We start from the raw sequence: 56,964 nt of genomic DNA, 5'->3' as shown, positions 1-56,964 counted from the left end.
GCTGGCCCAATTGGAATCATGGTCGCGCTCGCGGCTTTGGCTGGAGGATGTTCCAAGGTCTATATCTCTGATCTGGTTGACGAAAAACTGGCGGTGGCTGCGCAGTATGGCAATATTCATCCAATCAATGTGACCAAAGTGGATGTGGCGGAGGTTGTGCGTGCCGGGACGGCAGGATGGGGCGCAGATGTGGTCTTCGAGTGTGCTGGCGCAGCAAAGTCGGTGCAAACCGCCCTCGAGGCTGTGGCCCCCGCGGGCTGTGTGGTGTGGGTCGGCATGCCCGTGGATCCGGTTCCGGTCGACATCGTGCTGGCGCAATCCAAAGAGATCCGTATGGAAACGGTGTTTCGCTATGCAAACATGTATGACCGTGCGATCGAAATCCTCGCGTCGGGCAAGGTCGATCTTAAACCATTGATCTCACAAACCTTTGCATTTGCCGATAGCATCAAAGCGTTTGATCGCGCAGTTGAGGCGCGCCCGGCCGATGTCAAGATCCAGATCAAAATGCAGGGCGTCTGAGGTATGGAAATGTCCAGAGACAAATTGGCAGAATTGGTGTTGGACGAGTTGCGTCCAGGTCTGAGTGGTCCTGTTCTGGACCAGATAGACGGGCTTTCGTCCACGTTGGCAGAGGCGAAGCGGATTGTCTGCCACGGTGTGGGCCGCGAAGGGTTGATGATGAAGGCGCTGGCGATGCGGCTTTTCCATCTGGGGCTTGATGCCCATGTGGCGGGTGACATGACAACCCCTCCGGTGGGTGCCGGCGATCTGCTGTTCGTTAGCGCAGGGCCAGGAGAGTTCTCTACCATTGCGGCTCTGGCACAAGTTGCGCGGGCGGCTGGCGCACGCGTGGTGTGCATCACCGCGACCCCGGAAGGACCGGTGCCGAGCGGCGCTGATCTGGTGATCCATCTGCCTGCCCAAACAATGGCATCAGATCAGGGTGCTGCTGCACGATCCATACTGCCAATGGGCTCGCTTTTTGAAGCGTTGATGTTCCTGTTCTTTGAATTGCTTGTTCTTGATCTGCGAGACCGGCTTGGCCTGGCGCCCGAGGCTATGCGCGCCAATCACACCAATCTGGAGTAAAGCATGTCGTGTTGGGAAAGCCGTTTTTCTCTTACAGGCCGCACCGCCCTTGTGACTGGAGCCTCGTCGGGGATCGGTTATGCCATCGCCGAGGTCTTTGCAGATGCCGGCGCCGATGTCATTGGACACGGGCGAGACCGGGACAGGTTGGCGGCATTGGCAGATGTGGTGCGCGCAAAAGGCCGCAGGTTTACGGCAACAACCGGGGATCTGGCCCTTGCCGCGGACACTGCAGAAGTCGCGCGAAAGGCATTGGCGGCAGCCGATGAGCGTATTGACATCCTGGTCAATTCGGCCGGAATCGCTGTCACCGGCCCTGTGGTGGACTATCCCATTGACGCCTGGATGCGCACGATTGCCGTTAACCTGACCGCGCCCTTTATCCTGTCGCAAGCCTTGTTGCCGGGGATGATGGCCCGCAAGATGGGAAAGATCATCAATATCTCATCCCAGACCGGAGTCATCGCCCTTCAGGATCACGCGGCCTATGCCACTTCCAAGGGAGGGCTGAATGCGTTGACCAAATCACTGATGGTCGAGGCGGCGCCACACAACGTGCAGGTCAACGCAATCTGCCCGACCGTGGTGTTGACTGAAATGGGCAAGGAACTCTGGTCGGCGCCTGAGAAAAAGGATCCGTTCATCGCACGGACCCCCCTGGGGCGGTTTGGTAAGCCGGTCGAGATTGCGGATATGGCGCTTTATCTGGCCTCACCGGCATCAGACCTCGTCAATGGCGCGGTCATGATGATCGAAGGCGGTCATTCAAGCATATAGGGAGGGGTTGAGATGGGTGATCTGAAGGGCAAGGTCGTTGCAATCACGGGTGCGGCATCGGGCATAGGGCTGGCTTGTGCGACTGAATGCCTGGCAGCCGGTGCGCGGGTTGCCTTGGTCGATCGTGATGCCGCAGCTCTGAACAAGGTTTGCGACGATCTGGGCCAGGGAGCCTACCCCATCGTCACCGACCTGTTGAAGCCTGAGAGTGTGGCGCAGATGCTGCCGCAGATCTTGGACGCGGCAGGCCGGCTTGATGTGTTCCACGCCAATGCGGGAGCCTATGTCGGGGGTGATGTCCTTGAAGCTGATCCGGACCAGTGGGACCTGGTGCTCAACCTCAACATCAATGCGGCCTTCCGCTCGATCCATGCGGTTCTGCCGCATTTTGCCGCACAAAAAGCTGGAGATGTTGTTCTCACCAGCTCGATTGCCGGGATTGTGCCGGTGGTCTGGGAGCCGATCTATACGGCCTCCAAACATGCAGTGCAGGCCTTTACTCATACGGTGCGGCGGCAGATGTCCAAGCATGGGGTCAGGGTGGGAGCGATTTTGCCCGGTCCTGTGGTCACGGCCCTGCTCGATGACTGGCCCAAGGCAAAGATGGAGCAGGCTTTGGCTGAAGGCAGCCTGATGCAGCCTAAGGAAGTCGCCGACTGCGTGGTTTTCATGCTGACAAGGCCTTCAAATGTGACCATTCGCGACTTGGTACTCTTGCCCAACGCTGTGGATCTGTAGATGGCGGGTCCTTTTTTTGTCGGAGTGGATGTCGGAACCGGTAGTGCACGCGCCGGAATTTTCGATGCGGTGGGAACCCTGCTGGCCAGTCGGAAACACGACATCCGGATGTGGCGTGAAACGGGCGAGATTGCCGAGCAATCTTCCGTCAATATCTGGGACGCCGTTTGTCGTTCGGTCCGGGATTGCGTCGCGCAGGCTGGGGTGCAGGCCGATCAAATCAAAGGCCTGGGTTTTGACGCCGCATGCTCTCTGGTGATGTTGGACGGGCAGATGCAGCCGCTTTCTGTCAGTCTGACGAAAGACGCGGAACGCAATGTGATCGTTTGGATGGATCATCGTGCCATGGATCAGGCAGAGCGGATCAATGCTGCGGGTCACCGCGTGCTTGACTATGTCGGCGGGCGGATTTCACCGGAAATGCAAACGCCGAAACTGCTCTGGCTCAAGGAGAACCTGCCGGAGAATTTTGCATTAGCGGGGCAGTTTTTTGACCTGGCCGATTTTCTGACCTGGGCTGCAACAGGATCGCTGACGCGCTCTGCCTGTACGGTGGCGTGCAAATGGACCTATCTGGGCCATGAAGACAGGTGGGATTCCAGTTACTTCCGTCAGATCGGGTTGGAAGAACTGGCAAGTGAGGACTATGCCCGTATTGGCCAGACGATTGTGGCTCCGGGTACACCCTTGGGCAATGGTTTGAGTGATGCGGCCGCGAAAGCCCTTGGTCTTCGCCCGGGAACGCCAGTCGGGGCAGGGCTGATAGATGCGCATGCCGGCGGCATCGGGACTGTCGGCGCAGACAAGGATTCTGGCCCCGAGGTGATGATGGGCTATGTCTTCGGAACCTCTGCCTGCACCATGGCGTCCTCGGTGCAACCGCATTTTGTATCGGGCGTCTGGGGTCCCTATTACTCGGCAATGGTTCCGGGGCTGTGGCTCAGTGAAGGCGGTCAGTCTGCCGCCGGCGAAGCCATTGCGCATCTGATCAGTTGTCATCCCGCCCGTGCGGAAGCGCAGGCCCGCGCCGATGCTGCCAATCAGACTGTTCAGGCCTATCTGATCAGCGAAGCTCAGCGACGCTGCCCTGATTTGAGCAGTGCTGTGACTATGGCTGGCGCGCGGATCATCGTGCCCGAGTTTTTGGGCAACCGGGCACCCTATGCTGATCCTCATGCTACGGCGGTTGTCTCCGGCCTTACATTGGAGACTGGATTTGATGATCTTCTGGCGTCTTACATTGCCGGAATTTTCGGGGTTGGTTATGGGCTGCGACAGATCATCGAGGCGCAGCGCGCGCATGATTTCGCGCCCCATGCTGTCGTCATTAGCGGCGGGGCTGGTGAAAGCGATATGATGAAGCAACTTCTGGCTGATGCAAGCGGAGTGCCGATCCTTTCGATCACATGTCCCGAGCCGGTGCTTCTTGGAGCGGCCATGCTGGGTGGGGTTGCATCCGGGCATTATGGCTCGTTGCAAGACTGCATGAAGACCATGTCGCATATCGGAAAGCGTTTCGAACCCGCTGGAGAGGGCTTCGCCCGGCATCACGACGCGCGGTTCAAGGCCTATCTGGCGCTTCAGCATGCGGATCGTGACCTGCGGACGGCGTTGAAAGACCTTTGAGGGCACAGGAGGCTGGTATGCAGGGATTTGGTGTTCACACAAGCATGTGGACGATGCACTGGGACCGGGACGGCGCGGCACGGACCATTCCGGAGGCTGCGCGCTACGGTATGGATTTCATCGAGATCGCGCTTCTTGATAGCTCGGTCGTTGATGCGGACCATACGCGGGGCCTTCTTGAAAAGCATGGCTTGCGGGCCGTCTGTTCGCTCGGCTTGCCCAAGGAGAACTGGTGCTCGGTCAACCCGGAGGGGGGCATCGCGCATCTCAAAGACGCAATCGATACTGCCGCCCGTCTGGGGGCGGAAGCGCTTTCGGGGGTAACTTATGGCGGCATAGGAGAGCGCAGTGGCTTTCCCCCAACCCAGGCCGAGTATGACAACGTCGCTTATGCTCTGACAGAGGCAGCACGCCACGCGAAAAGCCGCGGCATAGCCTTTGGGATTGAACCGGTGAATCGTTATGAGACCCACCTTATCAATACTGCCTGGCAGGCGCGCGACATGATCGAAAAGGTGGGGTCCGACAATATCTTTATTCATCTGGACACCTATCATATGAACATAGAGGAAAAGGGTGTTGCCAACGGCATCCTCGATGCCCGCGAGCACCTGCGCTATATTCATCTCTCTGAAAGTGACCGTGGGACTCCCGGTGAGGGATGTTGTGACTGGGACGAGGTTTTTGGCGCGTTAGCTGCAATTGGTTTCAAAGGCGGCTTGGCCATGGAGAGTTTTGTAAATATGCCCCCACAGATTGCACATGGTCTTGCCGTCTGGCGTCCGGTTGCCCGGAGCTTTGAGGAGGTGATGGACCGTGGCCTGCCTTTCTTGCGCAACAAGGCGAAGCAATATCGGCTTGTTTAACGCTGGGACCGACAAATTACAGCCTTTAATAATAACGAACCGCGAAATTCCAAGCGGTTGCAACGCTTTCTCTACAGCGGTTTTCGTGGTGGCGTCGCCTTAATCGAGTCTGGAGTGAAAGCAGCCTTTGACGGAGCTTTCAGGCCTCGATCAACACAGCGATTTCCCACCAGGCCGTAGTGGTATAGGCGCGAAGCTGGCGATCATCGGTTGCGGTACGATGTTTTCGATGAAGATGGAGAAGATTGCCGATCTGACCGTGGTTTAAGACGAAACGCTGGCATTGGCGCGCCGGTTTGAACCGCACCATTCGCTTTTCTCGTCGTCGCACAGTAAGGTGAGAGTTCTCTGCGCGATTGTTCAAACCTTTATGCGAGCAATGTTCGACGCCAGGGATCAGCTCAGCTTTCGCATCAACCGGAGAGTGGCCTTCCGATTTCTGCGGCTTTGAAGGATAGCGTCGAGGACGTAGCCGTTGGCATCGACGGCGCGCCATAGCCAGTATCTGTGTCCCTTGATGGACACGACCATCTCATCAAGATGGCACTTGTCGGCAAAGTTGCCGTGCGACTCTCGCCTGATTTCGTGGGCGAACTTGCAGCTGATGAATTTGCGAAACGCTAACCAAGCCGGTTAGCCCGGGTTTCAGGTTTCCATGATCAAATGTCCCTCAACAAAGAGGGTGTCTGCATGTCGAATGCTGTTTTGCGATTCATGCCCAGTCTGAGCCATGCTGTGTATCTTTGGTGTGGGGTGGTGATCATTGCGTTTGCCCTTTCGAGTTTCCTGATCCTGACGATGGCCGGCGTGATTGCCGATGAGGCGCATCTGGAGGGCGAAAAGGCCGTCCTGCGGCGTGATGTCGAGAGTCACCTGACGCTTCTGGCGCGCGATCAGGCGCAGATATCCTATTGGGACACGGCGGTGCGCGCCCTGTCCGAGCCTGTCGACGAGCGGTTCATAGAGGAGGAAATCGCTGGCTGGCTGTGGGATGATTTCAAGATCAACACCACGGTTGTGGTGTCTCCGGACGGTGCGCCTGTGGCCCTGGTTCACAGGGATGAAGTCCTGGAGCCGTCTGCAGGTGATACAGTACTTGCGGGGACTGCGGATCTGGTGGCCAAGGCGCAGCAAAACTACATGGAGCGGCGTAGAGCCAAGAATGGTGGATATGTGATCCCTGGAAACCCGCTGGACGAATCCAACCCGCTCTATGTTGCCGACATTCGCCCGGTCGAAGGGCGGATAAGCTTTGTCGTCGCCCAGGCCATCATCCCCGATCGTGATGTGGTGCTGCCCGATGGTGCACCGCTTGTTCTGGTGACGCTGAAACCGGTGACGCTTTTGTCGGATTCCAGTTTGCATTCCAGCCCTGACCTCGAAGGGTTTGGCTTCGCCACCGGAGACGCGATCCCCCACGGCCACGCTTCCATACCTGTTGGAATTGAGGGGGATCAACATGACATTCACGCAGTCTGGAAAATCGATCATCCATCCGCGGTCATTCTGAACAGGGCGATCGCCCCTTTGCTCGGGCTGCTGGTTGTGGCTTCGGCAGCGGTGCTGCTGGTTGCCAGACGCTCAAGCGCCGCATTGAGCGCGCTGCAGGAGAGTGAAGCCAAGAACCGGTTTCTGGCCCAGCATGACCCGCTGACAGAGCTGCCAAATCGGGTGCAGTTCGATCTGGCACTTGAGGCCATAATCGAGAAGGGTCAGCAGGACCGGTGTGCTATCCTTTGCGTCGATCTCGACCGCTTCAAGGTGGTCAATGATACCTATGGTCATCATGCGGGTGATACTGTCCTGAAAATCATCGGCTCGCGGATCTCACGGACCATTGGCGATGCTGGCATGACCGCACGGATTGGCGGTGATGAATTTATCGTCCTGCTTTATCATGAGTTGGACCGGGAACATGTGCTGCGACGGTGCGAGCAGCTGATCGAAAGCGTTTCTCTTCCAGTTCTTTTTGAAGGGGGAATGGCGGATGTTGGCGCCAGCGTCGGTGTTGCCTGGTGGCCTGACGATGCGCTTACGGCAAAGTCGGTGATCAAGTGCGCTGATGGTGCGCTTTACCGGGCCAAGGAGATGGGGCGCGGGCAAACCTGCTTCGCCAGGCCGGACCTGGCGAATACGAAGACTCCCGACACCCTTCGCGGCGAAGCAGCCTGAAGGGGCCGCTGATCCCGGTTTCCATGTATGTATCTGGCGCTTCCGGCTATGAACCGGTTGGCCGGTCTGCGTGCCGGGTGATGCCCGAGAAGCCGATGGCGAGGGCGATCAGCACGGTGAGGCTGAGGTAGATCACCGCAAAGCCTGTATGTTCGGCGATGAAGCCGATGATCGACGGCGCGAACAGGATGCCGGAATAGCCCATGAAGGTGACAACCGAAATCGCCAGTCCCCGGGGCAGTCCGGGCAGGTTGCCGGCAGCGGAGAACGCGATCGGGACGGTGTTTGCGAGCCCCAGCCCGGTGATTGCGAAGCCCGCAATGGCCCAGGCTGGTGATGGAGCCATCCCGGCCAGGGACAGGCCAAGGATGGCAAGCAGCGATGAAACGCGAAATGTCCGGACCGCGCCAAAGCGATCACGCACCAGGTCTCCCATAAATCGCATCATGGCCATTGCTGCGGAGAATGCACCGAAGGCCAGGCCTGACATGGCCGGACTCGCACCGAGCTCCTGGCGCATGTAAAGCGCGCCCCAATCAAGAATTGCGCCTTCCGGTGTCATCATGATCAGGCAGATGATGCCGGTGAGCCAAACCGTTGCGCCCAGGCCAGACAGACCGCGTGGGCGGGCCGGGTCCTTGGGGTGGTGTGCCGCATCCGCTGGTGCAGTGGTCGGGTCGGCCAGAACACGGGGCCAGGCAAAAGCCACCATAATTGCAGTTAACAGGCTCACAAGCAGCGAATGGGTGAACACGCCAAAGACCGAGATCAGAAGGCCGCCAAGGGCTGCGCCGAGCACGCCGCCCAGGCTCCAGAAGCCATGGCAGGAGGACATGATGGCCCGGCGCTCCTGTTTTTCCACTTCCACGGCATTGGCATTCATGGCGACATCCATGCCGCCGATCAGCGCACCCAGCGCGAACAGCACGAGAGCTGCGGACCAGATGGATGGTGCAAGTGTGAGAACCAGCAGGCTTGGTGTTGCGATTGCCGCCAGAATGCGAACAACCTGCTGGGAGCCGTTTCGCGCGATCGCCACGCCAACAAGCGCCATGGCGCAGAGTGAGCCGATGCCAAAGCAAAGAATCATCAAGCCCAGTTCACTTTCATCCAGCCCGAGACGGGACGCGAATTCGGGGATTTTCGGTGCCCAGCTGCCGATCAGGAAGCCATTGGCGAGAAAAATCAGTGATACGGCCGAGCGTTCCCGGGTCATCAGGCTTCGGATGGCGATGGAGCTTTCGGACATGCGTATCTCGTTTTCAATCGATTTAAATAATGCTTAGCTCGTCTGCACTATCAGGTAAACCGCCTTGCCGGTAACACTCATCGTGACCAAGTGACACATCGTGAAAGCATCGCAAGACCATGGAAAGGGATGTCTTTGTCAAATTGACGTGGTAAGGCCCTCCCCAAATGTTTCCCGCGGCCGGTGATAAACACCAAAGGCCGCAAAAGAAAATGGTTTGGGAGTTTAACGTATGGCGACAGGATCAGCGCGGGATTGGGTGCGGCGTTTGCAACCTTACAGGCAACCCGACAACCGGCGGAGCGCTTTCGAGACGGTTCTGACGCTGAGTCTCCTGATCGGTTTGTGGGTTTTGATGTGGTATGCGCTGTCCTTCAGCGTTGTTCTGGCGCTGATGTTGTCTATTCCGGCTGCGCTGATGATGGTTCGCCTGTTCATTATCCAGCATGACTGTGGCCATGGCTCGATGTTCACGACAGCCAAATGGAATGACCGCATCGGACGTGCGCTCGGCGTGCTGACGCTGACACCTTACGACTACTGGCGCCGTTCGCACGCGATCCATCATGCCGGATCGGGAAATCTCGACCGCCGCGGGGTGGGAGACATCGATACGCTGACGGTCAAGGAATATCTGGCCTTGTCGCGCTTCGGACGCCTCAAGTACCGGCTCTACCGGCATCCACTGGTGATGTTTGGACTCGGGCCGGCATTCATCTTCATGCTCGAGCACCGCTTGCCGGTGGCAGCACTCAAGGACGGTGTCATGTCCTGGACCAGCGTCATGGTGACAAATCTCGCCATTGCTGCGATGTGGATCGGGCTTGGCTTTCTGGTCGGCTTCAAGGCTTTCCTGATCATCCATCTTCCGATCATGCTGATCGGTGCGTCGATCGGGGTCTGGATGTTCTATGTCCAGCATCAGTTCAATCCGACGGAATGGGATCATGCCCCGGAATGGGAGCGGGAGCATTCCGCGCTGCACGGCAGCTCGTTCTACGATCTGCCCAAGCCGTTGATGTGGGTGACCGGCAACATTGGGATCCACCACGTACACCACCTTTCCAGCCGCATTCCGTTCTACCGGTTGCCACAGGTGCTCAGGGATTTCCCGGAACTGGCAGAAATTGGTCGGCTGACGATATGGCAGAGCTTCCGTTGCGTGCCGCTGGCGCTTTGGGATGAAGATCGCCGTCGGCTGGTGTCGTTCCGCATGTTGCGTGAGCGGGTGGCCGCGCCCGCAGCGGCTGCCGCTTGAGGCAGGCCGTGCGGGCCGAATTGCCGGCCCGCAGCCTGTTGCCGATTGTGGCCGGGAGAGCGATTTCCGCTTTTGCTTGTGTATAGGGTGAAAAGCGTGTACGTTGAGCTTATCGATTTTGACCGGACGACTTGGTCGCGGGCCGCTTGACGCGGCGACACGCTCAACACTTCACTTCAATTCGATGACAAACGCACGCGCCGAGCGCTTTCGATAGCGCTCGCGTGAGCAACTACATTCATGGACACAAAGGACCTTCCATGCAAATCGGTACCGTTAAATTCTACAATGATCAAAAAGGCTTCGGCTTTATCGCTCCTGACGACGGCAGCAAGGACGTTTTCGTCCATGCGACCGCTCTCGAGCGCGCAGGCATGCGCGGTCTGGCCGAAGGCCAGAAGGTCTCGTTCGACACCGCCGAAGACCGCCGCACCGGCAAGACCGCCGTGCAGAACATTCAGGCTGCCTGAATAGCACAAACGGTCATCAGTGAGCCTTTGGCTGACTGACAACGTTATCGCGCCCGGAAGCTTCGGCTACCGGGCGTTTTTTATGGGAGAACTCTTCCAAAGCCTCGTTTTTTCAAGACATTGCAACGTCTGGGTGGACAGCTGGTATGTCCGCATTCCGCAAACGCAAAAAACCGGCCCACAGGGAGCCGGCTTTCCATTCAGAATGATTCTGCCGTGAGGCGCCAGGCCGTCGGCGGCAGGAAAGGCTTATGCGCTTTCCTTCGGCGTCAGCACCTGACGGCCGCGGTACATGCCCGTCTTAAGGTCAATGTGGTGCGGACGGCGCAGTTCGCCGGAATTCTTGTCCTCGACATAGGTCGGGGCCTTGATCGCGTCTGCCGAGCGGCGCATGCCGCGCTTGGACGGGGTGGTTTTTCGCTTCGGAACAGCCATGACGAACTCCAGTTCAACATCAAGACATGATCAACGGCCGACCCAGGGGCCGAAACTGACACATGTCGATTTCGGAAATTTGCCGAGCATATACATGGCATTTCCGGGTTTGACCAGCGTGTGGTCCGATTTTTTTGCCTTCGATGGAGTCAAAGTGCGGTTCGACCGGCTCTGCGGGGTCAGGCCTCATCCTCGGCGACCACCCAGGGCTCGGCCCGGCCCGCCGTTTCCCATTCTTGCCAGGCGGGCAGTGCTTTCATGGTGTCCATATAGGCGCGCACCTCCGGCATCGTTTCGAAGGCGTAGACATCAAGCCGGTTGACCACCGGTGCGAACATCGCATCGGCGATGGAAAAGGTGCCGAACAGGAATGGTCCGCCACTCTTCTCAAGGCTTGAGCTCCACAGCGACTGGATGCGGTTTACATCTTTGGCGATGGCTGGCGTGACCTCTATCGGCTTGCGTTCGCGGCGCATGTTCATCGGGCATGCTGAACGCAGCGCCATGAAGGACGACACCATCTCCGAGCTCATGGCCATGGCCTGGCTGCGAAACGCTGTGTTTTCGGGCCAGAGGTGAGATTGCGGATACAAGCGCGCGGCGTGATCGAGGATCGCCAGCGATTCCCAGATGGTCAGGTCTCCATCGACAAGAACCGGCACCTTGCCGGTGGGGGAGAAGGTCTGGAAGTCCGGATTGCCATTCTCCATGTCAAACGGCACCAGCCTCTCCTCGAAGGCAATGCCCGTGGCTCGCATGCCGATCCATGGTCTGAACGACCAGGATGAATAGTTCTTGTTGCCAATGTAGAGAATGGGATCTGGCATGGTTGTTGGGCTTCCTCAAATTTCGACAGACTGGACCGTGAGACTAGAATGTTTCATGCCGGCTCCGTTCCAAAAAGCAAAATTGTTTGAACTCAATCATAAAGGCATTTGATGTATGCGCCGGATTGGCGCGCGCGCCCCTCGATGATTCCGGCCAGCCGCAGCATGCCGCGCGAGGGGTTGGCGGCATTGCGTTTGATCGGGTTGGGCAAGGTTACGGCGAGAAGGGCAGACTGGCGTGCCGACAATTTGGCTGCGGGGACACCAAAATAAGCCTGCGCGGCGGCTTCGATGCCATAGACGCCCGGCGCCCATTCGGCGATGTTGAGGTAGATTTCCATCAGCCGTCGTTTTGACCAGACCACATCCATCCACATGGCCATGGGGATCTCCAGCGCCTTGCGGACCACCGAGCGTGTGCGCGGCAGGAACAGGTTCTTTGCCGTCTGCATCGCGATCGTGCTGGCGCCACGGGTGGCTTCCCCGTCCAGCGCCTCGTCTATGACCAGATTGAGTGCCTCCCAATCGATGCCGGAATGGGTGCAGAACTGTCCGTCTTCGGACATCATTACCGATTGCACAAGCACCGGGGCAACGCTGTCAAAATCCACCCATTGGCGCTCATAGCTGCGGCCTGAAGCCGTTTCGGCCAGCATCAGGGTCGAGACCGGGCGAACCTGGTTCCACGCGTAGAGAGGAATGAGCAGATAGGGCAGCACCAGCACCGCCATCACAATGAAGGCCAGCCAGCCGACGCCGCGCCGCACCCATGAGCGAGGGTTCCGGGCCGAGCCTTTGCGGCGAGGGGTCTCGGTTGCGGTGCGCTTTGCTTTGGCCACCTTGAAGGTCCTGAACGAAGATGCTGGGACGGGGGTTGTTGATGGGCTCGTTCTTAGCGGTCTTGGGCTGCCAAGGCCAGAGCCCGCCATATTACGCAATGTGCATAGGCATTGGCGTTGCGTCCGGACATGCATAAGCCGTTGCCGCAGAGGCTGCCGCATGGCAAGAAACGTCAATGGAAAAATCGGTATCTGACACATTCGCCATTCGCCTCGATTCTGCAGCCGCACAGGTCGCTGCGGCTCTCGAGGCCTTGTTGGGCGAGGCCCCGCTTGATGGCGAAATTGCGCGTCCCGCACATCTGATCCTGGCTATGCGTCACGGGGTCCTCAATGGCGGCAAGAGGTTGCGTCCGTTTCTGGTGATCGAAACAGCACGCATGCTGGGGGCACCGGAGGACGCCGCGCTTCGGGTCGCCGCCGCGCTTGAGTGCATTCATTGCTATTCGCTGGTTCATGACGATCTGCCTGCCATGGACGATGATGATCTTCGCCGCGGCCAGCCCACCGTTCACATCGCTTTCGATGAGGCGACAGCGATCCTGGCGGGCGATGCGTTGCTGACACTGGCTTTCGATGTGATATCAGCGCCGGAAACCGACCTGCCGGCGGACGCTCGCCTGAGGCTGGTCAATGCGCTTTCGCGAGCTGCAGGCGTGGGTGGAATGGTTGGCGGGCAGGCGCTGGATCTTGCGGCTGAACGGGTTAGCCCCGATGAAGCCGGGATCGTGAAACTGCAGGCGATGAAGACCGGCGCCTTGCTGCGTTTTGCATGCGCTGCCGGTGCGATCGCGGCAGGCTGTGATGATGCGATTGTGGCTCGGGTGACGCGCTTTGGGGAGATTATCGGACTTGCTTTCCAGCTGGCTGATGACCTGCTGGATGTGACATCGGATGCCGCCACGCTGGGGAAGGCGGCTGGAAAGGATGCTGCCCGGGGAAAGGGGACGCTTGTTTCGTTGCATGGAGCGCCGGTGGCAAAGCAAAAGCTGGCTGCTTTGGTCGATGAGGCGGAGGCGGTGCTTGCGCCTTTCGGGGACGCTGCCGACACGCTCAGGCAAGCAGCCGGGTTCATCGCCACCCGGGAGAAGTAGAGCCCTTATCTGAATGACCCGAACTGGTGCTTAGCAGCGCCGAAACCCAAGGTTATCGCCTTTCGCGAGTGGAATTTTATTAACTAACTTGCGGCAGTATTCCGTCAAACGAGTGCTGCCAAATCAATGACTGAAGTCTCCAAAAATCATGACGCGACAGCGGTCGCGCGCCGCTCGATTGTTTTGATGCGGATCGGTTACATTGCCTCCCTGACAGCGATGGCAGTGATCTGTACGTTCTTTTTCCTTGAGCAAAAAGAGAAGAACGAAACGATTCAACAAATCGGCGTGGTTGCATCTCAGTTTGCGGAAGCGGACCACGCCTTGCGCGCAATCGCTGATCGAAGCGGGCGGCTGGCGCAGACCTATGAAGACTACCAGGCGGTTGTGGATACCCGCCTGGACGGGGCAACCCTGGCTGAGAAACGCAAGCTGCGTGAATCCATGCCCGTGGATCCGGATATCCTTTCGGCGGTTTCCAGCCAGCGCTTCGCCTTTGAACGTGCACGGTGGAAGGTCCAGCACCTCAACACTGCCTGGGACAATCTGCCAGCCACGCTGACCCACAGAATCCAGATGCGTTCGCGCTACATGAAGGGTGACGACCCGTTTGCCAATCATAGAGCGATGATCAGCGCAGACCGGATCGATGCCGTGCGAACCAAGAAAGACCTCTATTGGTCCGGGCGCGAAATCTACGCCATGTTTGGAGATGTCATCGAACCCTCAAACCTTTTTGTGCATGAGGAGTTCAGGGCGTATATGGCGGAACTGTCGCTGTCGCAGGGTGCGATGCTACAGAAGTTTCTTGTGGTGACCATGGCCATCCTGCTGGTGCTGGGCGGCGGTGTCTTCGTGCCCATCGATATCATTATCCGGCAAATGATCAGCAGGCTTCAGCAAAAGACCAAAGAAACCGACCTGGCCCTGACCAAGGCCAAGGCTGCGGACCGGGCCAAATCCGAGTTCCTTGCAACCATGAGCCACGAAATCCGAACGCCGATGAATGGTGTGCTGGGTATGGCCGAACTGTTGACCCGGACCGATCTTGATACAAGGCAACGCACATTCACCGATGTGATCCTGAAATCGGGGAATGCGCTGCTTGAGATCATCAATGATATTCTCGACTTTTCAAAGATTGACGCGGGACAGATGGTTCTCGCTCCCAAACCGTTCAGTCTTGTCGATACGGCCGAGGACGTGGCCACGCTCATGTCCTCCCGTGTGGTCGAAAAGGACATCGAATTGGCGGTGAGAATTGCGCCGGGACTGCCGGACCAGCTGATTGGCGATCCGGGCCGAGTTCGGCAGATTCTGACCAATCTTGTTGGCAATGCGGTGAAATTCACCGAGCAGGGCCATGTGATGGTCGAGATCAACTGGAAAGATGTTGAGCCGGAGGATGGAGAGGGCGCATCTTCCAGACGGCTTGCGCTGTCAATTTCGGTCAGCGACACCGGCATCGGGATTCCTCCGGACAAGATCGATGCGGTGTTCGACAAGTTCAGCCAGGTGGATGGTTCATCGACCCGCAAGCACGAGGGCACCGGCCTCGGCCTAGCGATAGCGACCCGGCTGGTTGAGCTTATGGGCGGACAGATCAAGCTGGAAAGTACCGTTGGGGAAGGCTCGACCTTCAGCTTCACGGTGGAAATGGATGTTTATGGCGGCGAAACCGAGACCAAGGGGCTGCCTGCGGAAGGTCTTGAAGGAAGCCGTGTCCTCGTGATCGACGACAATGCCATCAACCGGATGATCCTGACGGAACAGATGCGCGGCTGGGGCTTTGACTGTGTGGCCGTCGAAAGCGGTGAAGTGGGTATCAATCTTCTCCGGCATGCGCGTTCAAATCTTGGCATCGGGATTGATCTGTTGGTGCTCGATTTCCAGATGCCTGGGATGACCGGAGGGGAAGTGGCCCGGGCGATACGGGCGGATCCTCTGATTGCGGATACACAAATTCTTGTGTTGTCCTCAATCGATCAGGCCGATCAACTCGAGATGCTCGACAGTCTTTGTGTTTTTGCTCAGTTGGTCAAACCAGTGCGTACAGCTCAGTTGCGTCAAACCGTGCAGGCGGCTCTGCGGCAAGCGGTTAAATCGCAAGAAAGCCGCGGGAGACCCGCGCCAGCGCAAGCAAACGGCGCAGCATTTGATGCGACGGAGGCAACTTCCGTTGCAACGACACAGGCGGCCCGATCAGAGGGACCGATGCAGCCTGTGTCAAATCCGGTGCTTGCTGATGCACCGCCGCTATCGATGCAGCGGGAGGAGCCTCTGGTGCTTGTGGCTGAAGACAACCAGATCAACCAGATCGTCTTCCAGCAATCGCTGCAGGGTATGGGCGTCAATCATGAGCTTGCGATCAACGGTCGTGAAGCGGTCACCAAATGGTCAGAGCTGCGCCCCGACATTGTGTTGATGGATGTTTCGATGCCCGAGTTGAACGGGCTGGAAGCGACGGCCGAAATCCGCGCGATCGAAGCGCGTGACGGGCTTGCACCAACACCGATCATCGCGGTGACAGCGCATACGCTGAAGGGAGACGAAGATCGCTGCCTGGCCGCGGGAATGGATGACTACATGTCAAAACCCATTTCGCCGGAGAAACTGGCGGCGATGATCGAGCGATGGCTGCCCGGCTCGGCGATTGAAGTGGATGTCGCCTGACAGAGCCACTTCCAGTCTTAGTTACCCGTTCTGGCCGAACCGTTTTTCAATATAGTCAGCGACCATTACCTGAAAATCCTCGGCGATTTTCGGGCCGCGTAGCGTTCCTGCCTTCTTTCCGTCAATGAAGACCGGGGCTGCGGGGCTTTCGCCGGTGCCGGGCAATGAAATGCCGATGTCGGCGTGCTTGGATTCGCCGGGCCCGTTGACGATGCAGCCCATGACGGCGACCTGCAAGCCCTCGACACCGGGGTATTTTTCGCGCCAGACCGGCATGTTCTCGCGCAGGTCATCCTCGATGGTGCGGGCGAGCTCCTGAAATACGGTCGAGGTGGTGCGTCCGCAGCCGGGGCAAGCGGCAACCACCGGCAGGAACTGCCGGAACCCCATGACCTGCAGCAGTTCCTGGGCAACCATGACCTCACGGGTGCGGTCTCCGCCCGGTTCAGGCGTGAGTGACACGCGGATGGTGTCTCCGACGCCACCCTGGAGCACAATGCCCATGGCGGCTGCCGAGGCGACGATGCCCTTCGAGCCCATGCCGGCCTCGGTCAGGCCCAGGTGCAATGCGTGGTCCGAGCGACGGGCCAGTTCTCCATAGACTGCGATCAGGTCCTGAACCTGGCTGACCTTGGCCGACAAAATGATACGATTGCGCGGCAGGCCGGTTTCTTCCGCAAGGGCGGCCGAATGCAGGGCTGACTGGATGATTGCTTCCCGCGTGACATCACGGGCGCTGAGAGGCGAGCCGTTCTCAGCATTCTCATCCATCAGCCTGGTCAGAAGCACCTGATCAAGCGATCCCCAGTTGACCCCGATGCGCACGGGTTTGTCGTATTTGATCGCCATCTCGATAATCTCGACGAACTGGCGGTCTTTCTTGTCCTTGAAGCCGACATTGCCGGGATTGATGCGATACTTGGAAAGCGCCTCGGCGCAAGAGGGATGATCAGCCAGAAGCTTGTGGCCGATATAGTGGAAGTCGCCAACCAGCGGAACGTCAATGCCAAGCCGTTCGAGCCGCTCCCGGATCTTCGGAACAGCGGCGGCGCTCTCATCCCGGTCGACAGTGATCCGCACGATCTCGGAGCCGGCATTGTGCAGGGCTGCAACCTGGGCGACAGTTGCGTCCACATCGGCAGTGTCAGTGTTGGTCATCGATTGCACGACAACCGGCGCGCCGCCACCGACAATGACACCGCCGACATCGACAGCAATGCTGGACCGGCGGGCCTGCGGAACAACAAAGGGAGATTCAGTCATGGAGCCCTCGGAATGGTCGCCGCTTCCGGCCATCTGCCATGAAGCTGCTCCCTACCTAATCCGTGTCCATCCCAATTGGAAGATGCTTGATGGCGCAGCGGCCCGGATCAGCCGCTGACAGCCTCCGGATTGAGACGCCACACGGCGCGATTAAGTGTTGCCGCAGTGACGACCCAAACGGCGTAAGGGGCGAACAGAAGCGCTGCGAGAGGTGAAACGGTGCTGGCAATGGCAATGTAGGCGAGAATGGAAAGGAGCAGGGCGCAAACATCGACGAAGGCCAGATCCATCCGTTTCATTCCAAAGAAGAGCCAGGACCAGGCGGCGTTGAGGATCAGTTGCAGCAGCCACAATCCCATGGCCAGACCCACACCCTGGGCCTGCCAGACGATCCAGCCCGAAACGCCGATAAGGATGTAGAGAATGCTCCAGACCACCGGAAACGCCCAGTTGGGCGGGGTCCAGCTTGGCCGCTGAAGACTTTCGTACCAGGGGCCGGGCTTGAAGATGGCACCGCTTGAGGCGGTCACGATCACAAGAACGGCTATCACAAAGGCGGACATTCTGGATCTCCTGAACCGGGTGGTTTCTGGCGCCGTTGCCAAGGCGACAGCCATAAACACACCGTCACCTAGAGATGGACAACCGCCGTTTTCTTTTGGAAGTCGATAACCATAGGTAGGGTGTTGGCAAGAATTTTGCCAGTTTACCAGGCGAGAACGGGCTGAAAAACAACTTCAGGCTCTCTTCAGGATACCAACGCTGAGATCGTTTGCCATTTTCGCGCAAGGGGTCAACGGCGTTTCACCTTGATAAAGAGAGGTGACATCACTCATGAGCACGCGCGCTCCAATAAGGGCGTTATGGCGATCGCGGACCGGTGACATGCGGCAATTCATGATCCGGATTTGTCCATTGATTTCCAAAGTGTGGCTGTAGTCCTGCAGGCTGCCGTTGAAGCAGGCGTCCAAACGTGCACGGGCCCTCTTTTCAAACCGCATCGCGCCGATCGTCTCGCCCACGTGCCTGCCCGTAAGGTCTTGCTGGGTTCTCTTATAGAAATCGACATTGCCCATGCTGGTGCGAAGATAGCGGTAATCTGTGCCGATGATGGAGACACGGTCCGTTGCCTGCGAAACCAGGTCCGACACCGACAGGCTTTCCAGCGGATCAAGGTAGGTTGGTTGCGATGCCACCTCACCGCGGCCTGCCGCGCGCTCCCAGGGCGTTCCTATCTGTCTCTCGAGCCGGTTGGTAAGCATGTCGCAGAGCTCGCGGTACTCCACACTTTCATGGCTCGCCCCGGTCTGGTTGATCAGGCGATCCAGCAAGAAGCGCAGTTGTGCGCTCAACTCTGCCGGGGTCTGACTTGGATAATGGCACACCGCAAAGTGCACCTGCGAGAGACGAAGCTCTGCGCGGTGGATCTGCTCTGTTTCCCCCGCATCAATTGCGCAGGCCAAATCTGCTTCTGCCTGCTTGAACGCCGCAAGAACGTCGTGCAGTGTTTCTCTGCTGTCAGTCATCCAGACCCCATCATTTAGAACGATGCGGCAATCATTGCCCCTACATTTCCGGATACTGGCTCAAAAGTTGATGATTGCAAGCGTATTCAAGCATTGCGAGCCAGGAAAAACGATATAATGATAGATTTATTGTTATTTTTGAATGAATGGTGTCGATCTTGTGCCGAAAAGTATCGGCTCGGGCCGGTAGCAGGGAGGATTCAACGATGAACAACAGCACTGGAATGGCCGGAGAGGAACCGGTTGGCGCCCCACCGATTCGGGCAATTTCGTTTGATGACGTTAAAGCCAGCCTTGGCGCGGGATGGTCGGATTTCCGGGCGCGTCCCGGATTCGGGCTGTTTTTTGGTGGCATCTACATGCTGGGCGGACTTGTCATTCTGGCGTTTCTAACGCGTATCGGATCGCCCTGGATGATCATTCCGCTGGCAATCGGCTTCCCATTGCTCGGCCCCTTCGTGGCGGTCGGGTTGTATGAAGTCAGCCGCCGGCTTGCTGCTGGTGAGCCGGTGACGCGCAAGGGCGTGTTGGCCGAGGTGTTCCATCAGCGGGAGCGGCAGCTTGGCTGGATGGCCTTTGTTGTGATGTTCATCTTCTGGATCTGGGTCTATCAGGTCCGGCTGCTTCTGGCGCTGTTTCTGGGCTTCAAGTCGTTCTCGAGCTGGGACGCGTTCGTGCAGGTGGTTCTTTCAACGCCAGAAGGTTGGGGCTTTCTGGCTGTTGGAACAGTCGTTGGGGCGTTCCTGGCATCGGTGCTGTTTTCCACCACGGTGATCGCGCTGCCGATGCTTGCCGAACGCGAAGTCGATTTTATCACCGCGATGATCACCAGTGTTTCTACTGTGGTGAAGAATCCGGTGCCGATGCTTGGCTTTGGCTTTATCGTCGGTTTGATCACATTGCTGGCGTTGCTGCCGCTGTTCGCCGGGCTGCTGATTGCGCTGCCGGTGCTGGGGCATGCGACCTGGCATCTTTACAAACGGGCGACGGCGCCCGCCTGAGTTCGTCTCAGTTGCAGGAGAGCTGGCGGATCAGCGGGCGGCACAGGTCCGGTTGACCGCCGCAGCAATCTTCGAGCAGGAATCCGAGAAGACCGCTGATGCCATCGTGATTGGCGAGATAGCGTACACTGCGGCCATCGCGCACGCGGTTGACCAACCCGGCCTTGAGCAGGATTCCGAGATTGGTCGACATGGTGTTCTGGCGCACGCCCAGCTGTTCGCCAATCTCGCCTGACGCCAGGCCATCCGGTCCGGCGGTGACAAGAAGCCGAAACACGGCGAGCCGCGTTTCCTGGCTGAGTGCTGAGAAGGCCTCCAAGGCTTGCTGCTGGTTCATGGTATCATGGGTATTGGATGCGCTTGCTTTGCGCAAGATGATGGCGGCATGTGCGGGCTGCCGGTGGATGCCTCACAGCCCTGGCGTTCTGTTCCAGTGGATGTCTTCGAGGGTTTGCATGCGGGTGCCGGCGGTGGCTGCCTGAGCGCGCGACACCCGATCGATCATGGCTTCGGCGAGGGCAAGCAGAGTGACGCTCGAATCCCAGGTGCGGTCAGCGTCGACGACACAGGGCAGTACCACGCGGGCAGACCGGGCAATCGGCGACAGCCAGGGGTCTGTGATGAGAATGATGCGTGCCTTGCGCTCGGCCAGCAATTCGCCGAGGCGAACGAGATCTGACTGGTAGCGACGGATGTCAAACAGGACTGCGACATCGCCGGGCCGGATGTCGAGCAATTGATCGCGCCAGGTCGAGGTCTGACCGCCGAAATGCCTCACGCCCGGGCGGATGATCCTGAGATGGGCGGCCATGTAACCGGCAACGGCATCGGTGAAGCGCCCTCCGACAAAGCAACAGGCTGATCTGGAATCGGAAAGCAACTCACAAGCTGTTTCGAATTCGCTTTCAGGCACCGCCTTCAAGGTGGCCTCGAGATTGCCGGCAATGTTGGCGAAGCTGGCTTTGAGTGCCGGGTTGTCGGTGGTTGGGCCGGAACTGCGAGCCCGCTCAAGCGGCGACATCAATTGCGCCTGAACATCTGCACGCAGTCGCCGCTGGAAATCGGGATAGGACTCAAAGCCGAGCCGCGCCACAAAGCGCAACACCGTCGGGGCGCTGGCGCCGGCAAGGGCTGCGAGCTCGGCGATGGTGGACAGCCCTATGCTCGGGTAGTTGGCGAGAAAGGCGTGAGCGATCTTCTTTTCCGCTCCCGGCAGGTTGCCCAGCTCGGCCTGGACCTGTTCGCGAATGGCCATTCGTTGTCTCCCGTTCGAATGTCTGCCCCGCACGTTTGGAAAGGGATCCCGGACAGGACGCAGCACGATGTGTAATAAAAATTACAGGATTGACATCGATTGCACAATCCTAATCAATGTTACAAACGCTGACGGACCATGGGCGGGGTAAATTCATGCGCAGTCATATCAACCCAGGCATTCGCGCTTAGACAAGGGAGCTACAACTACCGTGCAGGACGAGAAGCTGATCGACGCATCGGAGGGGCCGGTTTTTACCGTGAGCCGTGCTGATGGCGTCAGCGATATCGTTCTGGTTTGCGAGCATGCTGCGAACACAATGCCTCAGGCGCTTGGAACGCTTGGGCTTGATGCCCAGGCGCTTGAGAGCCACATCGCCTGGGACATCGGGGCCGCAGGCGTTGCGGAGCGGCTGTCGGAAGCGCTTGATGCGGCGCTGGTAATGCAGCGGTTCTCGCGTTTGGCCTATGATTGCAATCGCCCTCCCGAGGCTGCCGACGCATATCCCGAAAAAAGCGAAGTCTTTGCTGTGCCGGGAAACTGCGGCCTCAGTGCCGAGGCCAAAACCCGACGTGCCCAAGCGCTGTATCATCCGTTTCATGACGCCGTTGCTGACCTGATGGACAGTCGGCACGAAGCCGGACGCGCAATCACTCTGGTGACGGTGCATTCGTTCACGCCGGTCTACTTGGGTGCCCTCCGCGATGGTGCGCTAGGGATTCTGCATGATGATGATCCGCGGCTGGCTGATGCGATGCTCGAGGCAGCTTCCGCCGCCGGGCTTGAAGGCGTGCGCCGGAATTACCCCTATGGTCCGCAGGACGGGGTGACACACACGCTCAAGAAGCACGGATTGACCCGGCAAATTGCCAACGTCATGCTGGAAATCCGCAATGATCTGATATCCGATGCCGCCGGACAGGCCGAATGGGCCAAGCAAATTGCCGGGCTGTTGCAGACCGCATTGGCTGACCTCAATACACACAGGGGGCAACTGCATGTGTGATCAGGCAATCCCGGGGTGCAAGCCTTTGCCGTGTCCGGGGCGGACGCTGCTGTCAGGGGAGCGGGCTCGATGAAGTTTGTTGAAGCCTATATCCGCGCAATTGACGCCTTCAACCGCAAGGTTGGACGATTTGCGATGTATCTGATCTTCGGACTGATGGGTGTTCTGTTATGGTCCACTTTGACCAAGTTTGCAGGCTCTCCCGCATTGTGGACGCTTGAGTTCGCGCAGTTCGTGATGGTCGGCTACTATCTGCTTGGCGGTCCCTATTCGATGCAGATGGGCGATCACGTGCGCATGGACCTCGTTTATTCGATGTGGTCCCCGCGCCGGAAGGCGGCGATCGATGCCGTGACAGTGCTGTTCCTGCTCTTCTATCTCTGTGTGCTGCTCTATGGCGGCATTTCGAGCACGACCTACGCCATCGAATATGGCGAACGGGCGCATTCGGTGTGGCGGCCTTACATGTGGCCGGTCAAGCTGGTCGCGGCAATCGGTGTCTTCCTGATGCTGCTGCAGACCCTCGCCGAATTCTTCCGCGATATCCTTTATCTGCGCGGTGTCAGCGTCAATCATGCCAGCGAGGCAGGCCTTTGAGTTACGAACTGATTGCCCTTTTCATGTTTGCCGCAATGATGGCGCTGCTTTTGACCGGGCAGCGGGTGTTCGGCGTCATTGGCGCTGTCGCGGTGATCGCGGCGTTGCCCCTGTGGGGCACCGGCGGAGTTGAAATCGCCTTTGCACAGTCGATCAAGCTGATGAAATGGTATCCGCTGCTGACGCTGCCGATGTTCATCTTCATGGGCTATATGCTGTCGGAAAGCCGGATTGCCGACGACCTTTACCGGATGTTTCATGTCTGGTTCGGGCCTGTACCCGGAGGGCTGGCGATTGGCACGATCCTGCTGATGGTGGTGATTTCGGCGATGAATGGCCTGTCGGTGGCGGGCATGGCGATCGGGGCGACAATCGCGCTGCCGGAACTGCTCAGGCGCGGCTACGACAAGGTGATGATAACCGGGGTGGTGCAGGGCGGCTCGAGTCTGGGCATCCTGATTCCGCCATCGGTGGTGCTGGTGCTCTACGGCATGATCGCACGCCAGCCGGTCAGCCAGCTGTGGCTTGCCGGCGTGTTCCCGGGCCTGCTGATGGCCACGCTGTTCATTCTCTACATCGCCGTGCGCTGCAAGTTGCAACCGCATCTTGGGCCGCCGCTCTCGAAGGAAGAGCGTGATGCAATAACCTGGAAAGAACGCATTGTTCTGATGAAGGCGGGCTTCCTGCCATTCATGATCTTCTTCCTGATGAACGGGCTGTTCCTGATGGGTGTCACCAGTCTGGTGGAAAGCTCCGCCGTGGGTGCGCTGGCCTCAATGGCCGCAGCCTTCATCAAAGGCCGGCTGTCGCGCGAGGTGATGGAGAACGTGCTGCGCAAGACACTGGGCATTTCCTGCATGTTCATGTGGATCATTCTCGCGGCACTGTGTTTCGGTGCCGTGTTCGATGGCCTTGGCGCGGTGCGGGCGATCGAGAATTTCTTCCTCGGTCAGCTGGGGCTTGAACCCTGGCAGATCCTGATCCTGATGCAGCTGAGTTTCCTGCTGATGGGCACCTTTCTTGATGATACGGCGATGCTGGTGATTGTCGCGCCGCTCTATGTGCCTCTGGTCAAGGTGCTTGGCTTTGATCTGGTCTGGTACGGCATTCTCTACACGATCACCTGCCAGATCGCCTATATGACGCCTCCGTTTGGGTACAATCTGTTCCTGATGCGCGCCATGGCGCCACCCGAAATCAAGCTGCGTCACATCTATGCATCCGTCATTCCCTTCGTCGCGATCATGTTGCTCACACTTGTGATCGTGATGCTCTACCCGGATCTGGCGCTTTGGTTGCCAGAGCAGTTCCGGGGCAAACTTCGAGGCTGAAATGAGCAGATCTGAAGAAGCACATCCAAAAAGGAGAACAGCATGAGCATTATCAAAAGGCGTCAATTTCTCACCAAGGCCGGCGTTGCAGCCGGCGCTGCAGCCGGAACCGCCCTCGCTGCTCCGCCTGCGATTGCCCAGGAGCCGATCCGCTGGCGCATGCAAACCTATGCCGGCGCGACGCTTGGCCAGTTTGTGACACAGCCCTTCGTCGATGCCTTCAACAAGGCCGCCAATGGCGAGATGGTGATCGAACTGTTCTTTGCCGACCAGATCGTTCCAACCGGCGAGTTGTTCCGCGCAATGCAGGCAGGCACCATCGATGCGGTGCATTCGGACGATGATTCGATGGCGTCGCCGGTGGAAGTGGGTCTGTTTGGCGGTTACTTCCCGTTCGCCACCCGCTCGATCCTTGATGTGCCGGTGCTGTTCCAGCAGTACGGGCTGGCTGACATCTGGCGCGAAGCCTATTCCGGGACGGGCGTGGTCTGGCTTTCGGCTGCCGGCCAGGATCCGTGCAACTTCAACACCAAGAAGGAAATCACCAGTGTGGCCGATCTCGACGGCCTGCGGCTCTACACCTTCCCGACCGCTGGCCGCTTCCTGACCCAGTTCGGCGTGGTGCCGGTGTCGATCCCTTACGAGGATGCCGAAGTTGCGGTGCAGACCGGCGAACTCGACGGCATGTCCTGGTCCGGGATCACCGAGGACTACACCGTCGGCTGGGCCGATGTGACCGACTACTTCCTGACCAACAACATCTCCGGCGCCTGGATCGGCTCCTGGTTTGCCAATGAGGAAAAGTGGAACGCGCTGCCGGAGCATCTCAAGCAGCTCTACATCTCCTGCATGGAAGCAACCCACACGTTCCGCAACCAGTGGTACTGGGGCGGCGAAGCCAAGCTGCGCGCCACCGGCGACAAGCTGGAGCTGCGTTCGGTTCCGGCCTCCGACTGGAAGCAGGTCGAGGACGCCGCCAAGGTGTTCTGGGAGGAGATTGCCGCGGAAAGCGAAACCAAGGCAAAGGTCATCTCGATCTTCAAGGAATACAACAGCGTCATCAATGCCGCGGGTTTCCCGTACGGCGAAAGCTGATTGCGCCGACGTTTGAAATCACCGCCTCCCGGCTTGTCCGGGGGGCGGTTTGCCGCTACAGCGCGCTCAAATTGGCGATTGCGTCAGTTGTCCGCTGTCACTTTTGGAACACACCCATGACCGCAGCAACCAAAGCGGTTGAACGGATCATGGGGTCTTCGATTACCGGGATCAGATACCATGGCTGGAAACCTCTCCTTTGACGCGCTGAAATCCGCCGCGGGCTCCGGCGACATCGATACCGTGCTGGTGTGCTGCGTGGATATGCAGGGCCGCATCATGGGCAAGCGTTTCCACGTTCAGAACTTCATCGATTCAAGCCATGAGGAAACTCATTGCTGCAACTACATGCTTGCCACCGACCTCGAAATGGCGACCCCGGACGGCTACGCGACGACCAGCTGGCAGGCGGGTTACGGCGATTATGTGATGAAGCCCGACCTCTCCACCATGCGGCGCGTGCCCTGGCTCGAGGGAACCGCAATGGTGCTGTGCGATCTCCTCGACCACCATACCCATGAGCCGGTTGCGCAGTCGCCACGGCAGATCCTGAAGGTCCAGATCGCGCGGCTCAAGGCGCTTGGATATACGGCGATGATGGCGACCGAACTGGAGTTCTTCCTGTTCGAGCAGAGTTTCCGTGATCTCGCCCTTTCGGGGTATCGCGAATTGACGCCGATCAGCTCCTACAATGAGGACTACCATATCCTGCAGACAACCAAGGAGGAGGGCATCATGCGCCCGGTGCGCAACCATCTCTTCGCGGCCGGGATCCCGGTGGAAAACACCAAGGGTGAGGCCGAGACCGGGCAGGAAGAGCTCAACATCCGTTATGCTGAAGCGCTTGATTGCGCTGACCATCACACAATTGCCAAGCATGCGGTCAAGGAAATCGCCTGGGCCAATGGCCGCGCTGTAACCTTCCTGCCAAAATGGAATCCCAAGAAGGTTGGCTCGTCGTCGCATGTGCACATGTCGCTGTGGAGCGGCTCCACCCCGGCTTTCCGGGATGAGAACGGCGAGTACGGCATGTCGACGCTGATGCGCCATTTCCTGGCGGGACTGATCGAATACGCGTCCGAATATACCTGTTTCCTGGCTCCCTATGTGAACAGCTACAAGCGCTTTATGAAGGGCAGTTTTGCGCCGACGCGGACGGTCTGGTCTGTCGACAACCGCACAGCAGGTTTCCGTCTTTGTGGTGAGGGCACCAAGGCCGTTCGCGTCGAGTGCCGCATTGGTGGTTCCGACATGAACCCATATCTCGCGCAGGCAGCGCTGCTGGCTGCTGGCATCAAGGGCATCGAGGACAAGCTGGAGCTGGCGCCGCCGACCGGTGGCGACATCTATGAACATGCGGATGCCAAGCACATTCCCTCCACGCTCAGGGCTGCGACGGAAACCCTGCGCGGCTCGAAGATGCTGCGGGAAGCCATGGGCGACGCGGTGGTTGATCATTATGTGCGCTGCGCCGAATGGGAGCAGGAAGAATTCGACAAGGCGGTGACCGATTGGGAAATCGCCCGTGGTTTCGAGCGGGCCTGAGCGCGAAACCCCAAAGACAAGAGTAATGGCTGGCACTCCGCAAGCACACAGGGGCTGCCAGAAGGAGACAAGACAATGAGCAGTTTGAAACTGATTTCGCCGGTCGACGGTTCGGTCTATGCCGAACGTCCGGTGATGGCGCTTGAAGCGGCCGAAGCGGCAGTTGCGCGCTCGCGCAAGGCGCAGAAGGACTGGGCCCGGCGTCCGCTTGAAGAGCGCATAGCCTTGGTCCGTGCCGGTGTCGCCCGGCTCAATGAAATGCAGGACGAGGTGGTGCCGGAACTGGCCTGGATGATGGGCCGTCCGGTGCGCTATGGCGGCGAGTTTGGTGGCGTCAATGAGCGCACTCACTACATGGCCGAAATTGCCGCGCGGGCGCTGGCCCCGGTCGAGATCGAGACTTCGGCGCAGTTCGAACGCCGGATCGTGCGCGAGGCGCATGGCGTGGTGTTCGTGATTGCGCCGTGGAACTACCCCTACATGACCGCGATCAACACCGTTGCTCCGGCGCTGATTGCCGGAAACACCGTGGTGCTCAAGCATGCGACGCAGACACTGCTGGTGGGTGAGCGGATGGTTCGCGCCTTCCATGAGGCGGGCGTGCCGGAAGATGTGTTCATCAATCTGTTTCTGGACCATCAGGGCACCGAAAAGCTGATTTCGGCGGGAAGCTTCAATTTCGTCAATTTCACGGGCTCTGTCGGTGGCGGCAAGGCCATCGAGCGTGCGGCCGCCGGCACCTTCACCGGATTGGGTCTTGAACTTGGGGGCAAGGATCCGGGTTATGTGATGGAAGACGCCGATCTCGATTGGGCCGTGGATGTCCTGATGGACGGCGCGATGTTCAATGCCGGGCAATGCTGCTGCGGCATTGAGCGGCTCTATGTCGCCCGCCCGCTCTATGATGCCTTTGTCGAAAAGGCCGCGGCCTGGGTCGCCTCCGGCCTTAAGCTTGGCAACCCGCTCGATCCCGACACCACCATCGGCCCGATGGCCAATGTGCGCTTCGCGGCTGAAGTTCGGGCGCAGACATCGGAAGCGTTGGCGCAGGGCGCCCGCGGCCTGATCGATCCGGCGCTGTTCCCGGCCGATGATGGCGGCGCCTATCTGATGCCGCAGGTGCTTGTCGATGTAACCCATGACATGCGGGTGATGCGCGACGAAAGCTTCGGCCCTGTGGTCGGTATCATGCCGGTCGACAGTGACGAGGAAGCGCTGCGCCTGATGAATGATTGCCAGTTCGGACTGACGGCCTCGCTCTGGACCAATGATGTCGAGCGGGCAGCCCGCCTCGGCGCCGAGATTGAAACCGGCACTGTGTTCATGAACCGCGCCGACTATCTCGACCCGGCCCTGTGCTGGACCGGTTGCAAGGCCACCGGCCGTGGCGGCTCGCTGTCGGAAATCGGCTTTCACAATCTCACCCGTCCCAAATCCTACCATCTGAGAAAGACATCTGCATGAGCCCGAGCGCCAATTGGTCTTATCCCACCGCAATCCGTTTTGGCGCAGGGCGCATCTCGGAGCTCGCTGAAGCCTGTGAGGCCGCCGGCATCAAGAAGCCATTGCTGGTCACCGATCGCGGGCTGGCATCCCTGCCGATCACCACACAGGTACTTGATCTGCTCGAGGCTGCCGGTCTTGGCCGCGCCATATTCAGCGAGGTTGACCCCAACCCGAACGAGCAAAACCTTGAGGCCGGCGTGAAGGTCTTCAAAAGTGGCGGCCATGACGGCGTGATCGCCTTTGGCGGCGGCTCAGGGCTTGATCTGGGCAAGCTGGTTGCGTTTCAGGCCGGTCAAACCCGTCCGGTGTGGGATTTTGAGGATATCGGCGACTGGTGGACCCGTGCCAATGCAGACATGATTGCGCCAATCATCGCAGTGCCGACGACAGCCGGCACGGGGTCCGAAGTGGGACGGGCGGGGGTGCTTACCAACTCCGCCACGCATGTCAAAAAGATCATCTTCCATCCAAAGCTTTTGCCATCGGTGACGATCTGCGACCCTGAACTGACTGTCGGCATGCCGAAGATGATCACGGTCGGCACCGGCATGGATGCCTTTGCCCATTGCCTGGAGGCCTATTCATCTCCGTTCTATCATCCGATGAGCCAGGGCATCGCGCTTGAGGGCATGCGGCTGGTCAAGGAGAACCTGCCGCTGGTTGTTGCCGATGGAACGAACATTTCCGCCCGCGCGGACATGATGAGTGCTGCGGCGATGGGCGCGGTTGCGTTCCAGAAGGGGCTTGGCGCCATTCACGCGCTGTCGCATCCGATCGGCGCCATCTACAACACTCATCATGGCATGACCAATGCCGTGGTGATGCCGCCGGTGCTGATGATGAACCGGCCGGCCATCGAAGACCGCATCGCCCGTGCTGCAGACTACATGGGAATCTCCGGCGGGTTTGACGGCTTCTACGACTTCGCTCTCAAGCTGCGTGCCGATCTCGGGGTTCCCGACAAGCTTTCCGCGCTGGGTGTCGGACGTGACCGGATCGACGAGATGACTGCGATGGCGCTGGAGGATCCCAGCGCTGGTGGTAATCCGGTGACTTTGACAACCGAGAACACCAAGGCGCTTTTCGAGGCTTGCATCTAAATCTGCTAGCACAAGAAGGCATGAAGGATGCGGGCCCGCTGATCAGCGGGCCCGCATTTTTGTATGTCTTGAAACACGCTGGTTCCAGCGCGATCCCTTTGCAAATATACAATGAAAGGTTGTTCTGATTGCAAGATTTCGGGTTACAAAGCGTTTTGGAACGTGTTTTGACTGGTGAAAATCAGTGGGTTTTGGGGATTCGCGACTCTGTCGAACCCCTTCGGAGAGCATCATGGATATGAGTGCGGTTGTGCGGTTTCTCGACTGGGAAAAGGATCCGTCCGAAGGTGCTGCAACCATGCGCGAGCGCTTGTCAAAAGTTGTCGCTGGTTTGGGTTTTGACTTCTTCAAGCTTGTGCGGCAGGCCGGCCCGGAGAGTGGCGCGGTTGATATGATCCTTGCCGAGCAATGGCCAAGCGATTGGCCTGAACTCTATGCGAAACGCAAATATGCCACGATTGACCCGACTCTTCGCTATCTGGGTCACTCACAGGGCGGTTTCCGCTGGCGCGAGCCAATGGAGGCCTATCAGGAGGATCCCCATTACAAGCGCATGGAGCGGATGATGGCCGATGCCCGGCGTTTCGGGCTTGAGGACGGCTACGTTTTTCCGGTTCATGGGCGCCGTGGCCTGGTCGGATATCTGACCATTGCCGGCGGGTATGTGGAGCTGTTGCGCTCTGAAATGGCAATGATGGACGCGCTGGCCAAGAAAGCGTTCTGGGAATTGGTGGAGTTGCTTGATCCGGCGGCCCATGAACGGCTCAACCGGCCGGTGACGATGCAGATGACCAAGCGCGAGATGCAAACACTCGAATATCTGGGCTGCGGCATGACTTCGAACGAGATGGGGACGGCGCTTGGCCTCTCGGCGCATACCGTGGATTGGTACATGAACGGAATTCAGGAAAAGCTGCATGCCAAGAATCGCCACCATGTGGTTGCGATTGCTTTCAGGCTGGGTCTGATTTCCTGATCGCTCCCCTTATTTGCACTGCAACAAAACAGGCGCTATGGATTGGCCGCGGGGATAATGCGTCCCGGTGTGATTGTGTCTATTGGGGAGCCAGTCTGTGCCGATTTCGAAGATTCTTGTTGCCAACCGTTCAGAAATTGCAATCCGGGTTTTCCGGGCAGCCAATGAATTGGGGCTGAAAACCGTTGCAATCTGGGCTGAAGAGGACAAGCTTGCGCTGCACAGGTTCAAGGCTGACGAGTCCTATCAGGTTGGCCGCGGGCCGCATCTGGAGCGCGATCTGGGACCCATTGAAAGCTACCTTTCGATCGATGAAGTGATCCGGGTTGCCAAACTCTCCGGTGCAGATGCGATCCATCCCGGCTATGGACTGTTGTCTGAAAGCCCGGAATTCGCCGATGCCTGTGCCGAGAATGGCATCGTGTTCATTGGTCCCCGACCGGACACCATGCGCCGGCTTGGCAACAAGGTTGCGGCGCGCACCCTCGCCATTGAAATCGGGGTGCCGGTGGTGCCGGCAACCGAACCGCTGCCCGACGACATGGATGAAGTGGCGCGCATGGCTGAAGAGATCGGTTATCCGATCATGCTCAAGGCCTCCTGGGGCGGCGGCGGCCGCGGCATGCGGGCGATTCGTGATCCGAAGGACCTGGTCCGAGAGGTTACCGAGGCGAAGCGCGAGGCGATGGCCGCTTTCGGCAAGGACGAGGTTTATCTCGAAAAGCTGGTGGAGCGTGCCCGTCATGTCGAAAGTCAGATTCTCGGCGACACCCATGGCAACGCCGTACATCTGTTCGAGCGTGACTGCTCGGTTCAGCGCCGCAATCAGAAGGTTGTGGAACGTGCGCCAGCGCCCTATCTTACCGAGGCCCAGCGCCAGGAGCTTGCTGCATATTCGCTGAAGATTGCCAATGCCACCGGTTATGTTGGCGCGGGAACCGTCGAGTATCTGATGGATATCGATACCGGCGCCTTCTACTTCATCGAGGTCAATCCACGCATTCAGGTCGAGCACACCGTCACTGAGGAAGTGACCGGCATCGACATCGTCAAGGCGCAGATTCATCTGCTTGAGGGGGCCGTGATAGGCACGCCGGAATCAGGTGTTCCCGCGCAGCAGGATATCCATCTCAACGGCCATGCCCTGCAGTGCCGGATCACCACGGAAGACCCTGAGCAGAACTTCATTCCAGACTACGGCCGAATCACCGCCTATCGCGGCGCCACCGGTTTCGGCATCCGGCTTGATGGCGGGACCGCCTATTCCGGTGCCGTCATCACACGGTTTTACGATCCGCTGCTCGAGAAGGTCACCGCATGGGCGCCGACGCCGGAGGAAACCATCCGGCGCATGGACCGGGCGCTGCGCGAGTTCCGGATCAGGGGTGTGGCGACCAACCTGACGTTTCTCGAGGCGATCATCGGCCATCCAAGTTTCCGCGACAATTCCTACACGACCCGGTTCATCGACACGACACCGGAGCTGTTCGAACAGGTCAAGCGCCAGGATCGTGCCACCAAACTTCTCACCTATGTTGCCGATGTGACGGTCAATGGTCATCCCGAAACCAAGGGCCGTCCACTTCCGGCGGCGGATGCAGCGTCACCACGGGTGCCGCATGTGGATGCGCCGGTGGCAGATGGAACCCGGCAGTTGCTTGATGAGCTTGGACCCAATGGCTTTGCCGACTGGATGCGTGCCGAGACCCGGGTGTTGATGACCGATACCACCATGCGCGATGGGCACCAATCGCTGCTGGCGACCCGGATGCGGACCCATGACATTGCGGCCATCGCGGGTACTTACGCACGTGCGCTGCCCAACCTTCTGTCGCTGGAATGCTGGGGTGGGGCGACCTTTGATGTGTCGATGCGGTTCCTCACCGAGGATCCGTGGGAGCGGCTTGAGCTTGTGCGCCAGGGCGCTCCGAACCTGCTTTTGCAGATGTTGCTGCGCGGCGCCAACGGGGTTGGCTACAAGAACTACCCGGACAATGTGGTCAAGCATTTCGTCCGCCAGGCGGCGCGGGGCGGGATTGACCTGTTCCGGGTGTTCGACTGCCTCAACTGGGTCGACAACATGCGGGTGTCCATGGATGCGGTATGCGCCGAGGACAAGCTCTGCGAAGCGACGATCTGCTACACCGGCGACATCATGAATTCGGCACGGCCGAAATATGATCTCAAATATTATGTTGGACTGGCCGAAGAGCTCCAGAAGGCTGGCGCGCATATCATTGCACTCAAGGACATGGCCGGGCTGCTCAAGCCTGCGGCAGCACGGCAGTTGTTTACGGCGTTGCGTGAAGCCACCGATTTGCCGATCCATTTCCACACCCATGACACTTCGGGCATTTCAGCCGCAACCGTTCTGGCTGCGGTCGACAGCGGCGTGGATGCGGTGGATGCAGCAATGGACGCGCTTTCCGGCAACACCTCGCAGCCATGCCTCGGTTCGATTGTCGAAGCGCTCAAGGGACATGAGCGTGACCCTGGTCTCGATCCGGAATGGATCCGGCGGATCTCTTTCTACTGGGAATCCGTGCGCAACCAGTATGCTGCGTTCGAGAGTGATCTCAAGGGCCCGGCGTCCGAGGTCTATCTGCACGAGATGCCCGGTGGCCAGTTCACAAATCTGAAGGAGCAGGCGCGCTCGCTGGGGCTTGAAACCCGCTGGCACGAAGTGGCTCAGGCCTATGCCGACGCCAACCAGATGTTCGGCGATATCGTCAAGGTGACACCGTCATCCAAGGTGGTTGGTGACATGGCGCTTATGATGGTGAGTCAGGATCTCAGCGTGGCTGATGTCGAAAACCCATCAAAGGATGTGTCGTTCCCCGAGTCCGTGGTTTCGATGATGCGCGGTGATCTCGGCCAGCCGCCCGCGGGATGGCCCGAAGGCTTGCAAGACAAGGTGCTGAAGGGAGAGGCGTCCTATACCGCGCGGCCGGGATCGCTGCTGCCCGATGCTGACCTGGATGCCGAGCGCGCAGAGATCGAGGCCAAGCTCGAGCGCCCGATAAGTGAAAACGAGTTTGCGTCCTATCTGATGTATCCCAAGGTGTTTACCGATTTTGCCCTGGCGATCGAAACCTATGGCCCGGTCAGCATGCTGCCGACGCCGGCCTATTTCTATGGCCTTCCGGTGGGCGGAGAGTTGTTCATCGAGATCGAGAAAGGCAAGACGCTGGTGCTCCAGAATCTTGCCGAAAGCGAGCCAGACGACAAGGGCATGGTGACCGTGTTCTTCGAACTCAATGGTCAGCCGCGCCGGGTCAAGGTCCCCGACCGCGCGCATGGTGCATCCGGTGCAGCGGCACGGCGAAAAGCCGAAGCCGGCAATGAGGCTCATGTTGCAGCCCCGATGCCGGGCGTGGTGTCGACGGTCGCGGTCGCGCCCGGTCAGAACATCAAGGCTGGAGATGTGCTGGTGTCGATCGAAGCCATGAAGATGGAAACGGCGATCCATGCCGAGCGTGACGGTGTGCTCTCGGAAGTACTGGTGAAGACCGGCGACCAGATCGATGCGAAGGATCTGCTGGTGGTTTACACCTGAGCGCAATCTCAATGCGGAAGGGAAATAGTATGCATCTGGCTGCCGCGGACTTGCGTGGGCCGATGTATTTCAGCAATGTCTGATCGATAGCCGATTCGTATCGCCGTTGGATTCAAGCTTTTGTTTGGGTCACCTTCCGGCCAGCATTCGACAGGATAGAGACATGCTCGCTGCCATTCCGCTGATGATCCTACCGTTGGTGTTTTACAACTTCATCATGCTGGGCTTCATGGGCAATGGTGTGTCGGATCTCGGCGCAACGGTGACGTCATTGCAGATGATGTCAGGTGCGACCTGGACGATGAGCTGGGGCGATGTGCTGATCGTGGTCTCGCTGGTGTTGTTGTTCATCGAAGTGCTCAAGGCGACCCGCACCGGGGCCTGGTCCGTCATTGATCACATGTTGTCGATGCTGGTCTTCATTGGCTTTCTGGTGGAATTTCTGCTGGTGCGTGATGCCGCCACACAAGTGTTCTTTATCCTGATGGTGGTCGCCTTTGTCGATGTGATCGCCGGATTCTCGGTATCGATCCGGTCCGCCGGCCGGGACGTCTCGATCGGTCTGTAGAGCGAAAGCCTGATTTCACAGTATTGAAAGGCCGTGCATCCGATTGGATGCGCGGCTTCTTTGTTCACAACCCTGATCGCCTGCTTGGCGATCAGCCTGCGTCTGGCGTGTAGCCGGCGGCGTCGATGCCTGCGATAGCGCAAGCCTCGTCATTGTCGGAGGTGTCGCCGGTGATGCCGACTGCACCGATGATCGCGCCCTTTCGGTCGCGTACGAGCACCCCGCCCGGCACGGCGACGATCTTGCCGCCGGAAACAGCAGACAGGCCTTCGAGAAAATGTGGACGGGTTTCAGCCTGCAGGTTGAGCCAGCGTGATCCGGCGCCGACAGCCAGAGCCCCGTAGGCCTTGCCGCTTGCGATTTCGAACCGCATCATCGACGCGCCGTCCTGGCGCTGGGAAGCTTTGACGTGCCCTCCGGCATCGAGCACGACAACGCACAACGGCTTGAGGTTGAGCTCCTTGCCCTTGGCAAGGGCCGAGGTGATGATCTTGAGCGATTTGGCGAGCGTAAGTTCCGTCATGTTGAATGCCTTTGAAAACAGTGTCAGAAGGGATTGCCCGCTTTATAGGGGTAAACCCGGTGCATGCGCCAGACGCTGGATGCTGCTCGAGATTGAAAGTCTTTTTCAAAAAAGGAAACGATATGCGCCGTTTTGATGTTCCGGGACGTTCGCCGGTTATTGCCGAAAACGGTATTGCGGCAACATCGCATCCGCTTGGAACCTCGACCGCGATCTCGGTGCTGCGCGAGGGTGGTTCTGCCGTGGATGCGGCGATTGCGGCATCCGTGACGCTGTCCGTGGTGGAGCCGCAAATGACCGGGATTGGCGGCGATTGTTTCGCCTTGATCGCTCAAGCCGATGGCCAGGTGCATGGCTTGAACGGTTCCGGGCGTGCAGCGGCCGACGCCAATGCGGGCTGGTATCGTGACAATGGCTTTACGGAGATACCGGATCTCTCAGCCCATTCGATCACGGTTCCGGGCGCGGTCAAGGCCTGGGAAGTCATGCATTCAAGGTTTGGCAAGCTGCCGTTCGAACGGCTGTTTACCGATGCGATCGGGCTCGCCGAGCATGGTTATGCGGTTGCACCGCGCGTGGCTTTCGACTGGGTCCGGCAAGTGGAGACCTTGCGGCGGGACGAAGGAACCAGCAAGCATCTGCTGATCTCCGGTGAGGCGCCGACGTTTGGCGACCGGGTGTCATGCGCAGCCCTGGCCAAAACACTGCGGCTGATCGCTGGCGAAGGGTCTTCGGCATTCTATCAGGGTGCGGTTGCTGCCGAGATTGCTGCCACTGTGCAGGCCAAGGGCGGTTTTCTCACGGAAGCTGATCTGGCCGCTGTCGAGGCTGACTGGGTAACGCCGATTGCGACCAGCTATGGCGGGCATGAGGTGTTGGAAATTCCGCCGAACGGCCAGGGCGTGGTCGCGCTGATCATGATGAACCTGATGACGTTGTTGAACACCGCCGAGCTGCCGCATGACAGTGCCGAACGCTATCATCTGGAGATCGAGGCCGGCCGCGTTGCCTATGCGGTGCGCGACGCCATGGTTGGTGATCCCGCGCATATGACGATAAGCAGCGAAGAGCTGACCTCGATGGCGTTTGCACAGTCGCTGGTGGGACAGATTGACCGGTCGAAGCGCAACCCGTCCGTCACTGTGCCGAAGCTGCCGGCTTCAAACACGGTGTATCTTACCGTGGCCGACCGGGACGGCATGGCGGTGTCGATCATCAATTCGGTCTATGGTTCCTTTGGCAGCCAGATCATGACGCCCGACAGCGGGGTGCTGCTGCAGAACCGCGGCGCATGTTTCGTGGTGGCAGAGGGTCACCCCAACGCGATCGGTCCGTCGAAACGCCCGATGCACACGATCATTCCGGCGATGGCGCTCAAGGGCGGCAGGCCGTCCGTTTCATTCGGAGTGATGGGCGGAGCCTATCAGCCGATGGGGCATGCGCATGTGTTTTCAAACATCACCGACCACGGAATGGACCCGCAGGCAGCGCTTGATCACGGGCGCGTTTTCTGGGCCGAGGACGGGGCCTTGAACATTGAGGCCGGTGTTCCGGTGGAGGTTTCTGAGGGGCTCGAGAGGTTTGGGCACAAGGTACAAGCTGCCGACACGCCGCTTGGTGGTGGCCAGGCCATATCCATCGACCACGATCGTGGCTTCTTCATCGCCGGATCCGACCCGCGCAAGGACGGACACGCGGCGGGATATTAAAGCGCCGCGCGTTTCTGCAATTGTTCTGGCCTGCCGGTTCGTGCGGGGGATGGGCCCGCGACGCAGAGGGTCAGGTGTCGATCGCGTTGATCTTGTCCTGAAGGTTTTTGAGTTCGGCTTTGAGTTCGCCGATGTCCTTGGAAGTGTCGGTCTTCTTTTCGGACTCGCCGGGTTCCGCAGAGTGGCCGAGGGTAAAGGGCGAAAACATTTGCATCGCCTTCTGGAACATTTCGGTGTTGCGGCGCACCTGATCTTCGACCATCTGCATGGGGAGCTGCATGTTGCGGGTCACTGGATTTTCGCCGACGGAATTGGTCAACTGCGCGCGCATCTGTTCCTGCTGTTCGGTCAGAGCGGCCATGGAGTGTTCCAGGTAGCTGGGTACGACCATCTGCAATTGGTCGCCATAGAAGGCAATCAGCTGACGCAGGAAAGAGACCGGAAGCAGCGTGTTGCCGGTTTTTGATTCCTGTTCGAAAATGATCTGGGTCAGCACCGAATGGGTGATGTCGTCACCGCTCTTGGCGTCAAGAACAACAAAATCATCGCCCTTTTTGACCATCACCGCCAAATCATCAAGCGTCACATAGGTGCTGGTACCTGTGTTGTAGAGACGACGGTTGGCGTACTTCTTGATGGTTACGGGACCGCTGTTTTTGGCCATTAGGTTCTCCTCGATGGTCTCCCCGGACCTGAAAGTCTAAGTTTCAACAAGACTGTAGGCGATAATTCGACGAAATGACAAATCCTTTGTGCATTGCAGCTAACCGGGCCGTGCCCCTCGGGACTCGTTTCGGATCCACCATTGTGCTGTCAGCCAAAGGCAACCTTTGCTGCGGGGCCTGCTGGCCGCCTTCCACTTTCTCGCGAAGCGAACGCCGCTTCGGGATGGCGTCAGACCATAGTGTCGATTAAAACGATTGCATGTCGAAACCAGACGCAGAGCATTTGACAGGCGCTCCAAGCTCCGGCACGGTTTGCGCAAATTCTCATCAGAACATGACAGGGATATCACCATGAGTTCTATCGTTATCGCCAGCGCGGCACGCACTCCCGTCGGCTCGTTCAACGGGGCATTGTCTTCTGTTGCAGCCCATGACCTTGGCGCGGTCGCCATCAAGGCTGCGCTTGAGCGGGCCGGTGTTGCACCCGGGGAAGTCGACGAAGTTATCCTCGGCCAGATCCTTTCGGCCGGCCAGGGGCAGAACCCAGCGCGCCAGGCTGCAATGGCGGCAGGAATCCCACAGGAAGCAACGGCCTGGGGGCTGAACCAGCTCTGCGGTTCGGGCTTGCGCGCGGTGGCGCTCGGTATGCAGCAGATTGCATCCGGGGATGCCGACATTATCGTCGCCGGCGGTCAGGAATCGATGTCGCTGGCGCCGCACGCGATGCATATGCGCAATGGTGTGAAAATGGGCGCAGCCAGCATGGTCGATACCATGATGTATGATGCGCTGACCGATGCGTTTTACAATTATCTGATGGGCAACACCGCCGAGAATGTCGCCAAGCAGTGGCAGCTTTCGCGCGACGAGCAGGACGCCTTTGCCGTCAACTCGCAGAACAAGGCTGAAGCCGCGCAGAAGGCCGGCAAGTTCAAGGACGAGATCGCCGCAGTCACCATCAAGGGCCGCAAGGGTGATACGGTCGTCGAGGAAGACGAGTACATCAAGCATGGTGTCACCGTAGAGGGCATCTCCAAGCTGCGTCCGGCCTTCGACAAGGAAGGCACCGTGACCGCTGCCAATGCGTCGGGCATCAATGATGGCGCTGCCGCCACCGTGCTGATGAGCGAAGCGGAAGCCTCCAAGCGCGGGATCACGCCAATGGCACGTATCGTGTCCTGGGCAACCGCCGGTGTCGATCCGCAGATCATGGGCACAGGCCCGATCCCTGCATCGCGCAAGGCGCTTGAAAAGGCCGGCTGGAGTGTTGGAGATCTCGATCTGGTGGAGGCCAACGAGGCATTCGCTGCGCAGGCCTGCGCGGTGAACAAGGATATGGGTTGGGATCCGGCGATCGTCAACGTCAATGGCGGCGCGATTGCCATCGGTCACCCGGTCGGCGCATCCGGTGCCCGGATCCTGAACACGCTGCTTTTCGAGATGGTTCGCCGTGACGCCAAGAAGGGCCTTGCGACGCTTTGCATCGGCGGTGGCATGGGCGTGGCGCTCTGTGTCGAACGCGACTAAGATCTTTTCGAGAATGGTGCGGTGAACCGGAGGTTTGCCACACCCAAGAATACAGTCCGCAGGGGCGGACATAAGACTGCAGAAAGTGATCCTGGAGGAGGAGCAGTATGAGTAAGGTAGCAATCGTGACGGGAGGGTCGCGGGGAATCGGGGCGGCGATTTCAGTCGCGCTGAAAGAGGCGGGCTATACTGTTGCCGCCAATTATGCAGGCAATGATGATGCGGCGGCGAAGTTCACAGCCGAGACCGGGATCAAGACCTACAAATGGTCGGTTGCCGATTATGATGCCTGCGTTGCAGGGATCGCCCAGGTTGAGGCGGATCTTGGTCCGGTCGCGGTGCTGGTCAACAATGCCGGCATCACCCGTGATGGTATGTTCCACAAGATGACGCCACAGATGTGGAATGAAGTCATCAACACCAACCTTACCGGGCTGTTCAACATGACCAATCCGGTGTGGGGCGGGATGCGCGAGCGCAAGTTCGGCCGCGTGATCAACATCTCCTCGATCAATGGCCAGAAGGGACAGGCCGGTCAGGTCAATTACTCGGCGGCCAAGGCCGGTGACATCGGCTTCACCCGCGCTTTGGCTCAGGAAGGCGCGCGCGCCGGGATTACCGTCAACGCGATTTGCCCGGGCTATATCGGTACTGACATGGTCCGCGCCATCGATGAGAAGGTTCTCAACGAGCGCATCATCCCGCAGATCCCGGTTGGCCGGCTGGGCGAGCCTGAAGAAATTGCACGTGCGGTGGTGTTTCTTGCCGCTGATGACGCCGGCTTCATTACGGGCTCCACGATCTCGGCCAATGGCGGGCAGTACTTCTCCTGATCACGCAGGCAAGTCGAAGACAACAAACGGCTCCTTCGGGGGCCGTTTTGTGTTGAATCTGAACAAGAGACAGTCGTTGCGGGGCTCAAAGGTTAACAGCGGCGTCGCTGAAGCGGTTCTCAGAGCCTTCTCAAATGAGAACATTAGTGGTTCAAAATGGCGAGTTGACCATATGTTGTGTCGAACAAAACAAGAACTATTGCAGGTCTGTGATTCGTAGCCGATTCGTTCCGCCAGTGTTCCGAAAGTTAACAAGAGTGTTGAAACGTCATCAATATGGTTAACGAAGTATTTGGAATTATTAACAAAAAGCTAATGCATCCGGAACCGCTAGAGAAGCCATGAAGGCCGCTGTTCCCTACTCGATGGCAAAAGTTAACGGTATCAGCCAAACGGGAACAAAAACGGTCCGGAGTGATTCAGCATTTTGTATGGTGATGTTTGAATCTGGCTACATGTTGCGGTGAACAAAAGCAGAATCAGAGCGAGTCAATGATTCGTCGCCGATTCGTTCCGGCACTGTTCCAGAGGTTAATGCGGGGGACCAGACGGGCATAAATTTTTGCGCTGTTTCAAACCTGCCGATATGCTAAGGCATGCGCGCCCGGATGGTTTGTCGGGGCAATCCGCTTTGATGTGACGCCCGACAGGCAATGGGCATCAGATGCGCCATGTTTGAGTGCTTGCAGTCCTGGCTGCGGCCCCGATCCTGAAACGGACAATGATGCCCGCTTCCAGCAAAAACAATGCGAACCCCCTGATCCTTTCGGGCCGTGGTGTCACGGCGGTGCTCGGACCGACCAACACGGGCAAGACGCACTACGCCATCGAGCGGATGGCATCCTACTCTTCGGGCGTAATCGGGCTGCCACTGCGGCTTCTGGCGCGGGAAGTCTATGGCCGCATGGTCGACAAGGTCGGCGTTCAGCATGTGTCCCTTGTCACCGGCGAAGAAAAGATCTCGCCGCCGGGTGCGCGCTACGCGGTTTGCACCGTCGAAGCGATGCCGCAACGGACTGATGCGGCCTTTGTTGCCATAGACGAGGTGCAGATCGCCGGCGACCTTGAGCGCGGGCATGTGTTCACCGACCGGATCCTGTCTTTGCGCGGACGCGAGGAAACACTGCTTCTGGGCTCGTTGACGGTACGCGGCATTCTTGAGCAGCTTCTGCCCGGAATCACCGTCATCGAGCGGCCCCGGCTCTCGGAACTGCATTATGCCGGATCGAAAAAAATCACCCGGCTGCCGCGGCGTTCGGCCATCGTGGCGTTCTCGGCAGACGAGGTCTATGCCATTGCCGAACTGGTAAGGCGTCAGCGCGGCGGTGCGGCCGTTGTGCTGGGTGCACTAAGCCCGCGCACCCGCAACGCCCAGGTCGAGCTCTATCAGAACGGTGATGTCGACTATCTGGTGGCAACCGATGCCATCGGCATGGGGCTCAATCTCGATGTTGACCATGTGGCCTTTGCCCAGGAACGAAAATTCGACGGTCATTCCTACAGGCAGCTGACGGCATCTGAATTCGGCCAGATTGCGGGCCGCGCGGGCAGGCATCTGCGTGACGGGACATTTGGCGTTACCGGACAGGTGTCGCCCCTGCATGACGATCTGGTCCATCGGCTGGAAAGCCATGTGTTCGAACCGGTCAAGATTCTGCAGTGGCGGTCCAAGCAGCTCGATTTCTCGTCGCTCAAGGCGTTGCAGGGAAGTCTCGAGCAAGTGCCTGCGATCCAGGGCCTGACCCGTGCCTTGCCAGCGGTCGATCAGCGCGCGCTCGAGCACCTGGTCAATGATTTCGAGGTGCGGGATCTGGCGAGCACGCCTCAAAACGTTGCCACGCTGTGGGACGTCTGCGCCTTGCCTGACTACCGCCGCATTGCACCGGCGCAGCATGCCGACCTGATCGCCACGATCTATGGCGATCTGGTCCGGCGCGGTGCGGTCAATGAGGATTTTCTTGCTGAACAGGTGCGCCGGACCGACTCCACGGATGGAGAAATCGACACTTTGTCGGCACGAATTTCGCAAATTAGAACCTGGACATATGTCTCGAACAGGCCGCAATGGCTTGCCGATCCGACACACTGGCAGGAAAAGACGCGCGAAATCGAAGATCGATTGTCAGATGCGCTGCATGAAAGGTTGACGAAACGCTTCGTTGACCGCAGGACATCTGTGCTCATGAGGCGCCTGAGAGAGAACGCGATGCTCGAAGCTGAAATTAGTGTAAACGGTGATGTCTTTGTTGAAGGTCACCATGTCGGACAATTGGCGGGTTTCCGGTTCATGGCCGATAGCTCTGCCGAAGGGCCTGATGCGAAGGCGATCACCGCCGCCGCTTTGAAGGCGCTGGCGCTGGAATTCGAGGCAAGGGCCGCACGGCTGCATGCTTCGGGCAATTCCGATTTTGCCATCGGTGCGGATGGCACCGTGCGTTGGCTCGGCGATCCGGTAGCCAAGCTTGTGGCCGGGGATCATATTCTCAAGCCGCGCTCGATCCTTCTTGCCGACGAGCAATTGACAGGCAGCGCGCGCGATCTCGTCGCAGCCCGCATCGACCGCTTCGTCAATCACCACATTGCCATGGTGCTCAAGCCGCTCGACGATCTTGCGCGGGCCGAGGATCTCGACGGCCTGGCGCGCGGTCTTGCGTTCCGGCTGGCAGAAAGCCTCGGTGTTCTGTTCCGGCGCGACGTCGCTGACATGATCAAGGAGCTCGACCAGACGGCACGGGCCAGCCTGCGCAAATACGGCATTCGCTTCGGCGCCTATCACATCTTTATGCCGGCGCTGCTCAAGCCTGCGCCTGCGGAGCTTGTGACACTGCTGTGGGCGCTCGCCAATGACGGGTTCACCAGGCCGGGATACGGTGATGTGACGCCGCTTCTGGCAGCTGGGCGCACCTCGGTGGCAACCGACACGGCGATTGATCGTGAGTTCTACCGGCTTGCCGGTTTCCGCTTTCTGGGCAAACGCGCAGTCCGTATTGACATTCTCGAACGGCTGGCAGACCTGATCCGGCCAGCGCTGCAATGGAAACCAGGCACGCAGGGCGCGCGTCCGGAAGCCGCCTATGACGGCCGCCGTTTCATCACCACCACCGGAATGCTGTCGATCCTCGGCGCGACTCAGGACGATATCGAAGAAATCCTCAAGGGTCTGGGTTACCGCGCCGACCCGGTGCCGGCGGAAGACGCGCAGGCTCATCTTGCCGCGCTGGAAGCTGCGCAAGCGGGCTCCACGGATGAAAAAGAAGCCGGGCCCGTGGTCGAGGTTGTGGCCTCTCGCACTGCGGCCGACCGGCCACTGAAGAAACCTGAGCCTGCCGAGAATGGCAGCGACGGGGCAGGGACAGAGGTCGCTGCCGCTGAGGGTGCCACATCTGCACCGGCTGAGGGCGAAGCTGCTGAAGCCGAAGCTGTGGCTGCGGAGGTCAATCCTGATAGGCAGGCGGAAACCCAACCGGATGCGGCTGCCGATGCTGGTGCGGGCGCTGCCGGCGGGGAAATCCCGGCTGCGCAAGAACCTGCACCGGCTTCTGTCGCCGATGCGTCCGGTGAAGTGGCTGGCGAAGAGGCGGAAGCGCCCCGACCGGTGTTGCTGTGGCGGCCCGGTGGGCGCTCTGATGGCCAGCGCGGCGCGGGCGATGGAGCTGGACGCCGTGATGGCGGCCGACGCCATGGTGGCGAAGGTGATGGTGAGGGCCGGCCCAAAGGCAACCGGGGCAAGCCGGCCCGGCATGGTGGCAAGCCAGGGGGCGGGAAACCTGGTGGTGGCAAGGGTGGTTTCGGAAAGGGCGGCGACGGCAATCGCGGTCCACGAAACAACGAACGTCCGACGCGCAAGGAAAAGCCGATCGATCCGGATTCACCCTTCGCGGCGCTCGCGGCTTTGCGCGACCAACTTAAAAAATAGTTCCAGGGCCCATGGATCAGGCGGCACGACAGCGGATCGACAAATGGCTGTTTTTCGCGCGCGTGATCAAATCGCGGACGCTCGCAGCCAAATTTGTTGCGGGCGGCAAGGTGCGGGTCAATGGCGACAAGATCGACCAACCGAGTTTTGCGGTCAAACCCGATGACGTTCTGACGATTTCGCTGGAGCGTAAAATCCTGGTCCTCCGCATCGCTGGATGCGGGCACAGGCGCGGCCCCGCGCCAGAGGCACAATTGCTTTATGAGGATTTAACCCCGAAGCCTGCGGCAGTTGACAAGATGGTGGTGTTGAAAGCGGCTGAGCGTGAACCCGGCGCTGGCCGTCCCACCAAGCGCGACCGCCGCAAGATCGACATGTTCCGCAATCCCGAAACTGATGATTGAGCGCAGACTGCCAGAATCGAGGTCCGCCTTTCGCAGCGACCTTTGCGCGCGGCGCGCCTGAGATCTTGCAAAGCAGGCTCAAAGCCGTTACCTGACCGCCGAAGTTGACGTGTGTTCATGGCTTTGGAATATTTTTCCTTGAGCAGCGTGGGCAAGCCCGAATAAACAGTGATTGTTCAGAGTTTGCAGCATCATTGACACGTGGATCGCATCCACACGCAGGAGACTGAGATGACTTATGTGGTGACCGACAATTGCATCCGTTGCAAATACATGGATTGCGTTGAAGTTTGCCCCGTCGACTGCTTCTACGAAGGTGAGAACATGCTGGTCATTCATCCTGATGAATGCATCGATTGCGGCGTGTGCGAACCGGAATGTCCAGCCGAGGCGATCAAACCCGACACCGAGCCCGGCATGGAGAAGTGGCTCGTGGTCAACACCGAGTATGCCGACAAGTGGCCCAATATCACGGTCAAACGCGATGCACCGGACGACGCCAAGGACTTTGACGGCACGGAAGGCAAATTCGAGAAGTACTTCTCCGCCGAGCCTGGCGAAGGCGATTGATCGCGTTCAAAGCGCTGCGATTTCTTTGCATTGCAACAATCCGATCCGCTGCGTTGCGGTGTGGATGATCATAGCTTGACGAGCCTGTTTGCGTACGAATGACGTGAACTCGCAAATCATTGATTTATGCGATATTTTGTGATAGTGTCTTTCTTGCTGACATTTTCGAGGCGCCGTCAGGGCGAAACAAGAAGCAAAAAAAACGAAAGCAAACGTCCTTCGCGCGGCGACCATATTCCTGCAGCGCTGTAGCTGCCGGAACGGCATCAGCCTCTCGACGTTTGTCTCTTTGTTGACCTGCAGGTTTCACTTTCGGCTCGGCTTTGTTGGTGTGGTGCGCTCCTGGGCGCACTCAGGACCTGTCCGGACAACCCCTGCCCGGCTCCCAGTGTCCGTTTCCGTAACAGGGAGTAATGAACACGCATGACAACCCAGCAAAAAAAATCATCGACGAGACAGGGTTTCAAGACCGGTGAATCGATCGTTTATCCAGCGCATGGCGTTGGCCAGATCGTTGCCATCGAAGAGCAGGAAGTGGCTGGCCACAAGCTCGAATTGTTCGTGATTGACTTTGAAAAAGACAAGATGCGCCTCAAGGTTCCGGTCGCCAAGGCCTCGACCATTGGTATGCGCAAGCTTTCCGAGACTGATTTTGTCGAGCGCGCTCTCAAGGTCGTTCAGGGCCGTGCCCGCGTCAAGCGCACCATGTGGTCGCGCCGTGCGCAGGAATATGATGCGAAAATCAATTCCGGCGACCTGATCTCGATTGCTGAAGTGGTACGCGACCTTTACCGCGCAGAAAATCAGCCGGAGCAGTCCTATTCTGAGCGGCAGCTTTATGAAGCCGCACTCGACCGCATGGCGCGTGAACTGGCCGCAGTCAACAAGATGTCGGACACAGAAGCCGTTCGGTTGATTGAAACCAACCTGAACAAGGGTCCGAAGCGCGGCAAGGCCGCTGATGAGGACGGCGCGCAGGAAGAAGCTGCGTAATCAAATCTCGATTTGATTGACATTTGAGGCCCGGACGCATGGCGCGCCCGGGCCTTTTTGTATCTGTATTTTGCGCATTCCGAACCTGCTGTTTCTGATACGCTACCTCAAGGGGAATGGCCCGAAACCCGGTTCGGGAAAGACATCTCCTTTCCGGAAAAACCTGGTTCTCGAATGAGATGTGGCGCTCGGAAGGTGCTGCGATCACAGATATGTCATCTGCTGTGATGATCCGAATTCCGCTCTTCGGCGTAACTGTACCAGAAGCAAGTTGGAACAGGAGCGTGTCATGACAGCGACTTTGGCTAACAGGCAAATGGTCCGTGCGGCGATGGCTGCGCCCTATCTGGAGCGTGACGAGGAACATGATCTCGCAGTCGCCTGGAAGAACAACAAGGACCAGGACGCTCTTCACAAGATTACTATGGCACATATGCGCCTGGTGATTTCCATGGCCGCGAAATTCCGAAATTTCGGTTTGCCGATGGGTGATCTGGTCCAGGAAGGGCACGTCGGGCTGCTTGAGGCGGCTGCACGTTTCGACCCTGAGCGCGAGGTTCGCTTTTCCACCTACGCAACCTGGTGGATTCGTGCATCGATACAGGACTACATTCTTCGCAACTGGTCCATTGTCCGGGGCGGAACCAGCTCTGCCCAAAAAGCTCTTTTCTTCAATCTCAGACGCTTGCGCGCGCGGCTGGCGCAGGATGATCCGACCCTGACCGACTCCGCCATTCACATTCAGATTGCAGATTCGCTGGGCGTCCACGTCAAGGATGTCGCGGTTATGGATGCGCGGCTATCCGGCCCCGATTCGTCCCTCAACGCGCCGATGTCGGATGGCGAGTCCGGAGCATCGTCCGACCGTATGGACTTCCTCAAGAGCGACGAACCGCTTCCAGATGAACAGGTTTCGACAATCATTGACGAGGAGCGGCGCAATACCTGGCTGGGAGATGCGCTCAACACGCTCAATCCCCGCGAGCTTCTGATTATCCGCAAGCGGCGGCTGGCAGAGGAAGGCGCGACGCTCGAGGCGCTCGGAGCCACGCTTGGAATTTCCAAGGAAAGGGTCCGCCAGATCGAAAACCGCGCTCTGGAAAAGCTTCGCGCAGTGCTTTCCAGTGAAACGCCGGAAATCGCCAGCCTTTAAGCCGAGCGGGGCTGCCTCGCTTAGGGGTCTGGTCTCCAGGTTTCTCCGAAGAGAGGCCCTGCCTATCTGTCAGAGACAATCTTGACCTTCTGCCCGGCCCTCAGCGAGGCGCCGGGTGCAATCGCGTTCAGAAGTCTAAACAGGTCCATCTTGCGTTCGACACCGCGCATGCGTGCGGCCAGGGATGCGACTGTATCGCCCTGAGCCACCGTGACGATTCGAATCCGCAAGGGTTCGAGTGCCTGGATTTCACGGTCCGACAGCACACGAAAGCCTGATCTTATTGCGGAGGCGGTGGGTTCCAGATCGCTGCTGCCGCGAGGTGCCGCTGTCAGGAAGCGATAAATCCGGTCTTCGAACCGGATCACGGTGATATCAAAATCCCATTTGTCTGCGCTGGCGCGTGCCGTGGCTGCCGGCAAACCGCTGATGCGTGTTTGGCGGATGGAGCTTTCGTCCAGCCCGGTCACCCATCCGCTGGCGATGTATTTGGACAGAGCCTGCCGGTTCTTGTCTGTCACGCCATCAAAGCGGACGGCTAGATCCCTAGGTCCGGTGGCCAGCACGGCGTCCGCCTTGTTGTCGATCCTGAAGCCGTTGGGCACCGAGAAGCGGACCCCAAGCACGGGATGAAGGAACTCTGTGCCGCGGACATAGCCTTCATTCGGGCTGTCCCCGAACAACAGGCCGTCAATGCCCTGAAGATAGTAGTCGCGCCCGCGATCTCCGACGCCTTCAGGACCGAAGGCGCGCGCATGGTTCTTGGCAAGCTGCATGCGCTGAGGGGCATTGGGATGGCTTGCAAGAAAATCCAGGTTGGTGTCGGTGTCCGGATCGACAGAATTGAAGCGTTGATTCGCGTCCATCGATTCGAGGAACCGGGCGGCGGCGAAGGGGTCGTAACCTGCCTCTCCGAGCATTCTCACACCGATGACATCAGCCTGGAGTTCCTGGTTGCGCGAAAAGGCGGCGAGTGAAAGCTTGCCGCGGGCGAGCACCTGCCGTCCGGCGATGGAATTGGAAAACAGCTCTTCAGCGACCTGGCCGGCGAGCTCGACTTCCTGTTCGCGGCGCTGGCGCTCAAGTCCGTGGTTGGCGGTGACATGGGCCATTTCATGGGAGAGAACCGCAGCCACTTCCGATGCGTCATTGGCAAGGGCGAGCAGTCCGCGGGTCACATAAAGATATCCGCCGGGCAGCGCAAAAGCGTTGACAGCGGGCGAATTGAGCACGGTGATGCGGTAGGCCTGCTGCGGGTTTTCTGAAACCAGTGTCAACGCGCCGACAATGCGTGCCACCAGACGTTCGGTCTTGGCGTCACGATATTCGCCGCCATAGCTTGCGATGATCCGGGGATGCTCATTGGCGCCGATCCGTGTGCGCGGGTCGGACGCGCCTGCGCTTTCCGCCGTCTGCGGTACGTTCGATGGCCGCAGATTCGGCTCGTAGAAATCCACGCCAAGGTTCTGGCAACCGGCAAGCAACAAAGCCGTGCCGAAAAAGGCTGCCGATCTAAGGCTTGCGCGTTTGGGTGCGCCGATCAAGATCAAATTGGACGCTGCAGTCTTGGCCATTGTCCGTGTCTGCGTTCGGTTTCAATCTTGCCGGAACGGAGGCTTGGGAGCATCGGCGGCCGGAGCGGAAGTGACGGGTTTATATTACTTTACACTGCTTCTCCAGTGGCAAGCAGTCACGACCAAAATGTGGCGCGGGCTCAAGAAGTGGCGGAACGGCCCAAATATTTCTCGAGATCGGGCAAGTCGCGGCGTTCAAAAAAGCCGGCTATGGACGCATCCGCAGTGATCCGTCCGCCCGAGACGAACAGCACCTGCTGGGCCGCCGTCCTGGCTTCATCGGGATCGTGGGTGACCATGATCACGGTCGCGCCGACTTCGGTGCGGATATCGAGCATCAGGGACAACATGTCGGCGGCCAAACCGGGGCCGAGGCCATCAAACGGCTCATCGAGAAGCAGCAGCGGCCGGTGGCGGGCAAAGGCGCGGGCCAGCGCGACACGCTGGCGTTCGCCGCCTGAAAGCGTCGCCGGCATGCGATTGCCAAAACCGGCAAGGTCAACGCGCTCCAGAGCCGCCTCGACACGTGACCAAGCTGCAGCGTCAAGCCGCAGGGCGGGATCGAGGCCAAGGCCGATATTTGTGCGGATGTCGAGGTGGGCGAAGAGGTTGTTGTCCTGGAACACCATTGAAACACCGCGTTCGGCCGGAGCAAGCTCATTGACCCGTTTTCCGTGGAGACGGATCTCGCCGCTGCGCGGAGACAAAAAGCCGGCGGCGAGATTGAGCAGTGTCGATTTGCCTGCGCCCGATGGTCCCAGAACGGCGGTGACGCTGCCTGCCTCGCGGCTGAAGGAGAACTCCGCGCTCAGATTCCCGACGCCGAAGCAAACCGCGTCGAATGTGATTGCGGGGGCGTTCAACGCCTCTCCTCCTTGCTGGGATTGCCTAATCTGTCGGCCATCAAGATGAGCCCCATGGTCGCAATGCCCAGCAAAAGCGCAAGTCCCGCGGCGTCATCGGTCCGGTAACTGCCGAGTTTCTGATAGAGCAGCCAGGGCAGGGTGATGATGCGATCGCTGCCAAACAGTGCGATTGCGCCGAGATCGCCCAGTGACAGCGCCAGCGCGAAAGCAAAGCCGGTGGTCAGCGGCATCAGAATGGCCGGCAGATCAATGTGCCGGAGCCGGTTGAAACCCGTGATGCCGAGCGATAGCGAGAGCCGGCCATTGCGTGCCATGGCGGTCTGATAGGCGGGTTCGAGCACCCGCATCACAAAGGGCAGCGCCATCAGCGCATTGACAGTGATGATAGCTGCCAGAGGTGCTGCGAGTTGCCCCGCGCCGCCGCCGAGCATCAGAAACCAGCCGGCGCCAAGGACGACCGGCGGGACCAGCAAAGTGAGTGATCCCGCAGCTCCCGAAAATGTGGAGAGTATTGCCAGACTTCGTCTGGTGGGTGGATCGCCGGCGGAATGGCGTGCACGGACCATCAGGCCTGCAATCAGGATGGCGAGCAAGGCCGCCGCTGCACCAATGCCGAAGCTGGTTGCCGTGGCGCGCCAGAACAGTGGATCGCCAAGCAGTCTGGGCAGGTCTGCGGCAAGGCCGGCAAAGACCACCGCTGCCATCGGACCGGCCACGAACAGCGCTCCAAGGCCAATCAGCAGGGCATCGGGCAGGGTTGCCCATCCGCCACGCACATCGGGCCGCATTGTGCCACCGCCCTTGGTGCTGCCCGGATCGGTGGGAGCCGAAATAAGCTTCAGTCCGGCCATGATTGCCAGCGTGAGGGCGATCTGGATGCCTGAGAGCAACACCACGCGGTTTGGATCGAAGTCAAACCGCAGTGCCTGATAGATCGCCACCTCCAGGGTGGTGGCAGCCGGGCCGCCGCCCAGAACCAGCACGAGTGTGAACGATGTGGCACACAGCATGAAGACCAGACCCGCAGCGCCTGCTACAGACCGGCGCATCGTCGGCCATTCGATCAGGCGAAACAGGGTGAAGCCACCGAGCCCGAGATTGGCTGCGGTTTTCCAGTACTCGCCCGGCAACCGCTGCAAGGCCGGAAGGATCAGCCGGGTGGCCAGTGGCATGTTGAAGAACACATGTGCCAGCAGGATTCCGCTAAGCCCGTAAATCGAGAAGGGTGTCTGGACGCCGAACAGGGCCAGGCCCTGATTGGCGAGCCCGCTGCGGCCCCAGATCTCGATCAGGCCGAGGGCCGCGACCAATGGGGGGAGGCCGAGCGGTAGCGCAAACAAGCTGATCAGCCATTCCCGGCCTGCGAAATGGGGTCGCCGGGCAAGCGCACGGGCAAGCGGGATGGCGATCAGCACACTGAGCAGTGTGGACAACCCGGCCTGCATCAGCGTGAACCAGGTGATGCGCATCAGGTATGCGCTCTGGTTGCCCGACGCGCTGCTGCTGCCTCCGCTCGAGATTCCAAAGGAAATCAATACGGCTATTGGTACGGCCAGGGCGAGGCCCACTGCGACCAACGCAATCACGCCGCCCATACGGGCGGCGTGATGTTCAGGTCCTGTCAGTGAGCTTGTCAGCACGGGATGAACGCCACAATCAGCGGCTCATGGCGCCGAGCCATTCGTCAATCCAGGCTGCGCGGTTTCCAGCCACCTCTTCCGGTGAAAAGAGCAGGGTCTTTTCCGGATTGACCAGGGTTGCGAATGCCTCCGGCAGGTCGGTGGAGGTTGCTGCTGCCGGCCACATCCAGTTGTTGGTCGGGATTTCGTTCTGGAAGCCGGGGGTCATCATGAATGCGAGGAACTCGCGTGCCAACTCCTTGTCGGGTGCATTTGAGAGAAGTCCTGCCACCTCGATCTGAAGGTAGTGGCCTTCTGAGAACTCGGCCGCACGGTAACGATCGGTGTCTTCAACCACCATGTGGTAAGCGGGTGAGGTGGTGTAGGAGAGCACCATTGGGGCTTCGCCCGAAGTGAACAACCCATAGGCCTCCGACCAGCCCGGCGTGACGGTGAGAACGCGGCCAGAGAGTTTTTCCCAGGCGGCAGCGGCCTCATCGCCATAGACCGACTTGACCCAGAGCAACAGACCGAGGCCGGGCGTGGAGGTGCGTGGGTCCTGGATCACGATCTTCTGGTCTGCATCGCCTTCGACAAGATCCTTGAGGCTTGCCGGCGGCGTTTCGATGCTCTGACTGTCATAGATCACGGCGAAATGGCCGTAGTCATAGGGAATGAAAGTATCATCCGCGAAGCCACCTGGAACCGAAATCGCTGCGGTGTCGAGGCCGTGCGCGTCAAACAGGCCGGTGGCCTTGGCTTCTGCGACCAGATTGGTGTCGAGCCCGAGCACGATGCCTGCTTTCGCCTTTTCGCCTTCCAGCTTAAGCCGGTTCAGAAGCGCCACGCCATCGGCAACGCCGACCCATTTGAGGTCGCACTCGCAGTTGGCCTCAAAGGCAGCTTCGATCTTGGGCCCTGGACCCCATTCCGCGACGAAGCTGTCATAGGTGTAGATCGTCAGTTCCCTGTCGGCACCGATGGCGGGCTGAACAATGAAAGGGAATGCTGCAACAAGTGCAGCAGAAAAAAGGCTTGTCTTGCGCATCGATCGCGCCTCCTTGTGTTGTTAAAACAGGAATAGGCGCGTAATCGGCGTCTAATCCCTCCGCCGGTACAAACCGGATCAGGTTCTTCGGGTTGGCCACTTGGCCTCTCAGCCCGGTTTTTGACGCCAGGCACCCCGTTAGAGCGAGACAAGACATAGAATTTCTCGCCAACTCTGGCAAGTGCGGCAAAAGCTGCTATTGGCTGTCCGCGATGAAATCTGATCTGACATTTGCAATCCTGCTTGGTGGCGCACTGGTGCCTGATGAACGGGTCCGGACCCTGGTCCAGGGCGCTCGTGCGATCGCGGCTGATGGCGGCATGGCGCATGCGGCGGCGCTGGGGCTTAAGCCGGAACTCTGGGTGGGTGACTTTGATTCCACGGCCGACGATCTGCTGGCACGTCATAGCGGCGTGCCACGGCAGGCGTTTCCGGCGGAGAAGAACTTCACCGACGGAGAACTTGCCGTCGAAGAGGCGATCGCCCGTGGTGCGACCCGATTGATCCTGGTCGGGGCCTTTCAGGGCGCACGTACGGACCACGCGCTCGCGCATCTCATGCAGGCCGTCACCCTTGCCGAGCGCGGCCTCAATCTGGTGCTGACCTCGGGGACGGAAGAGGCGGTTCCGTTGCTGCCAGGGTCGCTGACGCTTGATCTTCCTGCCGGGTCGCTCATGTCGGTGATCGGGTTTTCGGATCTTGGCGGTCTGAGCCTTTTGGGCGTGAAATATCCGCTTCAGGAGGCCGATATCGCTTTCGGTGCCTCGCGCACCATATCGAATGTGGTCACCGGTCCGATGACCGCGAGCCTTCAATCCGGGCGGGCGCTTGTGCTTGCCCGGCCGCATGATTTTTCCGGAAGCTGACCATGGCGCCACCGATTCTCAAACTTGACGACATCAGACTGTCCTTCGGAGGCGCGCCGCTGCTGGACGGAGCGGAACTGCAGGTGGAGCCGGGGGACCGGATTTGCCTTGTGGGCCGCAACGGCTCTGGCAAATCAACTCTTTTGAAGATCGCGGCGGGACTTGTCGAGCCGCAGTCGGGTGAGATCTTCAGGCACCCGTCCTCGACGATCCGCTATCTGCCGCAGGCGCCGGATTTCGGGGACTTCACCACGGTTGAAGCCTATGCGGAAGCCGGGCTGGGCCCCAGCGACGATCCGCACCGGGTGAGTTACCTGCTTGGAAATCTGGGTCTGGATGGGGCTGCCGACCCGCAGACTCTTTCAGGCGGTGAGGCGCGCCGTGCAGCCCTGGCCCGTGCGCTTGCGCCGGAACCCGATATTTTGCTGCTGGATGAGCCGACCAACCATCTTGATCTGCCGACCATCGAATGGCTCGAAGAAGAGCTTGTGCGTGCGCGTGGCGCGCTGTTGGTGATCTCCCATGACCGGCGCTTTCTCGAGCGCGTCGGGCGCGCCACTGTCTGGCTTGACCGAGGACGGTCGTTGAGGCTGGAGAAGGGGTTCGAACATTTTGAGGCCTGGCGTGATGAGGTGCTTGAGGCAGAGGAGCTGGAGCAGCACAAGCTGGGACGCGCCATCGAGCGCGAGGAACATTGGCTGCGCTACGGTGTGACCGCGCGGCGCAAGCGCAACATGCGACGGCTTTCGCAGCTGCACACCATGCGGGCGGACCACCGAGGCCACAAGGGTCCGCAGGGGCGGATCAACGCGCAGGTGGCGGAGGGCCGGGACTCGGGCAAGCTGGTGATCGAGGCGGAAGGGATATCCAAGGTCTATGACAAGGCACCGGTGGTTCGCGATTTTTCGATCCGGATCAATCGCGGTGACTGTCTGGGCATCATTGGTCCCAATGGTGCCGGCAAGACAACGCTGCTGAAGATGCTGATTGGCGAATTGGAACCCGACACCGGGTTTGTGCGGCATGGATCGAAGCTTGACATCGCCGTGCTCGACCAGCGCCGCGACGTGCTCAATCCGGATGAAACGCTGGCGCATTACCTCACCGATGGCCGTGGCGACAGCCTTATCGTGAATGGCGAAGCCAAGCATGTGACCGGCTACATGAAGGACTTTCTGTTCCAGCCGGAGCAGGCGCACACGCCGATCCGGAACCTTTCGGGTGGAGAGAAGGCACGGCTGGTGCTGGCGAGAATTCTGTCGCAGCCTTCGAACCTGCTGATCCTTGATGAGCCGACCAATGATCTCGACATGGAAACGCTGGATCTGTTGCAGGAACTGGTGGCGTCCTACCCGGGCACCGTGATCCTGATCAGCCATGACCGCGATTTCCTCGATCGGACCGTGGGATCTGTGCTGGCGCCCGCCAATCCGACCGATCCTGACGGGCGCTGGATTGCCTATGCCGGTGGCTACACCGACATGCTGGCCCAAAGCGGCGAGGCGGCGCGGGAGAAGAAGGCGAAACAGGCTTCAGAAGCAGCCAAGTCGAGCGGAACGTCCAAGCCGCAGGCCGGCGCGCGCGAGGCATCGCGCAAGCTTTCCTACAAGCAGAAGTTCGCACTTGAATCGCTGCCCGGCAAGATCGAGGCGGCACAAGACAAACTTGCTGCCATTGAGGCCGAAATGGCTGATCCGGCGTTGTTTTCCAAGAATCCGGACGGATTTGCAGCGCGCGCCAAGGCCCATGATGCGCTCAAGACCGACATCGAAGCGATGGAAGGCGAGTGGCTCGAACTCGAGATGCTGCGCGAAGAGATCGAAGGCGGCTGACTGGCCTACAGCGCCGCGCATCCAATCTGATGCGCAAAGGACGCTGTAACGCTTTGAATTGATGCATGTACGCTGTCGCTCAATTGGGTCCAATTGAGCGAGGCATGCGCTAGCGGTGCACGAATGAGAGTTTCACCCGTGCACCTTTTCTTGCATCCGGCCCCATGGCGGGCATGAGGCTTGGCGGCTCAGTTCACCTGGGTCACCGCATCGATGACGAAAGTGTGCAACTCATCTTCGCCATGGTCGCGGATCGAAATATACTCGCCTTGCTTGAAAATGTGGCTTGAGAGCCTGAAGCCGGTTTCATCATCGTCCGCATCGGCGGGATCATAATCAAAGGCCCAACCGCCCTTGGGGTGATGGACCAGATAACCCAGTGCCGAACGCTCGCCATCCCAGAACCGCATCACGGTTGATGATGACGGTGATTTCTCCCAGGCAGCCTTGTCGAGATGACCATCGGCATCGAGTGGCGCGTGAATATCATAGCCACGATGGACATTGCCTTCAGGGAATTCCTTGTTGCGGGCCATAACAAGATGGATGTGGTAGAGCGTCATGTGAGCCTCCGTCAGATGCATGTTGTTTAAGTTGGGACGACCTTGCCCCGCAAAAGGGTGCGGCGCATTGATCTGGCGCAAGGGCCTGGCGCAAGTGCCCGAAAGTGTTTTCGCCTCCTGAACATGGCTTGCGTCCCCGCGTTTGATGTGGTGTTGAAGTAACCAGGGGGATTGAAGCAGAAGATGGCCTGACCAGTTTGATTGTATGGTTGAGGCGCGGAGGCATCGCAATTCCGCCGGATTGGTGGGGCACGGAGAATGTATGCAGTTTGAAGGCACAGAAGCCTATGTGGCCGACAAGGATCTCACGGTTGCGGTCAATGCAGCGATCCGGCTGGAACGGCCGCTTCTGGTCAAGGGCGAACCGGGCACCGGCAAGACCGAGCTGGCCCGCCAGATCGCTCAGAGTCTCGGCCTTGATCTGATCGAATGGTCGGTCAAGTCAACGACCAAGGCGCAACAGGGGCTTTACGAATATGACGCGGTCAGCCGGTTGCGCGACAGCCAGCTCGGAGATGACCGGGTCAATGATGTGGCCAATTACATCCGCCGCGGTAAGCTTTGGGAAGCCTTTGCGGCTGACAAGAAAACGGTTTTGCTGATCGATGAGATCGACAAGGCGGATATCGAGTTTCCCAATGACCTTCTGCAGGAACTCGACCGGATGGAGTTCTTTGTCTATGAGACCGGCGAGACCATTCAGGCCAGACAGCGGCCGATCGTGATCATTACCTCGAACAACGAGAAGGAACTGCCGGACGCGTTTTTGCGGCGCTGCTTCTTCCATTACATCCGGTTTCCGGAAATGGCGACCTTGCAGCGCATTGTCGATGTGCATTACCCGGGCATCAAGCAATCGCTGGTACGCGAGGCGCTGACCCAGTTCTACGCCATCCGCGAGACCGCGGGGCTGAAGAAAAAGCCATCGACCTCAGAGGCGCTGGATTGGATCCGGCTTCTGGTGTCCGATGATGTAGAGCCGGAGACGTTGCGCGGTGACGCAAAGAATGCGTTGCCCAAGCTGCATGGCGCGCTGCTCAAGAACGAGCAGGATGTGCATCTCTTCGAGCGGCTAGCCTTCTTGGCGCGGCAGCGCGGGGGATGATCGGCCTTGAAAATGCCGGATCTGGCTTGCGCAGGCAGTATCACTTCCGGCCCAGTCCGAACGGGTTTTACGCCTGGGATGTCAGCCGGCTGATCCGGCTTTCCAAAGGGTCTCCCGTTGTGGAGGTTCCGCTGAGCGAAATTGCCGAGCTTGATGAATTGTGGTGGTTTCAAACTGCTGATGACCGGCCGACGCCACGGTCCCTGGCACAGCATTTCGATCTGACCGAAAATGCTGATCCGAGCTTTCCGATCATACTCTGTCCGCATGGGCGTGTGATGGATGGCATGCACCGCATTGTCAAAGCACTGGTGTCCGGTGCGGATACAATTGACGCAGTTCGTCTGCGGGAGATGCCGCCGCCTGATTACACCGATGTTCAGCCGGCTGACCTTTCCTATTGATGTAAACAGCGTTGACCTGAATAAAGGTGGGGCCTATTCTGATCTTGTGGTGATTTGGCCGGCCGGCTTGCAGCCACGTTAAACAACTCGCTAAAGGGCCGAGGGGGATTCCCCAACGGACCGGCAGCGTGTATTCGCGGGCCGGTTTTTTGTTGTTGGAGGTCCGTGCGTCATGCCGATCCGTATTCCTGATGGTCTTCCCGCCCGTGATGTGCTGGTCAAGGAAGGCGTGCAGATCATGGATGAATCCATTGCTGTGCGGCAGGATATCCGTCCCCTGCATATCGGCTTGTTGAACCTTATGCCCAACAAGATCGCCACCGAGACGCAGATCGCCCGGCTGGTCGGTGCGT

Annotated in this window: 51 protein-coding genes, 1 pseudogene and 2 riboswitches (2 of these 54 running past the window's edge); of the genes and pseudogenes, 35 read left to right on the top strand and 17 right to left on the bottom strand. The window is 59.2% G+C overall.

Translation table 11 applies throughout. The features are described 5' to 3' along the window. The 6 genes in view from HPDFL43_RS20010 to HPDFL43_RS19985 are tightly spaced (at most 17 nt apart) and all read left to right on the top strand, a layout consistent with a single transcriptional unit that may run on beyond the window. On the top strand, positions 1 to 522 hold the 3' end of the coding sequence (locus HPDFL43_RS20010; protein ID WP_007199242.1) for an NAD(P)-dependent alcohol dehydrogenase. Its footprint begins 522 nt before the window's first position; the window shows 522 of its 1,044 coding nt (coding positions 523-1,044); its start codon lies off the left edge, out of view; its stop codon occupies positions 520 to 522. A gap of 9 nt (positions 523 to 531) precedes the next feature. Further along, the gene (locus tag HPDFL43_RS20005; protein WP_040450608.1) at positions 532 to 1,092 is read left to right on the top strand and encodes an SIS domain-containing protein; all 561 of its coding nucleotides are present in this window, start codon (positions 532 to 534) and stop codon (positions 1,090 to 1,092) included. Between the two features lie 3 nt (positions 1,093 to 1,095). Further along, entirely contained in the window at positions 1,096 to 1,869 is a 774-nt protein-coding gene (locus HPDFL43_RS20000) for an SDR family NAD(P)-dependent oxidoreductase (protein WP_040449388.1), read from the top strand. Between the two features lie 12 nt (positions 1,870 to 1,881). Next, on the top strand, positions 1,882 to 2,607 hold the full coding sequence (locus HPDFL43_RS19995) for an SDR family oxidoreductase (RefSeq protein ID WP_007199239.1): 726 nt from the start codon (positions 1,882 to 1,884) through the stop codon (positions 2,605 to 2,607). Next, on the top strand, positions 2,608 to 4,233 hold the full coding sequence (locus tag HPDFL43_RS19990; RefSeq protein ID WP_007199238.1) for an FGGY-family carbohydrate kinase: 1,626 nt from the start codon (positions 2,608 to 2,610) through the stop codon (positions 4,231 to 4,233). It abuts the gene before it with no gap. A 17-nt stretch (positions 4,234 to 4,250) separates the two neighbouring features. Continuing rightward, positions 4,251 to 5,099 (top strand): sugar phosphate isomerase/epimerase family protein, encoded by an 849-nt coding sequence (locus tag HPDFL43_RS19985; RefSeq protein ID WP_007199237.1) that lies wholly within the window; start codon positions 4,251 to 4,253, stop codon positions 5,097 to 5,099. Between the two features lie 139 nt (positions 5,100 to 5,238). On the opposite strand, the pseudogene HPDFL43_RS21800 reads toward HPDFL43_RS19985, so the two are convergent. Next, a pseudogene (locus tag HPDFL43_RS21800) lies at positions 5,239 to 5,696 on the bottom strand (DDE-type integrase/transposase/recombinase); the annotation flags it as partial. Between the two features lie 93 nt (positions 5,697 to 5,789). On the opposite strand from HPDFL43_RS21800, the gene HPDFL43_RS19975 reads away from it, so the two are divergent. Further along, positions 5,790 to 7,271 (top strand): diguanylate cyclase domain-containing protein, encoded by a 1,482-nt coding sequence (locus HPDFL43_RS19975; protein ID WP_169743269.1) that lies wholly within the window; start codon positions 5,790 to 5,792, stop codon positions 7,269 to 7,271. 46 nt (positions 7,272 to 7,317) lie between these two features. Here HPDFL43_RS19975 and HPDFL43_RS19970 read toward each other — a convergent pair whose 3' ends face one another. Continuing rightward, positions 7,318 to 8,520, bottom strand: a complete 1,203-nt coding sequence (locus HPDFL43_RS19970) for an MFS transporter (protein ID WP_007199233.1) — start codon at positions 8,518 to 8,520, stop codon at positions 7,318 to 7,320. A 232-nt stretch (positions 8,521 to 8,752) separates the two neighbouring features. Here HPDFL43_RS19970 and HPDFL43_RS19965 point away from each other — a divergent pair, with 232 nt between their 5' ends. Further along, on the top strand, positions 8,753 to 9,778 hold the full coding sequence (locus tag HPDFL43_RS19965) for a fatty acid desaturase (protein ID WP_007199232.1): 1,026 nt from the start codon (positions 8,753 to 8,755) through the stop codon (positions 9,776 to 9,778). A 260-nt stretch (positions 9,779 to 10,038) separates the two neighbouring features. After that, on the top strand, positions 10,039 to 10,248 hold the full coding sequence (locus tag HPDFL43_RS19960; RefSeq protein ID WP_007199231.1) for a cold-shock protein: 210 nt from the start codon (positions 10,039 to 10,041) through the stop codon (positions 10,246 to 10,248). Between the two features lie 249 nt (positions 10,249 to 10,497). Here HPDFL43_RS19960 and rpmF read toward each other — a convergent pair whose 3' ends face one another. From rpmF to mtgA, 3 genes are all read right to left on the bottom strand, one after another. Beyond that, a complete protein-coding gene (gene rpmF / locus HPDFL43_RS19955; protein WP_007199230.1) occupies positions 10,498 to 10,683 on the bottom strand; it encodes a 50S ribosomal protein L32 in 186 nt (61 codons plus the stop codon). A 179-nt stretch (positions 10,684 to 10,862) separates the two neighbouring features. Then, positions 10,863 to 11,510, bottom strand: a complete 648-nt coding sequence (locus tag HPDFL43_RS19950; protein ID WP_007199229.1) for a glutathione S-transferase family protein — start codon at positions 11,508 to 11,510, stop codon at positions 10,863 to 10,865. Between the two features lie 92 nt (positions 11,511 to 11,602). Then, on the bottom strand, positions 11,603 to 12,349 hold the full coding sequence (gene mtgA, locus HPDFL43_RS19945; RefSeq protein ID WP_007199228.1) for a monofunctional biosynthetic peptidoglycan transglycosylase: 747 nt from the start codon (positions 12,347 to 12,349) through the stop codon (positions 11,603 to 11,605). Between the two features lie 176 nt (positions 12,350 to 12,525). Between mtgA and HPDFL43_RS19940 the strand changes: the two genes are divergently transcribed. Continuing rightward, the gene (locus tag HPDFL43_RS19940) at positions 12,526 to 13,443 is read left to right on the top strand and encodes a polyprenyl synthetase family protein (RefSeq protein WP_007199227.1); all 918 of its coding nucleotides are present in this window, start codon (positions 12,526 to 12,528) and stop codon (positions 13,441 to 13,443) included. A gap of 126 nt (positions 13,444 to 13,569) precedes the next feature. Beyond that, positions 13,570 to 16,116: a response regulator gene (locus tag HPDFL43_RS19935; protein ID WP_007199226.1), complete on the top strand. Its 2,547-nt coding sequence runs from the start codon at positions 13,570 to 13,572 to the stop codon at positions 16,114 to 16,116. 21 nt (positions 16,117 to 16,137) lie between these two features. Here HPDFL43_RS19935 and ispG read toward each other — a convergent pair whose 3' ends face one another. From ispG to HPDFL43_RS21500, 3 genes are all read right to left on the bottom strand, one after another. Continuing rightward, positions 16,138 to 17,379 carry a flavodoxin-dependent (E)-4-hydroxy-3-methylbut-2-enyl-diphosphate synthase gene (gene ispG, locus HPDFL43_RS19930; RefSeq protein ID WP_040449386.1) on the bottom strand — a complete coding sequence of 414 codons (1,242 nt, stop codon included), beginning with the start codon at positions 17,377 to 17,379 and terminating at the stop codon, positions 16,138 to 16,140. A 107-nt stretch (positions 17,380 to 17,486) separates the two neighbouring features. After that, entirely contained in the window at positions 17,487 to 17,942 is a 456-nt protein-coding gene (locus HPDFL43_RS19925; protein ID WP_007199224.1) for a TspO/MBR family protein, read from the bottom strand. A gap of 174 nt (positions 17,943 to 18,116) precedes the next feature. Next, complete coding sequence (locus tag HPDFL43_RS21500) at positions 18,117 to 18,905, bottom strand: PAS domain-containing protein (RefSeq protein WP_007199223.1); 789 nt, start codon at positions 18,903 to 18,905, stop codon at positions 18,117 to 18,119. Between the two features lie 206 nt (positions 18,906 to 19,111). Here HPDFL43_RS21500 and HPDFL43_RS19915 point away from each other — a divergent pair, with 206 nt between their 5' ends. Continuing rightward, positions 19,112 to 19,906, top strand: coding sequence for a DUF2189 domain-containing protein (locus HPDFL43_RS19915; protein WP_007199222.1), 795 nt, complete (start codon positions 19,112 to 19,114; stop codon positions 19,904 to 19,906). 7 nt (positions 19,907 to 19,913) lie between these two features. Here HPDFL43_RS19915 and HPDFL43_RS19910 read toward each other — a convergent pair whose 3' ends face one another. Together HPDFL43_RS19910 and HPDFL43_RS19905 are read right to left on the bottom strand one after the other, a co-directional pair. Beyond that, positions 19,914 to 20,243, bottom strand: a complete 330-nt coding sequence (locus HPDFL43_RS19910) for an ArsR/SmtB family transcription factor (protein WP_007199221.1) — start codon at positions 20,241 to 20,243, stop codon at positions 19,914 to 19,916. Between the two features lie 72 nt (positions 20,244 to 20,315). Continuing rightward, positions 20,316 to 21,161, bottom strand: coding sequence for a MurR/RpiR family transcriptional regulator (locus HPDFL43_RS19905; protein ID WP_007199220.1), 846 nt, complete (start codon positions 21,159 to 21,161; stop codon positions 20,316 to 20,318). Positions 21,162 to 21,372: 211 nt separating this feature from the next. Here HPDFL43_RS19905 and HPDFL43_RS19900 point away from each other — a divergent pair, with 211 nt between their 5' ends. The 10 genes from HPDFL43_RS19900 (at position 21,373) to HPDFL43_RS19855 (ending at position 34,441) form a co-directional block, all read left to right on the top strand. Next, the gene (locus tag HPDFL43_RS19900) at positions 21,373 to 22,167 is read left to right on the top strand and encodes an N-formylglutamate amidohydrolase (protein WP_007199219.1); all 795 of its coding nucleotides are present in this window, start codon (positions 21,373 to 21,375) and stop codon (positions 22,165 to 22,167) included. A 69-nt stretch (positions 22,168 to 22,236) separates the two neighbouring features. Next, positions 22,237 to 22,764, top strand: coding sequence for a TRAP transporter small permease subunit (locus HPDFL43_RS19895; protein WP_007199218.1), 528 nt, complete (start codon positions 22,237 to 22,239; stop codon positions 22,762 to 22,764). Beyond that, on the top strand, positions 22,761 to 24,095 hold the full coding sequence (locus tag HPDFL43_RS19890) for a TRAP transporter large permease (RefSeq protein ID WP_007199217.1): 1,335 nt from the start codon (positions 22,761 to 22,763) through the stop codon (positions 24,093 to 24,095). Before HPDFL43_RS19895 ends, HPDFL43_RS19890 begins: the two co-directional genes overlap by 4 nt. A 42-nt stretch (positions 24,096 to 24,137) precedes the next feature. Continuing rightward, complete coding sequence (locus tag HPDFL43_RS19885; RefSeq protein ID WP_007199216.1) at positions 24,138 to 25,190, top strand: TRAP transporter substrate-binding protein; 1,053 nt, start codon at positions 24,138 to 24,140, stop codon at positions 25,188 to 25,190. 180 nt (positions 25,191 to 25,370) lie between these two features. Continuing rightward, positions 25,371 to 26,735 carry a glutamine synthetase family protein gene (locus tag HPDFL43_RS19880; protein WP_007199215.1) on the top strand — a complete coding sequence of 455 codons (1,365 nt, stop codon included), beginning with the start codon at positions 25,371 to 25,373 and terminating at the stop codon, positions 26,733 to 26,735. A 75-nt stretch (positions 26,736 to 26,810) separates the two neighbouring features. Beyond that, the gene (locus HPDFL43_RS19875; protein WP_007199214.1) at positions 26,811 to 28,199 is read left to right on the top strand and encodes an aldehyde dehydrogenase family protein; all 1,389 of its coding nucleotides are present in this window, start codon (positions 26,811 to 26,813) and stop codon (positions 28,197 to 28,199) included. Next, positions 28,196 to 29,341, top strand: coding sequence for an iron-containing alcohol dehydrogenase (locus HPDFL43_RS19870; RefSeq protein WP_007199213.1), 1,146 nt, complete (start codon positions 28,196 to 28,198; stop codon positions 29,339 to 29,341). Before HPDFL43_RS19875 ends, HPDFL43_RS19870 begins: the two co-directional genes overlap by 4 nt. A gap of 232 nt (positions 29,342 to 29,573) precedes the next feature. Next, entirely contained in the window at positions 29,574 to 30,317 is a 744-nt protein-coding gene (locus tag HPDFL43_RS19865; protein WP_007199212.1) for a helix-turn-helix transcriptional regulator, read from the top strand. Between the two features lie 97 nt (positions 30,318 to 30,414). Then, positions 30,415 to 33,873, top strand: coding sequence for a pyruvate carboxylase (pyc, locus tag HPDFL43_RS19860; RefSeq protein WP_007199211.1), 3,459 nt, complete (start codon positions 30,415 to 30,417; stop codon positions 33,871 to 33,873). A 163-nt stretch (positions 33,874 to 34,036) separates the two neighbouring features. Continuing rightward, positions 34,037 to 34,441 (top strand): hypothetical protein, encoded by a 405-nt coding sequence (locus tag HPDFL43_RS19855; protein ID WP_007199210.1) that lies wholly within the window; start codon positions 34,037 to 34,039, stop codon positions 34,439 to 34,441. A 91-nt stretch (positions 34,442 to 34,532) separates the two neighbouring features. Here HPDFL43_RS19855 and HPDFL43_RS19850 read toward each other — a convergent pair whose 3' ends face one another. Further along, entirely contained in the window at positions 34,533 to 34,964 is a 432-nt protein-coding gene (locus HPDFL43_RS19850) for a GlcG/HbpS family heme-binding protein (RefSeq protein WP_007199209.1), read from the bottom strand. Between the two features lie 122 nt (positions 34,965 to 35,086). Here HPDFL43_RS19850 and ggt point away from each other — a divergent pair, with 122 nt between their 5' ends. After that, positions 35,087 to 36,673, top strand: coding sequence for a gamma-glutamyltransferase (ggt, locus tag HPDFL43_RS19845; RefSeq protein ID WP_007199208.1), 1,587 nt, complete (start codon positions 35,087 to 35,089; stop codon positions 36,671 to 36,673). A 70-nt stretch (positions 36,674 to 36,743) separates the two neighbouring features. Here the strand turns inward: ggt and phaR are convergent, their stop codons facing one another. After that, positions 36,744 to 37,337 carry a polyhydroxyalkanoate synthesis repressor PhaR gene (gene phaR, locus HPDFL43_RS19840; RefSeq protein WP_007199207.1) on the bottom strand — a complete coding sequence of 198 codons (594 nt, stop codon included), beginning with the start codon at positions 37,335 to 37,337 and terminating at the stop codon, positions 36,744 to 36,746. A gap of 346 nt (positions 37,338 to 37,683) precedes the next feature. On the opposite strand from phaR, the gene HPDFL43_RS19835 reads away from it, so the two are divergent. From HPDFL43_RS19835 to HPDFL43_RS19805, 7 genes are all read left to right on the top strand, one after another. Then, complete coding sequence (locus tag HPDFL43_RS19835; RefSeq protein ID WP_280949354.1) at positions 37,684 to 38,865, top strand: acetyl-CoA C-acetyltransferase; 1,182 nt, start codon at positions 37,684 to 37,686, stop codon at positions 38,863 to 38,865. A 107-nt stretch (positions 38,866 to 38,972) separates the two neighbouring features. After that, a complete protein-coding gene (gene phbB / locus HPDFL43_RS19830) occupies positions 38,973 to 39,698 on the top strand; it encodes an acetoacetyl-CoA reductase (RefSeq protein ID WP_007199205.1) in 726 nt (241 codons plus the stop codon). Between the two features lie 721 nt (positions 39,699 to 40,419). Then, a complete protein-coding gene (locus HPDFL43_RS19825) occupies positions 40,420 to 43,614 on the top strand; it encodes a helicase-related protein (protein WP_007199203.1) in 3,195 nt (1,064 codons plus the stop codon). An 11-nt stretch (positions 43,615 to 43,625) separates the two neighbouring features. Continuing rightward, a complete protein-coding gene (locus HPDFL43_RS19820; RefSeq protein WP_007199202.1) occupies positions 43,626 to 44,018 on the top strand; it encodes an RNA-binding S4 domain-containing protein in 393 nt (130 codons plus the stop codon). Between the two features lie 231 nt (positions 44,019 to 44,249). Next, positions 44,250 to 44,588 (top strand): ferredoxin FdxA, encoded by a 339-nt coding sequence (gene fdxA / locus HPDFL43_RS19815; protein ID WP_007199201.1) that lies wholly within the window; start codon positions 44,250 to 44,252, stop codon positions 44,586 to 44,588. Positions 44,589 to 45,011: 423 nt separating this feature from the next. Beyond that, positions 45,012 to 45,581: a CarD family transcriptional regulator gene (locus HPDFL43_RS19810; protein WP_007199199.1), complete on the top strand. Its 570-nt coding sequence runs from the start codon at positions 45,012 to 45,014 to the stop codon at positions 45,579 to 45,581. Between the two features lie 289 nt (positions 45,582 to 45,870). Then, positions 45,871 to 46,734, top strand: coding sequence for an RNA polymerase factor sigma-32 (locus HPDFL43_RS19805; protein WP_040450601.1), 864 nt, complete (start codon positions 45,871 to 45,873; stop codon positions 46,732 to 46,734). 62 nt (positions 46,735 to 46,796) lie between these two features. On the opposite strand, the gene HPDFL43_RS19800 is transcribed toward HPDFL43_RS19805, so the two are convergent. The 4 genes from HPDFL43_RS19800 to thiB all read right to left on the bottom strand — a co-directional run bounded on the left by HPDFL43_RS19800 (position 46,797) and on the right by thiB (position 51,841). After that, positions 46,797 to 48,308: a M48 family metalloprotease gene (locus HPDFL43_RS19800; RefSeq protein WP_007199197.1), complete on the bottom strand. Its 1,512-nt coding sequence runs from the start codon at positions 48,306 to 48,308 to the stop codon at positions 46,797 to 46,799. Positions 48,309 to 48,448: 140 nt separating this feature from the next. Continuing rightward, positions 48,449 to 49,171: a thiamine ABC transporter ATP-binding protein gene (locus HPDFL43_RS19795; RefSeq protein ID WP_007199196.1), complete on the bottom strand. Its 723-nt coding sequence runs from the start codon at positions 49,169 to 49,171 to the stop codon at positions 48,449 to 48,451. Next, entirely contained in the window at positions 49,168 to 50,769 is a 1,602-nt protein-coding gene (thiP, locus tag HPDFL43_RS19790) for a thiamine/thiamine pyrophosphate ABC transporter permease (protein WP_007199195.1), read from the bottom strand. Before thiP ends, HPDFL43_RS19795 begins: the two co-directional genes overlap by 4 nt. Positions 50,770 to 50,830: 61 nt before the next feature. Next, complete coding sequence (thiB, locus tag HPDFL43_RS19785) at positions 50,831 to 51,841, bottom strand: thiamine ABC transporter substrate binding subunit (protein ID WP_007199194.1); 1,011 nt, start codon at positions 51,839 to 51,841, stop codon at positions 50,831 to 50,833. 38 nt (positions 51,842 to 51,879) lie between these two features. Then, positions 51,880 to 51,989: riboswitch (TPP riboswitch) on the bottom strand. A gap of 64 nt (positions 51,990 to 52,053) precedes the next feature. Here thiB and HPDFL43_RS19780 point away from each other — a divergent pair. Both HPDFL43_RS19780 and HPDFL43_RS19775 read left to right on the top strand, forming a co-directional pair. Beyond that, positions 52,054 to 52,707 (top strand): thiamine diphosphokinase, encoded by a 654-nt coding sequence (locus HPDFL43_RS19780; protein WP_007199193.1) that lies wholly within the window; start codon positions 52,054 to 52,056, stop codon positions 52,705 to 52,707. 2 nt (positions 52,708 to 52,709) lie between these two features. Beyond that, positions 52,710 to 54,539 (top strand): ABC-F family ATP-binding cassette domain-containing protein, encoded by a 1,830-nt coding sequence (locus HPDFL43_RS19775; RefSeq protein WP_007199192.1) that lies wholly within the window; start codon positions 52,710 to 52,712, stop codon positions 54,537 to 54,539. A 188-nt stretch (positions 54,540 to 54,727) separates the two neighbouring features. Here HPDFL43_RS19775 and HPDFL43_RS19770 read toward each other — a convergent pair whose 3' ends face one another. Next, entirely contained in the window at positions 54,728 to 55,102 is a 375-nt protein-coding gene (locus tag HPDFL43_RS19770) for a hypothetical protein (RefSeq protein WP_040450598.1), read from the bottom strand. 262 nt (positions 55,103 to 55,364) lie between these two features. On the opposite strand from HPDFL43_RS19770, the gene HPDFL43_RS19765 reads away from it, so the two are divergent. From HPDFL43_RS19765 to HPDFL43_RS19755, 3 genes are all read left to right on the top strand, one after another. Next, a complete protein-coding gene (locus HPDFL43_RS19765) occupies positions 55,365 to 56,207 on the top strand; it encodes an AAA family ATPase (protein ID WP_007199190.1) in 843 nt (280 codons plus the stop codon). Next, on the top strand, positions 56,204 to 56,611 hold the full coding sequence (locus HPDFL43_RS19760; RefSeq protein WP_007199189.1) for a hypothetical protein: 408 nt from the start codon (positions 56,204 to 56,206) through the stop codon (positions 56,609 to 56,611). The genes HPDFL43_RS19765 and HPDFL43_RS19760 overlap by 4 nt, the downstream gene beginning before the upstream one ends. A 36-nt stretch (positions 56,612 to 56,647) precedes the next feature. Continuing rightward, positions 56,648 to 56,725, top strand: a riboswitch (SAM riboswitch). Positions 56,726 to 56,783: 58 nt separating this feature from the next. Beyond that, positions 56,784 to 56,964, top strand: the 5' portion of a protein-coding gene (locus HPDFL43_RS19755; RefSeq protein ID WP_007199188.1) for a homoserine O-succinyltransferase. Its footprint extends 758 nt past the window's final position; 181 of the gene's 939 nt are visible here — the first part of the coding sequence; the start codon lies at positions 56,784 to 56,786; the stop codon falls past the right edge of the window.

Origin of the sequence: Hoeflea phototrophica DFL-43 (assembly GCF_000154705.2) — a bacterium.
Taxonomy (GTDB): Bacteria; Pseudomonadota; Alphaproteobacteria; order Rhizobiales; family Rhizobiaceae; genus Hoeflea; species Hoeflea phototrophica.
Note: the sequence above shows the minus strand (reverse complement) of the source record. Positions and strands in the feature narration are given on the sequence as shown.

Excerpts from the sequence above, each read along its gene's own strand:
- rpmF (WP_007199230.1), bottom strand. The coding sequence starts at position 10,683 with ATGGCTGTTCCGAAGCGAAAAACCACCCCGTCCAAGCGCGGCATGCGC.
- HPDFL43_RS19985 (WP_007199237.1), top strand. The coding sequence starts at position 4,251 with ATGCAGGGATTTGGTGTTCACACAAGCATGTGGACGATGCACTGGGAC.
- phaR (WP_007199207.1), bottom strand. The coding sequence starts at position 37,337 with ATGGCCAAAAACAGCGGTCCCGTAACCATCAAGAAGTACGCCAACCGT.
- HPDFL43_RS19870 (WP_007199213.1), top strand. The coding sequence starts at position 28,196 with ATGAGCCCGAGCGCCAATTGGTCTTATCCCACCGCAATCCGTTTTGGC.
- HPDFL43_RS19940 (WP_007199227.1), top strand. The coding sequence starts at position 12,526 with ATGGAAAAATCGGTATCTGACACATTCGCCATTCGCCTCGATTCTGCA.
- HPDFL43_RS19950 (WP_007199229.1), bottom strand. The coding sequence starts at position 11,510 with ATGCCAGATCCCATTCTCTACATTGGCAACAAGAACTATTCATCCTGG.
- HPDFL43_RS19800 (WP_007199197.1), bottom strand. The coding sequence starts at position 48,308 with ATGGCCAAGACTGCAGCGTCCAATTTGATCTTGATCGGCGCACCCAAA.
- HPDFL43_RS21500 (WP_007199223.1), bottom strand. The coding sequence starts at position 18,905 with ATGACTGACAGCAGAGAAACACTGCACGACGTTCTTGCGGCGTTCAAG.
- HPDFL43_RS19810 (WP_007199199.1), top strand. The coding sequence starts at position 45,012 with ATGACAACCCAGCAAAAAAAATCATCGACGAGACAGGGTTTCAAGACC.
- HPDFL43_RS20005 (WP_040450608.1), top strand. The coding sequence starts at position 532 with ATGTCCAGAGACAAATTGGCAGAATTGGTGTTGGACGAGTTGCGTCCA.
- HPDFL43_RS19765 (WP_007199190.1), top strand. The coding sequence starts at position 55,365 with ATGCAGTTTGAAGGCACAGAAGCCTATGTGGCCGACAAGGATCTCACG.
- HPDFL43_RS19895 (WP_007199218.1), top strand. The coding sequence starts at position 22,237 with ATGAAGTTTGTTGAAGCCTATATCCGCGCAATTGACGCCTTCAACCGC.
- HPDFL43_RS19935 (WP_007199226.1), top strand. The coding sequence starts at position 13,570 with ATGACTGAAGTCTCCAAAAATCATGACGCGACAGCGGTCGCGCGCCGC.
- phbB (WP_007199205.1), top strand. The coding sequence starts at position 38,973 with ATGAGTAAGGTAGCAATCGTGACGGGAGGGTCGCGGGGAATCGGGGCG.
- HPDFL43_RS19880 (WP_007199215.1), top strand. The coding sequence starts at position 25,371 with ATGGCTGGAAACCTCTCCTTTGACGCGCTGAAATCCGCCGCGGGCTCC.
- HPDFL43_RS19925 (WP_007199224.1), bottom strand. The coding sequence starts at position 17,942 with ATGTCCGCCTTTGTGATAGCCGTTCTTGTGATCGTGACCGCCTCAAGC.
- HPDFL43_RS19825 (WP_007199203.1), top strand. The coding sequence starts at position 40,420 with ATGATGCCCGCTTCCAGCAAAAACAATGCGAACCCCCTGATCCTTTCG.
- HPDFL43_RS19770 (WP_040450598.1), bottom strand. The coding sequence starts at position 55,102 with ATGACGCTCTACCACATCCATCTTGTTATGGCCCGCAACAAGGAATTC.
- fdxA (WP_007199201.1), top strand. The coding sequence starts at position 44,250 with ATGACTTATGTGGTGACCGACAATTGCATCCGTTGCAAATACATGGAT.
- HPDFL43_RS19865 (WP_007199212.1), top strand. The coding sequence starts at position 29,574 with ATGGATATGAGTGCGGTTGTGCGGTTTCTCGACTGGGAAAAGGATCCG.
- HPDFL43_RS19850 (WP_007199209.1), bottom strand. The coding sequence starts at position 34,964 with ATGACGGAACTTACGCTCGCCAAATCGCTCAAGATCATCACCTCGGCC.
- HPDFL43_RS19965 (WP_007199232.1), top strand. The coding sequence starts at position 8,753 with ATGGCGACAGGATCAGCGCGGGATTGGGTGCGGCGTTTGCAACCTTAC.
- HPDFL43_RS19760 (WP_007199189.1), top strand. The coding sequence starts at position 56,204 with ATGATCGGCCTTGAAAATGCCGGATCTGGCTTGCGCAGGCAGTATCAC.
- HPDFL43_RS19855 (WP_007199210.1), top strand. The coding sequence starts at position 34,037 with ATGCTCGCTGCCATTCCGCTGATGATCCTACCGTTGGTGTTTTACAAC.
- HPDFL43_RS19960 (WP_007199231.1), top strand. The coding sequence starts at position 10,039 with ATGCAAATCGGTACCGTTAAATTCTACAATGATCAAAAAGGCTTCGGC.
- HPDFL43_RS19905 (WP_007199220.1), bottom strand. The coding sequence starts at position 21,161 with ATGGCCATTCGCGAACAGGTCCAGGCCGAGCTGGGCAACCTGCCGGGA.
- HPDFL43_RS19875 (WP_007199214.1), top strand. The coding sequence starts at position 26,811 with ATGAGCAGTTTGAAACTGATTTCGCCGGTCGACGGTTCGGTCTATGCC.
- HPDFL43_RS19780 (WP_007199193.1), top strand. The coding sequence starts at position 52,054 with ATGAAATCTGATCTGACATTTGCAATCCTGCTTGGTGGCGCACTGGTG.
- HPDFL43_RS19885 (WP_007199216.1), top strand. The coding sequence starts at position 24,138 with ATGAGCATTATCAAAAGGCGTCAATTTCTCACCAAGGCCGGCGTTGCA.
- HPDFL43_RS19975 (WP_169743269.1), top strand. The coding sequence starts at position 5,790 with ATGTCGAATGCTGTTTTGCGATTCATGCCCAGTCTGAGCCATGCTGTG.
- HPDFL43_RS19915 (WP_007199222.1), top strand. The coding sequence starts at position 19,112 with ATGAACAACAGCACTGGAATGGCCGGAGAGGAACCGGTTGGCGCCCCA.
- ispG (WP_040449386.1), bottom strand. The coding sequence starts at position 17,379 with ATGACTGAATCTCCCTTTGTTGTTCCGCAGGCCCGCCGGTCCAGCATT.
- HPDFL43_RS19970 (WP_007199233.1), bottom strand. The coding sequence starts at position 8,520 with ATGTCCGAAAGCTCCATCGCCATCCGAAGCCTGATGACCCGGGAACGC.
- HPDFL43_RS20000 (WP_040449388.1), top strand. The coding sequence starts at position 1,096 with ATGTCGTGTTGGGAAAGCCGTTTTTCTCTTACAGGCCGCACCGCCCTT.
- HPDFL43_RS19910 (WP_007199221.1), bottom strand. The coding sequence starts at position 20,243 with ATGAACCAGCAGCAAGCCTTGGAGGCCTTCTCAGCACTCAGCCAGGAA.
- HPDFL43_RS19995 (WP_007199239.1), top strand. The coding sequence starts at position 1,882 with ATGGGTGATCTGAAGGGCAAGGTCGTTGCAATCACGGGTGCGGCATCG.
- HPDFL43_RS19820 (WP_007199202.1), top strand. The coding sequence starts at position 43,626 with ATGGATCAGGCGGCACGACAGCGGATCGACAAATGGCTGTTTTTCGCG.
- thiP (WP_007199195.1), bottom strand. The coding sequence starts at position 50,769 with ATGGGCGGCGTGATTGCGTTGGTCGCAGTGGGCCTCGCCCTGGCCGTA.
- HPDFL43_RS19775 (WP_007199192.1), top strand. The coding sequence starts at position 52,710 with ATGGCGCCACCGATTCTCAAACTTGACGACATCAGACTGTCCTTCGGA.
- ggt (WP_007199208.1), top strand. The coding sequence starts at position 35,087 with ATGCGCCGTTTTGATGTTCCGGGACGTTCGCCGGTTATTGCCGAAAAC.
- thiB (WP_007199194.1), bottom strand. The coding sequence starts at position 51,841 with ATGCGCAAGACAAGCCTTTTTTCTGCTGCACTTGTTGCAGCATTCCCT.
- HPDFL43_RS19805 (WP_040450601.1), top strand. The coding sequence starts at position 45,871 with ATGACAGCGACTTTGGCTAACAGGCAAATGGTCCGTGCGGCGATGGCT.
- HPDFL43_RS19990 (WP_007199238.1), top strand. The coding sequence starts at position 2,608 with ATGGCGGGTCCTTTTTTTGTCGGAGTGGATGTCGGAACCGGTAGTGCA.